The 57671-nt window shown below is 61.9% G+C and carries 50 protein-coding genes and 1 pseudogene (1 of these 51 only partly in view); 30 read left to right on the plus strand and 21 right to left on the minus strand.

The annotated features are described in order from the left end of the window. Positions 1-70 precede the first annotated feature (70 nt). From QCBJ_RS19650 to gcvA, 4 genes are all read right to left on the minus strand, one after another. On the minus strand, positions 71-325 hold the full coding sequence (locus tag QCBJ_RS19650) for a hypothetical protein (RefSeq protein ID WP_102061391.1): 255 nt from the start codon (positions 323-325) through the stop codon (positions 71-73). A gap of 41 nt (positions 326-366) precedes the next feature. Beyond that, positions 367-1128 carry an SDR family oxidoreductase gene (locus QCBJ_RS19655; RefSeq protein WP_102061392.1) on the minus strand — a complete coding sequence of 254 codons (762 nt, stop codon included), beginning with the start codon at positions 1126-1128 and terminating at the stop codon, positions 367-369. 29 nt (positions 1129-1157) lie between these two features. Then, entirely contained in the window at positions 1158-1985 is an 828-nt protein-coding gene (locus QCBJ_RS19660) for a DMT family transporter (protein ID WP_102061393.1), read from the minus strand. Positions 1986-2060: 75 nt separating this feature from the next. Beyond that, on the minus strand, positions 2061-2966 hold the full coding sequence (gcvA, locus tag QCBJ_RS19665) for a transcriptional regulator GcvA (RefSeq protein ID WP_012724491.1): 906 nt from the start codon (positions 2964-2966) through the stop codon (positions 2061-2063). 728 nt (positions 2967-3694) lie between these two features. Here gcvA and QCBJ_RS19670 point away from each other — a divergent pair. Together QCBJ_RS19670 and QCBJ_RS19675 are read left to right on the plus strand one after the other, a co-directional pair. Next, complete coding sequence (locus QCBJ_RS19670) at positions 3695-4303, plus strand: LysE family translocator (RefSeq protein ID WP_043205408.1); 609 nt, start codon at positions 3695-3697, stop codon at positions 4301-4303. A gap of 341 nt (positions 4304-4644) precedes the next feature. Next, positions 4645-5625 (plus strand): GlxA family transcriptional regulator, encoded by a 981-nt coding sequence (locus tag QCBJ_RS19675; RefSeq protein WP_043205407.1) that lies wholly within the window; start codon positions 4645-4647, stop codon positions 5623-5625. Positions 5626-5797: 172 nt separating this feature from the next. Here QCBJ_RS19675 and QCBJ_RS19680 read toward each other — a convergent pair whose 3' ends face one another. The 5 genes from QCBJ_RS19680 to QCBJ_RS19700 are packed head-to-tail and all read right to left on the minus strand — an operon-like array spanning position 5798 to position 12227. Next, entirely contained in the window at positions 5798-7036 is a 1239-nt protein-coding gene (locus tag QCBJ_RS19680) for an FAD-binding oxidoreductase (protein ID WP_102061394.1), read from the minus strand. A 3-nt stretch (positions 7037-7039) separates the two neighbouring features. Next, positions 7040-8611 (minus strand): aldehyde dehydrogenase (NADP(+)), encoded by a 1572-nt coding sequence (locus QCBJ_RS19685; protein ID WP_102061395.1) that lies wholly within the window; start codon positions 8609-8611, stop codon positions 7040-7042. A gap of 59 nt (positions 8612-8670) precedes the next feature. After that, positions 8671-9618 (minus strand): dihydrodipicolinate synthase family protein, encoded by a 948-nt coding sequence (locus tag QCBJ_RS19690; protein ID WP_046036132.1) that lies wholly within the window; start codon positions 9616-9618, stop codon positions 8671-8673. 42 nt (positions 9619-9660) lie between these two features. Beyond that, the gene (locus tag QCBJ_RS19695) at positions 9661-10587 is read right to left on the minus strand and encodes a 4-hydroxyproline epimerase (RefSeq protein WP_102061396.1); all 927 of its coding nucleotides are present in this window, start codon (positions 10585-10587) and stop codon (positions 9661-9663) included. A gap of 14 nt (positions 10588-10601) precedes the next feature. Next, positions 10602-12227 (minus strand): APC family permease, encoded by a 1626-nt coding sequence (locus QCBJ_RS19700; RefSeq protein WP_102061397.1) that lies wholly within the window; start codon positions 12225-12227, stop codon positions 10602-10604. A 187-nt stretch (positions 12228-12414) separates the two neighbouring features. On the opposite strand from QCBJ_RS19700, the gene QCBJ_RS19705 reads away from it, so the two are divergent. Together QCBJ_RS19705 and treS are read left to right on the plus strand one after the other, a co-directional pair. After that, a complete protein-coding gene (locus QCBJ_RS19705) occupies positions 12415-13179 on the plus strand; it encodes an AraC family transcriptional regulator (RefSeq protein WP_012724483.1) in 765 nt (254 codons plus the stop codon). Positions 13180-13433: 254 nt separating this feature from the next. Then, positions 13434-15497 carry a maltose alpha-D-glucosyltransferase gene (gene treS, locus QCBJ_RS19710; RefSeq protein ID WP_102061398.1) on the plus strand — a complete coding sequence of 688 codons (2064 nt, stop codon included), beginning with the start codon at positions 13434-13436 and terminating at the stop codon, positions 15495-15497. A 15-nt stretch (positions 15498-15512) separates the two neighbouring features. On the opposite strand, the gene QCBJ_RS19715 is transcribed toward treS, so the two are convergent. Then, complete coding sequence (locus QCBJ_RS19715; protein WP_052958940.1) at positions 15513-15962, minus strand: response regulator; 450 nt, start codon at positions 15960-15962, stop codon at positions 15513-15515. 171 nt (positions 15963-16133) lie between these two features. Further along, complete coding sequence (ppk2, locus tag QCBJ_RS19720) at positions 16134-17051, minus strand: polyphosphate kinase 2 (RefSeq protein WP_102061399.1); 918 nt, start codon at positions 17049-17051, stop codon at positions 16134-16136. A 184-nt stretch (positions 17052-17235) separates the two neighbouring features. Between ppk2 and pstS the strand changes: the two genes are divergently transcribed. The 6 genes from pstS (at position 17236) to QCBJ_RS19750 (ending at position 22354) form a co-directional block, all read left to right on the plus strand. After that, positions 17236-18264 (plus strand): phosphate ABC transporter substrate-binding protein PstS, encoded by a 1029-nt coding sequence (gene pstS / locus QCBJ_RS19725; RefSeq protein ID WP_012724479.1) that lies wholly within the window; start codon positions 17236-17238, stop codon positions 18262-18264. Between the two features lie 73 nt (positions 18265-18337). After that, complete coding sequence (pstC, locus tag QCBJ_RS19730) at positions 18338-19306, plus strand: phosphate ABC transporter permease subunit PstC (protein ID WP_012724478.1); 969 nt, start codon at positions 18338-18340, stop codon at positions 19304-19306. Continuing rightward, positions 19303-20196, plus strand: coding sequence for a phosphate ABC transporter permease PstA (pstA, locus tag QCBJ_RS19735; RefSeq protein WP_012724477.1), 894 nt, complete (start codon positions 19303-19305; stop codon positions 20194-20196). Before pstC ends, pstA begins: the two co-directional genes overlap by 4 nt. Positions 20197-20272: 76 nt before the next feature. After that, positions 20273-21034: a phosphate ABC transporter ATP-binding protein PstB gene (pstB, locus tag QCBJ_RS19740; protein ID WP_217649954.1), complete on the plus strand. Its 762-nt coding sequence runs from the start codon at positions 20273-20275 to the stop codon at positions 21032-21034. Positions 21035-21065: 31 nt separating this feature from the next. Then, positions 21066-21764 (plus strand): hypothetical protein, encoded by a 699-nt coding sequence (locus QCBJ_RS19745; protein WP_102061400.1) that lies wholly within the window; start codon positions 21066-21068, stop codon positions 21762-21764. After that, positions 21764-22354 carry a hypothetical protein gene (locus QCBJ_RS19750; RefSeq protein WP_102061401.1) on the plus strand — a complete coding sequence of 197 codons (591 nt, stop codon included), beginning with the start codon at positions 21764-21766 and terminating at the stop codon, positions 22352-22354. Before QCBJ_RS19745 ends, QCBJ_RS19750 begins: the two co-directional genes overlap by 1 nt. 61 nt (positions 22355-22415) lie before the next feature. On the opposite strand, the gene QCBJ_RS19755 is transcribed toward QCBJ_RS19750, so the two are convergent. Next, the gene (locus QCBJ_RS19755; protein ID WP_046036126.1) at positions 22416-23021 is read right to left on the minus strand and encodes a cysteine hydrolase; all 606 of its coding nucleotides are present in this window, start codon (positions 23019-23021) and stop codon (positions 22416-22418) included. Between the two features lie 241 nt (positions 23022-23262). Here QCBJ_RS19755 and QCBJ_RS19760 point away from each other — a divergent pair, with 241 nt between their 5' ends. The 3 genes from QCBJ_RS19760 (at position 23263) to QCBJ_RS19770 (ending at position 27122) form a co-directional block, all read left to right on the plus strand. Beyond that, positions 23263-24525, plus strand: a complete 1263-nt coding sequence (locus tag QCBJ_RS19760; protein ID WP_102061448.1) for a serine hydrolase — start codon at positions 23263-23265, stop codon at positions 24523-24525. Positions 24526-24640: 115 nt separating this feature from the next. After that, positions 24641-25978: a hypothetical protein gene (locus tag QCBJ_RS19765; protein WP_102061402.1), complete on the plus strand. Its 1338-nt coding sequence runs from the start codon at positions 24641-24643 to the stop codon at positions 25976-25978. 40 nt (positions 25979-26018) lie between these two features. After that, positions 26019-27122, plus strand: a complete 1104-nt coding sequence (locus tag QCBJ_RS19770) for a polyamine ABC transporter substrate-binding protein (RefSeq protein ID WP_102061403.1) — start codon at positions 26019-26021, stop codon at positions 27120-27122. Between the two features lie 195 nt (positions 27123-27317). On the opposite strand, the gene QCBJ_RS19775 is transcribed toward QCBJ_RS19770, so the two are convergent. Then, on the minus strand, positions 27318-27929 hold the full coding sequence (locus QCBJ_RS19775; protein ID WP_012724469.1) for a TetR/AcrR family transcriptional regulator: 612 nt from the start codon (positions 27927-27929) through the stop codon (positions 27318-27320). A 98-nt stretch (positions 27930-28027) separates the two neighbouring features. Then, positions 28028-29788, minus strand: coding sequence for a sigma-54-dependent Fis family transcriptional regulator (locus QCBJ_RS19780; protein WP_102061404.1), 1761 nt, complete (start codon positions 29786-29788; stop codon positions 28028-28030). A 269-nt stretch (positions 29789-30057) separates the two neighbouring features. Here QCBJ_RS19780 and QCBJ_RS19785 point away from each other — a divergent pair, with 269 nt between their 5' ends. From QCBJ_RS19785 to QCBJ_RS19795, 3 genes are all read left to right on the plus strand, one after another. Then, the gene (locus QCBJ_RS19785; RefSeq protein ID WP_102061405.1) at positions 30058-31533 is read left to right on the plus strand and encodes a benzaldehyde dehydrogenase; all 1476 of its coding nucleotides are present in this window, start codon (positions 30058-30060) and stop codon (positions 31531-31533) included. 105 nt (positions 31534-31638) lie between these two features. After that, positions 31639-32406 (plus strand): coniferyl-alcohol dehydrogenase, encoded by a 768-nt coding sequence (locus QCBJ_RS19790; RefSeq protein WP_102061406.1) that lies wholly within the window; start codon positions 31639-31641, stop codon positions 32404-32406. Positions 32407-32487: 81 nt separating this feature from the next. Further along, positions 32488-33435, plus strand: coding sequence for a transporter (locus QCBJ_RS19795; RefSeq protein WP_102061407.1), 948 nt, complete (start codon positions 32488-32490; stop codon positions 33433-33435). Here QCBJ_RS19795 and mhpT read toward each other — a convergent pair. After that, positions 33413-34621: a 3-(3-hydroxy-phenyl)propionate transporter MhpT gene (mhpT, locus tag QCBJ_RS19800; protein WP_046036121.1), complete on the minus strand. Its 1209-nt coding sequence runs from the start codon at positions 34619-34621 to the stop codon at positions 33413-33415. The two genes, QCBJ_RS19795 and mhpT, sit on opposite strands and share 23 nt — an antisense overlap. 308 nt (positions 34622-34929) lie before the next feature. Between mhpT and QCBJ_RS19805 the strand changes: the two genes are divergently transcribed. Beyond that, positions 34930-36258, plus strand: coding sequence for an OprD family porin (locus QCBJ_RS19805; protein WP_102061408.1), 1329 nt, complete (start codon positions 34930-34932; stop codon positions 36256-36258). 5 nt (positions 36259-36263) lie between these two features. Here QCBJ_RS19805 and QCBJ_RS19810 read toward each other — a convergent pair whose 3' ends face one another. Then, entirely contained in the window at positions 36264-36752 is a 489-nt protein-coding gene (locus QCBJ_RS19810; RefSeq protein WP_012724462.1) for a MarR family winged helix-turn-helix transcriptional regulator, read from the minus strand. A 212-nt stretch (positions 36753-36964) separates the two neighbouring features. Here QCBJ_RS19810 and QCBJ_RS19815 point away from each other — a divergent pair, with 212 nt between their 5' ends. The 6 genes from QCBJ_RS19815 (at position 36965) to QCBJ_RS19840 (ending at position 45060) form a co-directional block, all read left to right on the plus strand. Next, entirely contained in the window at positions 36965-37795 is an 831-nt protein-coding gene (locus tag QCBJ_RS19815; protein ID WP_010567568.1) for a p-hydroxycinnamoyl CoA hydratase/lyase, read from the plus strand. Between the two features lie 76 nt (positions 37796-37871). Then, positions 37872-39320 (plus strand): aldehyde dehydrogenase, encoded by a 1449-nt coding sequence (locus QCBJ_RS19820; RefSeq protein ID WP_102061409.1) that lies wholly within the window; start codon positions 37872-37874, stop codon positions 39318-39320. 63 nt (positions 39321-39383) lie between these two features. Further along, positions 39384-41258 (plus strand): feruloyl-CoA synthase, encoded by a 1875-nt coding sequence (locus tag QCBJ_RS19825; RefSeq protein ID WP_102061449.1) that lies wholly within the window; start codon positions 39384-39386, stop codon positions 41256-41258. Further along, on the plus strand, positions 41255-42496 hold the full coding sequence (locus QCBJ_RS19830; protein WP_102061410.1) for a thiolase family protein: 1242 nt from the start codon (positions 41255-41257) through the stop codon (positions 42494-42496). The genes QCBJ_RS19825 and QCBJ_RS19830 overlap by 4 nt, the downstream gene beginning before the upstream one ends. Positions 42497-42528: 32 nt before the next feature. Beyond that, positions 42529-44271, plus strand: a complete 1743-nt coding sequence (locus QCBJ_RS19835; RefSeq protein WP_102061411.1) for an acyl-CoA dehydrogenase — start codon at positions 42529-42531, stop codon at positions 44269-44271. A gap of 75 nt (positions 44272-44346) precedes the next feature. After that, positions 44347-45060 carry a GntR family transcriptional regulator gene (locus tag QCBJ_RS19840; RefSeq protein ID WP_102061412.1) on the plus strand — a complete coding sequence of 238 codons (714 nt, stop codon included), beginning with the start codon at positions 44347-44349 and terminating at the stop codon, positions 45058-45060. 6 nt (positions 45061-45066) lie between these two features. On the opposite strand, the gene QCBJ_RS19845 is transcribed toward QCBJ_RS19840, so the two are convergent. Further along, positions 45067-46017 carry a PDR/VanB family oxidoreductase gene (locus tag QCBJ_RS19845; protein WP_102061413.1) on the minus strand — a complete coding sequence of 317 codons (951 nt, stop codon included), beginning with the start codon at positions 46015-46017 and terminating at the stop codon, positions 45067-45069. A 29-nt stretch (positions 46018-46046) separates the two neighbouring features. Then, the gene (locus tag QCBJ_RS19850) at positions 46047-47108 is read right to left on the minus strand and encodes an aromatic ring-hydroxylating dioxygenase subunit alpha (protein WP_102061414.1); all 1062 of its coding nucleotides are present in this window, start codon (positions 47106-47108) and stop codon (positions 46047-46049) included. A gap of 234 nt (positions 47109-47342) precedes the next feature. Here QCBJ_RS19850 and QCBJ_RS19855 point away from each other — a divergent pair, with 234 nt between their 5' ends. After that, positions 47343-48386, plus strand: a complete 1044-nt coding sequence (locus QCBJ_RS19855) for an NAD-dependent epimerase/dehydratase family protein (RefSeq protein ID WP_102061415.1) — start codon at positions 47343-47345, stop codon at positions 48384-48386. Between the two features lie 13 nt (positions 48387-48399). Here QCBJ_RS19855 and QCBJ_RS19860 read toward each other — a convergent pair. Both QCBJ_RS19860 and QCBJ_RS19865 read right to left on the minus strand, forming a co-directional pair. Beyond that, positions 48400-48708 (minus strand): annotated as a pseudogene (locus tag QCBJ_RS19860) (MerR family transcriptional regulator); the annotation flags it as partial. Between the two features lie 99 nt (positions 48709-48807). Beyond that, positions 48808-50295, minus strand: coding sequence for an aldehyde dehydrogenase family protein (locus tag QCBJ_RS19865; RefSeq protein ID WP_102061416.1), 1488 nt, complete (start codon positions 50293-50295; stop codon positions 48808-48810). Positions 50296-50557: 262 nt separating this feature from the next. On the opposite strand from QCBJ_RS19865, the gene QCBJ_RS19875 reads away from it, so the two are divergent. Continuing rightward, complete coding sequence (locus QCBJ_RS19875) at positions 50558-51727, plus strand: p-hydroxyphenylacetate 3-hydroxylase oxygenase component (RefSeq protein WP_093545743.1); 1170 nt, start codon at positions 50558-50560, stop codon at positions 51725-51727. 57 nt (positions 51728-51784) lie between these two features. Continuing rightward, positions 51785-52714: a p-hydroxyphenylacetate 3-hydroxylase reductase component gene (locus QCBJ_RS19880; RefSeq protein WP_093545740.1), complete on the plus strand. Its 930-nt coding sequence runs from the start codon at positions 51785-51787 to the stop codon at positions 52712-52714. Positions 52715-52778: 64 nt separating this feature from the next. On the opposite strand, the gene QCBJ_RS19885 is transcribed toward QCBJ_RS19880, so the two are convergent. Further along, the gene (locus QCBJ_RS19885) at positions 52779-54107 is read right to left on the minus strand and encodes a hypothetical protein (RefSeq protein ID WP_102061417.1); all 1329 of its coding nucleotides are present in this window, start codon (positions 54105-54107) and stop codon (positions 52779-52781) included. 302 nt (positions 54108-54409) lie between these two features. Between QCBJ_RS19885 and QCBJ_RS19890 the strand changes: the two genes are divergently transcribed. The 4 genes from QCBJ_RS19890 to QCBJ_RS19905 all read left to right on the plus strand — a co-directional run. Continuing rightward, a complete protein-coding gene (locus QCBJ_RS19890; RefSeq protein WP_012724449.1) occupies positions 54410-55909 on the plus strand; it encodes an APC family permease in 1500 nt (499 codons plus the stop codon). Then, positions 55854-56474 carry a DUF3156 family protein gene (locus tag QCBJ_RS19895; RefSeq protein ID WP_102061418.1) on the plus strand — a complete coding sequence of 207 codons (621 nt, stop codon included), beginning with the start codon at positions 55854-55856 and terminating at the stop codon, positions 56472-56474. Before QCBJ_RS19890 ends, QCBJ_RS19895 begins: the two co-directional genes overlap by 56 nt. Before the next feature lie 116 nt (positions 56475-56590). Beyond that, positions 56591-57553 carry a transcriptional regulator FeaR gene (gene feaR / locus QCBJ_RS19900; protein WP_012724447.1) on the plus strand — a complete coding sequence of 321 codons (963 nt, stop codon included), beginning with the start codon at positions 56591-56593 and terminating at the stop codon, positions 57551-57553. Between the two features lie 14 nt (positions 57554-57567). Next, a protein-coding gene (locus tag QCBJ_RS19905; protein WP_046036107.1) for a TetR/AcrR family transcriptional regulator crosses the window boundary here: on the plus strand, positions 57568-57671 show its 5' portion. Its footprint extends 481 nt past the window's final position; only the first 104 of its 585 coding nucleotides appear in the window; it begins with the start codon at positions 57568-57570; its stop codon lies off the right edge, out of view.

The raw sequence follows: 57671 nt of genomic DNA on the forward strand, positions 1-57671 counted from the left end.
AATAACGCTATTCCTTCTTCCAACGGAAATGGCATCCGTAAATGCCCTGCTTGAGTGTGTGACCGCGCGCTTACATGCCCTCAGACCTGACGATCCGCTGGTCCTTAACCTCACTCGCATACACCGCCATTTTTTTCTGCTGCGTGGCCAACAACGCGCATATTTTCATCAACGCCACGGCCTTATCCGGCGTTCTGCCGCTACCCGCCATCGCTGTCAATTCAACCACCGACCACCCAATCACCGCCGCCGCATCTTCCAGGTCGTAGAACAATTCCTGCTGTGCAGTCCTGGGCCCATCGAGCCCTTGTATCAAATCGTCCATCTATTCCCCCATCAATCTCTGTCCGACACCCGTGTTACAGGTTACTTCCCCCCAGTTACATCCAGAAAGGTCCCGGTGATAAACGACGCCTCTGAGCTGGCCAGCCAAAGCACGGCCCGCGCCACTTCTTCGGGTTCTCCGCCCCGGCCCATTGGAATGCTGTCCTTGACGCGATCCACACGGCCAGGTTCGCCGCCGCTGGCGTGCATGTCGGTGTAGATGTGCCCCGGGCGTACGCAGTTGACGCGTATGCCTTCGCGCGCGACTTCCTTGGACAGCCCGATGGTGAACGTCTCCAGAGCACCCTTAGAGGCGGCGTAGTCGACATATTCGTTCGGGCTGCCAAGCCGGGCGGCGCCCGAGGACACGTTGATCACGCTGCCGCCCTTGCCGTTGTGGCGCAGCGACATGCGTTTCACGGCCTGCTGTGCGCACAGCATCGTGCCGATGGCATTGATTGCGAAAATGCGTTGCATACGGGCGAAGTCGAGGTCTTCGAAGCGCGATTGAAGCGCAATGATGGCGGCGTTGTTAACCAGCACGTCGATACGTCCAAACGTCTCGTCAATGGCGGCGAACAGGTGGGCGACCTGTTCTGGGTCTGCACTGTCGGCGCGAATGGCCAGGGCGCGTCGTCCCAAGGCTTGCACATCGGCCACCACGCCGAGGGCGGCGGCCTCGTTGCTGATGAAGCTGATTGCCACGTCGTAGCCTTGCGCAGCCGCCAGCCGCGCCGTTGCCGCGCCGACACCTCGGCTGCCGCCTGTGATCAAAATGAGGGGGGCTGAAGAGACAGTATCCATTGCTTGCGCCTTTTAGGAGGGCTGAGGGTTCAGCCGATAAGGATCGTGCCGGTCGCAATGACCACGCACGCGAGGACTTTTCGGACAGTCAGTGACTCGCCCAGGAAGTAATAACCGATCAATGCCGCGAACACTACGCTGGTTTCGCGCAACGCCGACACGGCGCCCATCGGCGCCTCTGACATGGCATAGATAACGATGCCATAGGCCAGCAGGGAGACCAGCCCACCCAGGAAGGCCGTGATGCAGCCTGGGCGCGGCGTGAGCAGGCTGCGCGTGCCGCGCAGGCCAACGTAAACCAGGGGCATCATGATGCCCCAGAGCGCACACATCCACGCGGTATAGGCCAACGGCGCGTCGGACAGCCTTGCGCCGATGCCGTCCGTCACGCTGTAGGCCGCAATGAAAACGCCCGTGCCCAAGGCGTAAGGCAGGCTGGGGACGGCCAGTCTGCGCTGTTTGAAGGCCAGTGAAATGATGCCACCTGACACCAATACGATGCCTATCAGCGCGCCTGCGCTGACCGTCTCCTCGGCGAATGCGAAGGCGAACAGGGTGATCAGAATGGGCGAGGAACCACGGGCAATCGGGTAGGTTTGCCCAAGGTCGCCGACTTTGTAGCTGCGCACCAGGAACAGGTTGTAACCGACGTGCAACACGCCCGACAGGACCGCGTACGGCCAACTGGCGGCGGCGGGCGGCGTGAGGAACAAGGCAATGACCGTGCTGGCGACGGCCACCGCCAGGCACATTACGGTCATTGACCACAGCCGGTCGGTGCCGGCGCGCAACAGCGCGTTCCAGCTGGCATGCAGGAGCGCGGCGAAGAGGATGAGTAGAACGATAGGAAAAGGCATGCGCCATATTAAGTAACATTATGGCGTGCCTGAAAGCGAAGTCCGTTCATCCTGGCATGAGTGATTATTCATGCTTTATCGATAGCGCTGCTGGGCTTGGACTGATTCGGCCAGCAGCCAGTGACGGAAACTGATGATGTGAGGCTGGGATTCGATCCCTTTGGGACAGACAAAAAAGTAGGCGACCGGTGAAGCGAACGGCACCTCAAACAGCCTCACCAGGCGGCCGTCGTTGATTTCAGCTTCGACGTGGCCGCTACGGGCCAAGGCAATCCCATGGCCCAGTAATGCCGCCTCAATGGTCATGTTGGTATCAGCAAACCTGACGCTTTCGTTGAGCGCGCAACTCCCGACGCCGACGTGTTCAAACCAGGCTTCCCATTTGGGCACCAAGTCTGCGCCGTCGCGCGTCAGCAGCGGGTAACGCAACAGCTCGGCGGGCTCCTGCGGGGTGCCAAAGCGGTTGAGCAGGTCAGGGCTGGCCACCGGAAATATCTGCTCCCTGAGCATGAACTCCGAGTGCAGGCCGGGGTAATTACCATTGCCCAGGCGGATCGCCACGTCTGAATCTGCGCTGGAAAACGTGATTGCTTTGTCGCTGGTCTCCAGCGTGATCAGAATCTCCGGATGCTGTTGCGACAAGCTCGGCAACCTCGGGAGCAACCATTTCAGGGCGAAGGAGTAGGTGGCGCTGACCTTGAGCCGGACCCTGCCTTTTTGTTCCCTGAGGTCAGACAGTGTGGCCTCCAGGTTCATGAAAAACTCGCGCACGATGGGCGCCAGCGCCGCACCGGCGGGGGTCAACCGCAACGACTTGCCACGCTGGAACAGCTGCAGGCCCCAGAGGTCTTCGAGGTGCTTCAACTGATGACTGACGGCGCTCTGGGTTACATGCAACTCCTCTGAAGCCGAGGTGAAGGTCGCGTGCCGGGTGGCAACTTCGAAAGCGCGCAGCGTAGCGGTTGGCGGTAGGTCTCTCATGAGTGGGCCCCGGCGAGTCTGGTGGAAATCGTTTCCATGAATGAAGGCTCATGGTAGTTGATTTGCGTACCTTGACTCGACCTCACGGTTGCCAGGTCTGCGCAAAGGGCTGAGGCAACCCTGCAACGGTCTTCACGTTGTACCGTCACGCATACAAACCCTACCATCGCGTTACACGATAGCCGTGACGCCTTGCGGTTCGTACTGTCATATCCAGCGAGAAGTTAATCTCGTCAAGTAAGAGAGTGTGGTCATGAAGTTGAGTTATCTAACCAAGGCGGCTGTGGTTGTCGCGTTGTTGTCGACCTTGTCGGGCTGCTGGATATTCATGCCACCGGGAGGTGGCGGTGGTGGTCATGGTGGCGGGCATGGTCAGGGCGGTGGCCCAGGTGGCCCAGGCGGTGGTGGCGGTCCGCGTTAACGGACAGGCAAAAATAGCGGCAAGCCATGACGAATGGCTTGCCCTTTTTTTGCCTGCCAATCGCAGTTTGGGCCGAGGCGTTTATTCCAGCGTGACAAATCCCAGGCAAAGAAAAGCCCGCGTGGGGAGCGCGGGCTAAAAGGATGTTCATTAGGAGCTGGATTCACCATAGGCGCCCATCTGTGAAAGGTTTGTGAAAGCTTTGGCAAAAAAGTGTATGCCTTAATCGTACTGTGGCTGTACGGGTCAGGGCGGTCCATAAGCCTTTACTGTCACAGGCCTATCACCTGTGTTCGGATGCCGCGTCATGTTCATGTCTACCAGCCTGTTGTCAGCCTTTGTACTGTTCGCCTTCGTGTCCTCGATCACGCCAGGCCCCAATAACACCATGCTGCTCGCCTCTGGCGTGAACTTCGGGTTCCGCCGGTCGATGCCTCATGCGCTGGGGATCAGTATGGGGTTCATGCTGCTGGTGATCTCGGTGGGCCTGGGGTTGGGCGAGGTGTTCAAGCTGTTCCCATGGGCGTACACGGTGTTGCGCTACGTCGGCGCGGCGTACCTGTTGTACCTGGCGTGGAAGATCGCGACGGCGGGCGGTATGTCCGACAGCGATGATGCGCAGGGCAAGCCGATGACGTTCCTCGGCGCGGCGGCGTTCCAGTGGGTGAACCCCAAGGCGTGGATCATGGCGTTGGGTGCTATCACCACCTATACCCCGGCCGAAGGCTACGTCACCAATGTGCTGGTGATTGCACTGGTGTTCGCCGTGGTCAACTTGCCCAGCGTGTGTGTGTGGGTCGGGTGTGGCAGCGGCTTGCGCAACGTGTTGCGTGAGCCGCGCTGGCTGAGGGTCTTCAATGTGTCGATGGCGGGGCTGCTGGTGCTGTCGCTGTACCCGATGTTGTTTGCCGGTTGAGCGTCACACGGGGGAGATGGTCGCCAGCAGGCCGATGCCGATGGTCAACACCAAAAAGCCGAACAGGAAAAGTGCCATCTTGGTCATAAGGCCTCCGAAGGGAAGGGGGTAGGAATGGCGCTATTGTCCGCCCAAACAGTGTTTCGATACAGACGCAGATAGCGAAGAAAAAACCGTATCAGATGCCGTTGCCACTGTTCTGCTGCGGGCTTGATGCGGTTGCGGTTTGCTCAAGATCAGCGCCTGAGACAACTCACGTGTTTGCCCCTAAGATGGTGCACATTGCATCAACAATAAGAGTGGGCAAACCCTCGATGGAAAGACGTCAATTCAGCGGTGGCATGAAAGGCAAAAACCTGCGCTACCTCAATGAAACCCAGCAGCCGGCCTCGGTCACTCGCGTTGGCTTCCTGTTGCTCGAACACTTCTCCTTGCCCGCATTTACCCAGACCCTCGACACGGTGGTTACCGCCAACCTGCTGCGCCCCGAACTGTTCGCCTCGCGCACCTTCGGTTTGGACGATGGCGAAGTCATCAGCGACCTGGGCCTGGTAATCCGCCCCGACGCGCGCCTTGATGGGGCGGCCCTGCAAGACCTGGAACTGTTGGTGGTCTGCGGCGGTTTCCGTACTGAACTCAAGGCCAGTGAAGACCTCATCCACCTGCTGCGTACCGCCGCCGAGCACGGTATCGGCCTCGCCGGTCTGTGGAATGGCGCCTGGTTCCTCGGCCGCGCCGGCTTGTTGCAAGGCTATCGCTGCGCCATCCACCCTGAACACCGCCCAGCCCTGGCCGAAGTGTCCAAGGCTGCGCACGTGACCAGCGAACCCTACGTGATCGACCGCGACCGCCTCACGGCTTCAAGCCCCTCCGGCGCGTTCCACATGGCGTTGGACTGGATCAAGGGGCTGCACGACAAGGCACTGGTCGAAGGCATCGAAGACATCCTGGCTTTCGAAGAGTCACGTTACCGGCGGATCAAACCCACCGAAAACGTCAGCGTCAGTGCGCCCCTGCGTGAGGTGGTGAAGCTGATGGACGCCAACCTCGAAGAACCCTTGGAACTGGACCAACTGGCCGTGTACGCCGGCCGCTCCCGGCGCCAGCTGGAGCGCCTTTTCAAGGAACAACTGGGCACCACACCGCAGCGCTACTACATGGAACTGCGCGTAACCGAAGCGCGGCGGCTGTTGCAGCACACCGAGCTGTCACAGGTGGAGGTGTTGGTGGCGTGCGGGTTTGTTTCGCCGAGTCATTTCAGCAAGTGCTATAGCTCGTATTTCGGATATCGCCCCTCCAAGGAGAAGCGGTTGGTGAAGTGATTGCACTCGATTCCTCCTGTGGTGAGCGGGCTTGCCCCGCGCCGGGCTGCGCAGCAGCCCCAATCAATACAAAATACGGTGTGTCAGATGCTCCTCACCGTCTGGTTTTGGGGCTGCTGCGCAGCCCGGCGCGGGGCAAGCCCGCTCACTACATAGGCTGCGTGTGCTGTTGTCAGAATCGGTCCAGGCGATAAGGCGTGAGTGACTGCACTTGATCCTTACCCGCCAACTCTCGCACCATCTCCGCCGTCACCGCCGCCTGCGTCAGCCCCAAATGCTGATGCCCAAACGCAAGCAACACTTTCCCTTCACACACCCGATCAATAATCGGCAGCGAATCCGGTAACGACGGCCGAAACCCCATCCACGGGGTGGCATCCCGTGCACTCAAATCATCGCGGAACAACCCCTTGCTCAGCCGATGCAGTTGCCAGGCGCGTTGCATGTTCGGCGGGCGGTCGAGGCCGGCGAATTCGACGGTGCCGGCCAGGCGCAGGCCGTCGGTCATGGGGGTCATGATGAATTTGCGCTCCAGGGAGGTGACGGCGAATGGCAGGCGATGCTGCTCGTGGGGCAGCATCAGGTGGTAGCCGCGTTCTGTGTCCAGCGGGATTTTTTTGCCGGTGAGCGCGGCGGTGAGTTTGGCCGAGTGGGCGCCGCAGGCGATGAGTACCTGGCGGGCGCTCAAGGGGCCCTGATCGGTGGTCAGTGAGACGCCATGTTCCTCAAGGCGTGCGTCTTTCACCTCGCGCTGGAGGAATTGCACGCCCTGGGCCTTGGCGGCCTGGACCAGTTCGCACACCACGTGGTAAGGGTCGATAAAGTGCCCGGTGCCGGGGAAAAACAGCCCGCCCTGGAGGTGCTCGCTCAGTTGCGGCGCGGCCTGGCGAATGGCATCGCCAGACCAGAACGCCACGGGCACTTGCTGTTGCTGCATGCGCCGTTGCAGGGCCTCGAGGGCCGGGCGTGAGTCGGCCTGTTCAAACACCAACAGCGAGCCATCCTCGCGCAGCAACTGTGGGCGCCCGATGCTGTGCAGCAAGCGCTGCCAGGCGCCCAGGCTGCCTTCATTGAGCGTGCGTATACCCGCGACCGTGCGCTGATAGCTCGCCGGACGCAGGTTCCACAGCAGGCGCAGGAACCAGGGCAGGGCGCGAGGCAGGTATTTCCAATCCAGGCGCAACGGGCCCATGGGGTCCAGCAGCATGCCGGGCAAGCGCTTGAGGATCGACACGTCGGCAATCGGGAACACCTGTTCGGTGGCCAAGTGCCCGGCGTTGCCATAGGAGGCGCCCCTGCCGGGTGCTTGCTGGTCAACCACCACCACGTGCCGACCGAGGCGAGCCAGTTGCAGGGCGCAGGCGACGCCGATAATACCGGCGCCGACCACTACGATATCGGGATCGGACATCGCCTATGCCTCCCTCTGGCCGTCAAGCAAGCGTCGCAGCAGCAAAGGGTTGCCGTGCTGGAGCGCGGCGGGCAGCAACGCATCGGGGAAATCCTGATAACACACGGGGCGTAAAAAACGCTGGATCGCCGCCGTGCCCACCGACGTGCTGCGCGAATCCGAGGTGGCTGGGAAGGGGCCGCCGTGGACCATGGCATCACCCACTTCCACGCCGGTCGGCCAGCCGTTGACCAGCAGGCGGCCGGCCTTGCGCTCAAGCACTGGCAACAGGGCCTTGGCGTCTGGCAAATCGGTTTCGTCCAGGTGCAGAGTGGCCGTGAGTTGGCCTTCGAGATGCTCGGAAACCTGGCGGACTTCCTCGGCATCGGCGCAGACGACCATCAAGGAGGCCGCGCCAAAGACCTCGGCTTGCAGGTGTTCATTGGCCAAAAAAGCCTGTGCCTGCGTCACGAACAGATGCGCCTGGCCTTGGTTAGGACCTTCTGCCGCCAGCCCCTTGGCGGCGACCTCGGCGTGTTCCGTCATTGCCGCCACCCCTGAAGCGTAGGCACTGGCAATCCCTGGTGTCAGCATGGTCTGTGCTGCACAGGTCGGCAGCCGTTCACCCGCAGCCTTGATAAAGCGATCCAAAGCGGGCCCTTGTACCCCAATCACCAGTCCCGGGTTGGTGCAGAATTGCCCGGCGCCTTGGGTCAACGAAGCGACAAAACCTTCGGCCAACGCCTCAGCCCTGGCTGCCAACGCCGCCGGGAACAGGTACACCGGATTGATCGAACTCATTTCCGCGTACACCGGAATCGGCTCCGGCCGCGCCTGCGCCGCTTGGATCAGCGCAAGGCCGCCGCTGCGAGAACCGGTAAAGCCGACGGCCTTGATACGCGGGTCGGTGACCAGCGCAATGCCGACCTCGCGGCCCGAACCGCACAACAGCGAGAACACACCCTCCGGCAGCCCACATGCTTTGACCGCCTGAGCCACCGCTCGGCCGACCCGTTCGCTGGTGCCAGGGTGCGCACCATGGGCCTTGATAATCACCGGGCACCCGGCCGCCAACGCTGAGGCGGTGTCGCCTCCGGCCACGGAAAACGCCAGCGGAAAGTTGCTCGCGCCAAACACGGCCACCGGGCCCAACGCGATGTGGCGCTGACGCAGGTCTGGCCGGGGCAGCGGCTGGCGCTGCGGTTGCGCGGTATCGACCCGCACATCCAGCCATTCCCCGGCGCGGACGGTGCGGGCGAACGTGCGCAGTTGCCCGCAGGTGCGCCCGCGTTCGCCTTGAATGCGCGCGCGGGGCAGGCCGGTTTCGGCAACGGCGCGGTCGATCAGCTCATCGCCCAATGTTTCGATCTGCGCGGCGATGGCTTCAAGCAGCTCTGCGCGCGCTTCCAGCGATGTCTCGCGGTACCCATCAAACGCTGCCCACGCCAAGGCGCATGCCTGTGCGACCTGTTCGCCGTCGCCGCCCAGGTAGGCCGGCTCCAAGGCTGTGTCGGTGGCGGGATTGATCGCCCGGATGGGCTCGCGATTGCCGCCAGTGGCGTGCTGACCGATCAGCATCTTGCCTGTCAGAGTCATGGAATCGTCCTGGAAAAAAGAGGGTGGCCGCTGCGAGCGCCGCAGCGGCACGCAAGGGCTCAGGCGACGTTCTGTTCCGCCGACCAATGGGCGTACCATTGCCGGAACAGCACGTACTGCGTTTCTGCGTAACGGCGCTGAGCGTCGCTGAGCTTATCGGTCTCGTTGAAGTGCAGGGCGTACTCCTTATCGCCGTTAAGCACCATCAGGTGTTTGTAGTACAACACCAGGTCGCAGCCTTCATCGAACGACGACAGCACCGCGAGCGCTGCTTCCAGTTCACGCGCCTGGCGGCGCGCCTTGGCGTCGCCCTTGGCGGCTTTTTTGCTCAGCGCCACCAGTTGCAGGACTTCCCGTGGCAGTGCGTTGCCGATGCCGGTGATCGCACCCGTGGCGTTACAGTTGACGAAGCCGTGCACCACCTGGGTGTCGACACCGACCATCAGGGTCACGTTATCGTCCTGGGAGGTGATGTGTTCGGCGGCATAGCGCAGGTCGGCGCCGCCGCCGAACTCCTTGAAGCCGATCAGGTTCGGGTGTTCGCGGCGCAGTTCGAAGAACAGCTCGGCGCGGGTGGCGAAGCCGTAATACGGACTGTTGTAGATCACGGCCGGCAGGTTCGGCGCGGCCTTGAGAATCGCCGAGAAGTGCGCTTTTTGCGCGGTGGCTGAGGCACCACGGGACATGACGCGCGGAATCACCATCAGGCCATGGGCGCCGACCTTGGCGGCGTGGGCCGCGTGGGCTACTGCCTCACGGCTGTTGACCGCACCCGTACCGACGATGGTCGGCACGCCGGCCGCCACCAGCCGCGCCACGCCTTCCTGGCGCTCGGCCTCGGTGAGCAACGGCCAGTCGCCCATGGAACCGCAATACACCACGGCGCTCATGCCGATATCGATCAACTCGCGGCCCTTGGCAACCAGGGCATCGAAGTCCGGCTTACGCGCGGGCGTGCACGGGGTCATCAGGGCGGGGATGCAGCCGGTGAAGATGTTGTCGCTCATTGTGCTAACTCCTGCAATCGTTCAGTTAAAGGTGGCCCGGGCTCAGATGCCCCAGGCGAAAGGGTCCTGTTCGTCGATCAGCAAGGTGCTGTCGGCGGTCATGTAGGCGCGGCCGGTGATGAAGGGGCGCACGCGTTCGCCGTCCCACTCATAGCGGCCCTCGAATTGGCTGCCGGTGATGCTCGCTTGTGTCCAGGTTGCTCCGGGCGCAAGTGTTCCATCGGCGGCCAGGCAGGCCAGCTTGGCGCTGGTGCCGGTGCCGCACGGTGAGCGGTCGTAGGCTTTGCCGGGGCACATGACGAAATTGCGGCTGTCAGCGTGGTCGTCGTCGGCAAACAGCTCGATATGGTCGATCAGCGCGCCGTCGGCACCGTGGATACCTTGGTCTTCAAGGGCCTTGAGCATCGCCCAGGTGTAGTCGGTGAGGGCATCGACGTTGTCCATCTGCAAGCGCTGGCCGTGTTCGGACACCAGGAAAAACCAGTTGCCGCCCCAGGCGATGTCGCCCAACACCACCCCGTGGCCCGGCACCTCCACCGGCACTTGGCGGCGATGACGGTAGGCGGGCACGTTGCCCAGGGTCACGGCGCCGTCTTCGTGCAATGTTGCTTCTACCAGGCCGACAGGCGTGTCGATGCGATGCACGCCGGGTGCGATGCGACCCACGTGGTGCAAGGAGGCGACCAGGCCAATCGTGCCGTGCCCGCACATGCCCAGGTAGCCGGCGTTATTGAAGAAGATCACGCCGCAGATGGCGCCCGGCGTGACCGGCTCGCAGTACAGCGCGCCGACCAGAACATCGTTACCACGCGGTTCCAGAATGCAGGCACGGCGCCATTTATCATGCTCGCTGCGCAGGTTATTCAACTGCTCAACCAGGGTATTGCCGATGAGCTTGGGGAACCCGTCCATCACCAGGCGCGTCGGTTCGCCGCCGGTGTGGGAGTCGATCACATGCAATCGCTTCATAAAACGCTCCAGAATCAGTGGGTGGCCGGGGTCAACGGGGCGCGGCCGAGGGGCTCGTCGACCGCTTCGCTTTCATCGGCTTCGTGTTCCAGGCGCACCAGATGGGCCGGCACGCCAGTGGCTGCGCCCCAGTAGTAAATGCCCAGCGCGCAGACCGCGACGACGAGGGTGTCAAACGGGTGGGCGAGTACGCCGATACCGCCAAAGCTGCCGAGCTTGGAGAGCAAAAGGGTCACCGCATAGAAGCCGATCAGCCACGCGGATGAGCGCACTTGCTGCTTGAGGTTGAGGTGCGCGGTCGGCACCCAGCGCGCGCACAGCAGGTACACCCCGAACATCAGGATTTGCAGGCCGAGCAGCCAGGAAACCGTACGCCAGCCCGACCAATACACGATCAGCGCGGCAATGATGAACGACAGTGGGCCGAGCACCGCCATGCCCTTGACCCGGAACGGCCGCGCCATCTGCGGTGCATTGCGTCGCAGCGCCGCGACGGTGACCGGGGCGACCGCATAGCTGAGGATCAACGCGGCGGACACCACATTGATCAGCGCTTCCCAGGACGGGAACGGCAGGGTCCAGAACACCGACAAGCCAAAGGTCAGCCACAGCGCCGGGCGGGGGATGCCGGATTTCTCATCGATACGCGTGAAAATCTTGAAGAACGTGCCTGTCTGCGCCCAGCCGTACACCACACGTGGGGTGGCATTCATGTAGATGTTGCCGCAGCCGCTGGGGGAGATCACCGCGTCGGCCACCACCAGGTACGCCAGCCAACCCACGCCCAGCGCCAGGGCGATATCCCGATAGGGCAGCGCCAGTTGTTTGCTGATTCCGGCCCAGCCATCGGCAAGCATTTCCGTGGGCACGCCACCGAGGAACGCGGTTTGCAGCAACACGTAAATGGCGGTCGAGAGCAGTACCGAAAGGATCAACGCAATCGGAATGGTGCGTTGCGGGTTCTTCACTTCGCTGGCCACCGAGATGATCGGCGTGAGCCCCAGGTAGGCGAAAATCACGCCGCCGGCCGACACCGCCATCTCAATGCCTGACAGACCAAACGGCGCGAAACCCTGCACCTGGAAATTCGCCGGCTTGAAGAAGGTGAAGAGCACGCCAATCACCAGCAACGGCACAATGAACTTGAACACGCTCACCAGGTTATTGGCGATGGCGAAGGTTTTCACGCTGCGGTAATTGAGGATGAAGAACAGGCACAGCAGGGCGAACTGCACCAGCCAGCCGAGGGTGGTCGGGTCGCTGGAACCGGCTTTGGTCAGCTCGGGAAACCACGCTGCAGCGTATTGGCGCGAGGCGACCACTTCGATGGCCACCAGGCTGGAGAACGCAATCAGCGTGATAAAACCCATCAGGTAGCCCAGCAGCGGGCCGTGGGAGTAGACCGGGTAGCGCACCACGCCGCCGGCGCGCGGCAATGCGGCGCCCAGTTCGCAGTACACGATGCCCAGCAGCAGCACCGCGAAACCACCGATCAGCCAGGAAATGATGCCCGCAGGACCTGCAATGGCGGAGACGTGACTGGCCGCAAACAACCAGCCCGAACCAAAGATGGCGCCCAGCCCGATAAAGGTGAGGTCCATCAATGAAAGTTGCTTCTTGAACTTGCCTTGACCTGACATAGCGTCGCCTTCTTGTGAGTTATTGGATAGGCATGCAGTGCCCCTACAGTGAACTCATGAACGGCGGCGCGATTGATGTTTTTTGCCGACAACGATGACGAAATCAGCACAGTTTGCACCGCTCGACAGCGCCTCGGGCATCGGGCAATCTGCTACGCGTCGAGGCCGTCAGTGGGGATCAACCGTCATGATGCAGAGCGCGTTTGCGACCCTTTGCCAAGGGCCTGAGGCCAATCGGCCCCACAGCATCGAGCAGCTATTGGCCGGCGTGGCGCAGTTACTGCCGATGCTCGATGTGATCCCCAATGCGGCGATTTTCATCAAGGACACCGAGGCCCGTTATGTGCTCGCCAACCACACCCTGGTGCAGCGCTGTGGCCTCAAGCACCTGCAACCGTTGCTGGGCAAGACCAGTGCTGAAGTGTTCCCCGCGCAACTGGGGCCGGGTTACACCGAACAGGATCAGCGCGTGCTGGAGCAGGGGTTTGTACTGGAGGACCAGCTGGAATTACACCTCTATGGCACCCGTGAACCGGGTTGGTGCCTCACCCACAAGTGGCCGCTGTACAACCACATGGGCGCCATCATCGGCCTGGCGGGCATCTCGGTGGACCTGCAAACCGCCAGCGAAAGTCATCCGGCCTACCAACGCCTGGCGGCCGTCGACGCGCACATCCGTGCGCACTTCAATCGCCGCGTCACCCTGGGTGAGCTGACGCGTATCGCAGGCATTTCCGTGGCGCAACTGGAGCGCTACTGCAAACGCGTGTTCCACCTCACGCCCCGGCAGATGATCCAGAAGGTGCGGTTGGAGCATGCCCACCGCTTGTTGCACACCGACATGCCGATCACCGAGGTGGCGCTGCAGTGCGGGTACACCGATCACAGTGCTTTTACTCGCCAGTTCAAGGCCTCGACGGGGTTTACGCCAAGGCAGTATCGGGAGACCTGAGCACCTACCTGCTGGGGCGTTAATGAACACCCAACTGTGTGCAGGCTGCCTGTGGTAAGGGGGGCTTGTCCCTCGACGGGTTCACCGCCGACCCAAGGGGCTGCTTCGCAGCCCGGCGCAGGGCAAGCCTGCTCACCACAGCAAGCCCGCACGGTGATCGCTTTGTGTCAGTGCGGCCAGCGCAATGCAACGAATGGCCCGCACAACCCTCATATGTTCACGAGTAATGCTTCACGACGACAGGTATCAGGCTTATGACGGCGGCTGAAAACAACCATGTGAACTGGCTGGTGGAACAATCGATGCTGCACGCGGCACGCCAGCGGGCCAAGCTCTATTCGGGCCAAGGCCGGTTGTGGCAGCAACCCTATGCGCAGACGCGGCCACGGGATGCCTCGGCCTTGTCGTCCGTGTGGTTTACCGCCTACCCGGCGTCGATCGTGACCCGTGAAGGCGGTACGGTGTTGGAGGCGCTGGGGGATGAAGCGCTGTGGCATGCCTTGTCGAAGGTCGGCATTCAAGGCATCCATAACGGCCCGTTGAAAAAGTCCGGCGGCCTGAACGGCTCGGAGCACACGCCCACCATCGACGGCAATTTCGACCGCATCAGTTTCGAGATCGACCCGCAACTGGGCACCGAAGCGCAATTGCAGGCGTTGACGCGCATGGCGGCGGCGCACAATGCGGTGATCATCGACGACGTAATCCCGTCCCATACCGGCAAGGGCGCGGATTTTCGCCTGGCCGAGATGGCGTACGAGGACTATCCCGGCCTTTACCATATGGTGGAGATCCGCGAAGAAGATTGGCCATTGCTTCCTGACGTCGCAGAGGGCCGCGATGCGCAGAACCTCAGCCCCGTCCAGGTTGATGCGTTGCGTGATAAACACTACATCGTCGGCCAGTTGCAGCGCGTAATCTTCTTTGAACCCGGCGTCAAGGAAACCGACTGGAGCGCCACAAACGTGGTGCTGGGCGTGGATGGCAAGCCGCGCCGCTGGGTCTACCTGCACTACTTCAAGGAAGGCCAACCGTCGCTGAATTGGTTGGACCCGACCTTCGCCGCGCAGCAGATGATCATCGGCGATGCCCTGCATGCTATCGACGTGATGGGGGCGAAGATCCTGCGCCTGGACGCCAACGGGTTCCTCGGCGTGGAACGCAAGCTGGACGGCACGGCCTGGTCCGAGAGCCATCCGCTGTCGATCACCGGTAACCAACTGCTGGGCGGGGCGATTCGCAAAGCCGGTGGCTTCAGCTTCCAGGAGTTGAACCTCACCGTGGATGACATTGCGTCCATGTCTCACGGCGGTGCCGATCTGTCCTACGACTTCATCACCCGCCCTGCATACCAGCACGCGTTGCTGATGGGCGACGCCGAGTTCCTGCGCCTGATGCTGCGCGAAATGCACCGCCAGGGCATCGATCCCGGTTCGCTGATCCATGCGTTGCAGAATCACGATGAATTGACCCTGGAGTTGGTGCACTTCTGGACCCTGCACGCCCATGACACCTTCCTGTACCAGGGCCAGACCTTCCCCGGCAATATCCTGCGCGAGCACATTCGCGAACAGATGTACGAACGCCTGACCGGCGAACATGCCCCCTACAACCTCAAGTTTGTGACCAATGGCGTGTCCTGCACCACCGCCAGCATCATCACGGCGGCGCTGGGGATTCGGGATCTGGAGGCCATTACCGCGGCGGATATTCTGCAGATTCGCCAGATCCATTTGCTGTTGGTGATGTACAACGCCATGCAGCCTGGGGTATTTGCCTTGTCGGGCTGGGACTTGGTGGGCGCGCTGCCGCTGGCCGCCGAAGAGGTCGAGCATTTGATGCAGGATGGCGACACGCGCTGGATTCATCGCGGCGCCTATGACCTGGTGGACCTGAACCCGGACGCAGAATTGTCCGCCGGCCATATGCCGCGCTCGAAAAGCTTGTATGGCAGCCTCAACAGCCAATTGCAGGACCCTGAGTCCTTCGCCTCGCAACTGCAGAAAATCCTCGCGGTGCGCCGGGCCTACGACATCGCCGCCAGCCGCCAGATCCAGGTGCCGGAAGTGCAAAACCCAGGGCTGTTGGTGATGGTCCACGAATTGCCGGCCGGCAAAGGCACGCAAATCACTGCGTTGAACTTCGGCGCCACGCCGATCACCGAGACCCTGCACCTGCCGGATATCGCTGCGGGGATGGTGGTGGACATCATCAACGAACGGGTCGAGGGGGATTTGACGGCGGAGGGAGCGTTCACCATCACGCTGGATGCGTATGAAGGGTTGGCGCTAAGGGTCGTCAGCAGCGCCCCTATCTGACGCCCCGATACCCGGTCACCTTGCGCCTGGCAGCGCAAAGTAACCGGGTGAGTCTGTGCAAGGCGTTCGCAAAGGGTGAGCGGCAGCCTCCGGCAGGCTGCGCTTGGAACGGGCCATGAACCACTCCAGTACCAGGTATTCCGGTAAGCCGCAGCGCCAGTAACGCTCACCGTGGCTGGGCAGGTGCACCTGTTCGCTGTCGGCAGGCCGGCCATAGATAAACACGTTCGCGATGTCGTAGGCATCAAACGCCGAACCCGCCACGCCAGGCTTGCGTACCACGTGGTCAGCGGCCAGCAGCACATCGAAGCGCCTTAGCCCGGCGCGACTCAATTGCCGGCCTTCCCGGTCGCTGCTGGCGGTGGCGATGCAGTGATAGCCCATGCGGTTCAGCAGCTTTTCGATCTGCACGACATGGGCGTGAAGCGAATCCACGATGAGGATCCGCAGGTGTTTGTCGATCATGGCGAGGGTACCTGTCAGCTGTGCGCCGGGCGCGTTCCACATAGGGGTAGGGAAGGGGCCAGCGTACCGATGTCAGGCAGGAGATGATTTAAGACGGGTCTGAAAAAACACGGAGGCGAGCGAACATCCCGATTCGTGATGCCGCCCGCCACCTACCCGCGATGGGGCTAATCAGTAGCGCTGCGGCACGATGAGTTCCGGCGGCGTCGGGCTGCGCGAATAATCCTCCTGCCTCACGCGCTGCGGCAGTTCGATCACCGGCAGCTCGACTTCTTCATACGGCATCTGCCCAAGCAAGTGGTGGATGCAGTTGAGTCGGGCTTTCTTCTTGTCATCGGCTTGTACCACCCACCACGGCGCTTCGGCGATGTGGGTGCGTTCGAGCATGATTTCCTTGGCCTTCGTATACGCTTCCCAGCGCCGACGCGACTCAAGGTCCATAGGGCTGAGTTTCCATTGCTTGAGCGGGTCGTGAATGCGACTGAGAAAACGCAGGTGCTGTTCCTGGTCGGAGATCGAAAACCAGTACTTGATCAGTTGGATGCCGGAGCGGGCGAGCATCCGTTCGAACTCCGGAACGGTGCGGAAGAACTCTTCGTACTGGTCCTCGTTGCAAAAACCCATGACTTGCTCGACACCGGCGCGGTTGTACCAACTGCGGTCGAACAGCACGATTTCGCCGGCGGCCGGCAGGTGTGAGACGTAGCGCTGAAAGTACCACTGCGTCTGTTCACGGTCATTGGGCGCCGGCAGCGCAGCCACTCGGCAGACCCTCGGGTTCAGGCGCTGGGTGATGCGCTTGATCACGCCACCCTTGCCGGCGGCATCCCGTCCTTCGAACAGGATCACCACCTTGTGGCCGGTCTTGACCACCCAGCTCTGCAATTTCACCAGTTCGCCTTGCAGGCGGAACAGTTCGCTGAAATAAATGCGGCGTGCGGCTTTTTCGCTTCCTTCACCGACGTGCTCATCAAACAGCGCGTTCAGGTCATGGCCATCTTCGGATAATTCCAGTTCCAGCTCTTCGTCACTGTGATCGAGCAATTCACGGTGGATGCGCTGTATCAAGGTGTCGTCTAGTGAGGACATGGCGGAACTCGCGTCGTGGGGGATGGCAAAGTCTTAGTCGCATTTTGTTACGAACCAATGACCACAACATGCGGTGTTGTGGCGGGAGAGGGGGACAACTGGGCGTTTTGCCACTGCACGTTCATAAAACCGTAACAAGATTGTTGCAGAGTTGCCGAGCCCGAAATCACAAGGATTTTCCTTAATGAAACGTCTGATGAAGTCTGCTGCACTCGCCGTTGCGGTTTCTCTCAGTGCCACCTCGGTGTTTGCCGCCGAAAGCATCCGCCTGACCGGTTCCGGTGCGAGTTTCCCAGCGCCGATCTACCTCACCTGGTTCAAGGATTTCAGCAAGAAAACCGAAGGTGTCACGGTTGACTACCAGTCCAAGGGGAGCGGTGCGGGTGTACAGGACTTCCTGAACAAGACCGTCGATTTCGCCGCCAGCGACTCGGCCATGAAAGACGAAGACATCGCCAAGGTGGCCGAAGGCGTGCAACTGCTGCCGATGACCGCGGGTGAAATCGTGCTGGCGTTTAACCTGCCGGGCAATCCTAAAGAGCTCAAATTGCCTCGCGATGTGTACTCGAACATCTTCCTGGGCAAGATCACCAAGTGGAACGATCCAAAGATCGTTGCCGCCAACCCAGGCCTGAAACTGCCTGACATGCCGATCACCGTTGTGGTGCGTGCCGACTCCAGCGGCACCACCGCCGTCTTCACCAAGCACCTGGCGGCGATCAACCCTGAGTTCCAGAAGGACTTGGGCGAAGGCAACACCGTCAACTGGCCCGCCAGCGACAAATTCATCAAGTCGCCGAAGAACGATGGTGTGACCGCCACCGTACGCCAGACCCCAGGCGCAATCGGCTACATCGAGTACGGCTTCGCCAAGCTGGCCAAGGTTGACTTTGCCCAACTGCAGAACAAGGCCGGCAAGTACGTGGTACCGAACGCCGAGAGCGGCGCCGAAGCCCTGGCCGCGGTGAAAATGCCGGAAAGCCTGGTGGCCTGGCTGCCGGATCCGGATGGCGCCAAGTCCTACCCGATCACGTCCTACACCTGGATGATCTTCCGCAAGGACAACGGCAACCCAGCCAAGGCCAAGGCCATGCGTGAAATGGTCGAGTACAGCTTGACTGAAGGTCAGAAAATCGCTGATTCGATGGGCTACATCCCACTGCCGCCATCGGTGGTCGAACAGGTTCGTAAAGCGTCCGCCAACATTAAGTAAGGCTCGCCAGGCCGCTCTCGGTGAGGGTTTCATCCTTGCCGGGAGCGTTCCCCCCTTGTTCCGGAATTAGCCCATGAACACACCTTTTGTCGTACCGGATAACCCGGATTCTGCGTGCCAGCCGCCGTCCACGAAGGACTTCCTGGTTGACCGCACCTTCCGTGCACTTGCACGCATAGGCGTGGTGCTGGTGCTGGCGCTGGTATTCGCGCTGGTCTTCGAAGTAGGGCGCAAGGCACTTCCAGGCATGGAAAAGCACGGCTTTGATGTGCTCTTCGGCAGCGTCTGGGACGTTAACCAAGGTAAATACGGCATTCTGCCGGCGATTTGGGGCACGCTGTACAGCGCCTTCATCGCGTTGCTGATCGCCGGTTTTTTTGGCGTCAGCATGGCGATCTTCCTGACTCAGGACTTTTTGCCCGCCAAGCTTGCTGCAGTGTTTCGCACCATCGTCGAGTTGCTCGCCGCGATCCCCAGCGTCGTTTACGGCCTGTGGGGGATCTATGTGGTGATCCCGGCGATTCGCCCGCTGACCGCGTGGTTGAACAGCGAGCTCGGCTGGATTCCGTTTTTCGGCACCTCCTTGAGCGGGCCGGGCCTGCTTCCGGCAGCCCTGGTGTTGGCCATCATGATTTTGCCGACCATCGCTGCCGTCTCCCAGGACGCCCTCACGGGTGTGCCGATGAAAACCAAGCAAGCCGCCTATGGCATGGGTACCACCCACTGGGAAGCGATTCTCAAGGTAATGGTGCCATCCGCCGCGACCGGCATCTTCGGTTCGCTGGTGCTGGGCCTGGGCCGCGCCTTGGGTGAAACCATGGCACTGGCCATGTTGGTCGGTAACGCCAACAACATTTCTCTGTCGCTGTTTGCACCGGCCAACACGCTGGCGGCCTTGTTGGCGCTGAACTTCCCCGAAGCCGGCCCGAACGAGATCGAAGTGCTGATGTACGCCGCACTGGTGCTGATGTTCATCACGTTGCTGGTGAATGTCATCGGTTCGATGATCATGGTCTACGCCCAGCGGGGGACTAAACAATGACTGACCTTTCTTCGCCTATCACCGCCATGCCCAGCCTGCAGCGCCGGTTTGAAGGCCGTGCCCTGCGCAGCCTGGTCCTGACCACCCTGGTGTGGTTCGGGGCGTTGCTGGCCAGCGTGCCGCTGATTTCCGTGCTCTACATGCTGATCACCCGTGGCGGTGCACGCTTGAGCCTGGAAGTGTTCACCGAATTGCCGCCCACCGGTTTCGAGACCGGCGGTGGTTTCGGCAACGCCATGGCGGGCACCTTCGTCATGGTCGGTATCGCGGCCGCTATCGCAGTGCCGGTTGGCATTATGGCGGCGATTTTCCTGGCTGAACTGGGGCCAGACAGCAAGCTGGCAAACGCCTCGCGCTTTGCCGCGAAAATGCTCACCGGCTTGCCGTCGATTCTGGCGGGTGTGTTTGCCTACGCCCTGGTGGTGATGACCACCGGCACGTACTCGGCACCGGCGGGTGGCGTGGCGTTGGCCGTGCTGATGCTGCCTATCGTGGTGCTGACGGCCGAAGAGTCGATGAAGATGGTGCCCAAGATCATGAAGGATGCCGCCTACGGGATGGGCTGCACCCGTTCGCAGGTGATCTGGAAAATCGTCTTGCCCACCGGCATGCCCGCGATCCTCACGGGCGTGATGCTCGCCGTGGCACGCGCCGCCGGCGAAACCGCACCGCTGTTGTTCACCGCGCTGTTCAGCAACTACTGGATCTACCACGACGGCAGCCTGGCAGTCATGAATCCGACGGCCTCCCTGGCCGTGCTGATTTACAACTTCTCCGGCATGCCCTTCGACAACCAGCTTGAGCTCGCCTGGGCGGCCTCGTTGGTGCTGGTAATGATCGTACTGGTCGTGAATATCGTGAGCCGTATTTTCGGCAAGCCCAAGTACTAAGAACGGGAGCACCTGAATTTTGAACATGTCATCCGCGCAAATAGCCGCTCCGTTTATCACCCAGTCGCCTGTGGTCATGGACTGCAAGCTGGACAAGATTTTCTACGGCAACTTCATGGCGGTGCGTGACAGCCATGTGCCGATCGAGAAAAACAAGATCACCGGTTTCATTGGCCCGTCCGGCTGCGGCAAATCGACTGTATTGCGCAGCCTCAACCGCATGAACGACCTGGTGAAGGGCTTCCGTTTCGAGGGCCATGTGCATTTCCTCGGCCAGGATGTGTACGGCAAGGGCGTTGACCCTGTAGTCGTGCGCCGTTACATCGGCATGGTTTTCCAGCAGCCCAACCCGTTTTCGATGAGCATTTTTGACAACGTGGCCTTTGGCCTGCGTCTCAACCGCTACAAGGGCGACCTGGGCGACCGCGTCAAGCACGCGCTGCAAGGCGCCGCGCTGTGGGATGAGGTCAAGGACAAGCTCAAGGTCAGCGGCCTGTCGCTCTCCGGCGGCCAGCAGCAACGCCTGTGCATCGCCCGCGCCATTGCCACCGAGCCGGAAGTGTTGCTGCTGGATGAGCCGTGCTCGGCACTGGACCCGATTGCCACGCGCCGGGTTGAAGAGCTGATGGTCGAGTTGAAGAAGGACTACACCATCGCGCTGGTGACCCACAACATGCAGCAGGCGATTCGTGTGGCCGATACCACCGCGTTTTTCTCGGTGGATATCTCCCAGGGCACGCGCACCGGCTATCTGGTCGAAATGGGCGCCACCACGCAGATTTTCGAGAACCCACGCGAACAAATGACCGGTGACTACATCAGCGGCAAGTTCAGCTGACCGACTCATGCACCGTTTTTCAGGATTGCCAATGTCTGCAACGCATCGTCTTGATCTGGCCGCGATTGAACGCGCACTGCGCGAGGTACAGAACCGTTTTGCCCAGCTCAGCCGGGACTTTACCGAGCCACGCGACCCGCTGACGGACGAAGTGCTGCAGAATGTGCTTGAAGGCTACGCCCTGATTGACGACTATGTTGCGCGCGGTATTGACCTGTTCGACCTCCAGCAACTGAACCTGATGCTGGAGATCAATGCCACCGTGCTCTGCGGCAAAGACCCGGTTCGCCGGCAGGAATACGCCCAACACCTGGCGGCCACCGAAGAGCATTTTTTCAACAATGTCGAGGGTGGCATCAAGGATTTATACGGCTGGTACTGCAGGCACCACAGTGAATCGGTGTGGAAGCGCGCCGCCGGTGTCTACGTGCGAGTCCTCAGCAGGCCGCAGTTGTTCGTCGAAGGCAATCACCGCAGTGGGTCGCTGATTGTCAGCTACCTGCTGATGCGCGAGGGCTTGCCGCCGTTCGTACTCACGCTGGACAACGCCGAGGGCTATTTCAACCCGTCCTCGGTCATACGTAACTCCGCCAAACATGGCGTAATGGCATTGTACGAATTGCCCAAGATCAAGAAAAAATATGCAGCGTTCCTGGAAGATAAGGCCCCTGACCCTATGGCGTTTTTCCTGAGCGACACACCGGCGCCCGTCTGCCAAGGGGGCCATTGATGGGAAGGTACCCAGTGCTCGACACAATCAAGCGGGTGTTCAAGCGTCAGCGTATCCGTATCTCTTTTGATATCGACGACACGCTGGCCTGCCAGCTTCACCACAGCGCGACCGAGCACAGCCGTTTGCCAGCATGTGTACACCGTTGGCTGGGTGAGCCGCTGCGCTGCGGCACCCGCGCCCTGACCCGCGAACTGCGTCGCCAGGGTTGCAGCGTCTGGGTCTACACCTCGTCCGGCCGGACCCCGTCCTACATCCGCCGTTGGTTGCTGCTGTACGGCATCCACGTCGATGGCGTGGTCAACAGTGTGCGGCACAATCAAGCGCTCACGGAGCGCGGGCTGTCGAGCACACCGTCGAAATTCCCGCCGGCATTCGACATCGACCTGCATGTCGATGACTCCGAAGGGGTCCAGCTTGAAGGCTTCGATCACGGTTTTCGCGTTGTGGTCGTGGACCCGGAAGACGAGCAATGGGCGCAGCGCGTGCTGGATGCCGTCGCACAGGTCCAGGCGCAGCTCGCCCGGCAGCAACCGCAACGGCACAAGGTGCCTGTGCGGGCCTATCCGGGGCTGACGTTGAACGGATAAGCCATTCCCAGGGCTAAGCAAAAAGGGGGCGACTGATGGATCAGTCGCCCCCTTTTTTTGCTTATTTTTCGCGCAACGCCCCAAGGAACTCGGTGTGCCGCAACACCTGCGAAAACATGGGCAGCGTGAAGTTTTCAGCGGCCTTTTGTTGCTCATCGGTGAACGTCGCCGTGCAGTCGCTCAAGGTCACCACGTTATAACCCTTCTCATACCCTGACCGCACCGTACCCTCGACACAACAGTTGGTCAGAAACCCTGCCACCACCAGGTTCTGGATACCGTTGTTGCGCAGCACCAGGTCCAGGCCCGTGGTCGCAAAACCATCCAGCCCGCGCTTGCCTTCCACGAGAATATCGCCGGTTTCACGGGTGATCGCTTCCGAGATCTCGGCGCCCCAGCTGCCGGTGCGGAACGCGCTGCCGTCGGCGACACCTTTGAGAATCCCATAATGGCGCGTGGTCAGCTCCGGATAGCCGTCGGCGAACTGGATCGGCAGGTGGATGATCTTCACCCCGAGTGTGCGGGCTTGCTGCACCGTGGTTGCGGTGTTGGCCAGCATGTCGCCGGTGTGCATGACGTCTTTGACGGCGTCATGGAACACGCCGCCGGGCGTGGTGAAGTCGTTCTGGAATTCGATCAAGACAAGGGCGGTGGCGTTTGGATTCATGTTGGGTCTCCGATAAGGATCACTGTGGGGAACGTCGGGACGGGTCCTTCAGCATAGTTAACCGCGTTCGTTAAGGCTGGGGATTTGAGGACAATGTACAGCAGCGCAGATCGGTCACGTCAGAATGAAACCGAACAGGTCTTTGGTTATTTGATTAAAAGATTTATTGACTAAAGAATATTTGCCGGTTAATTATTGCCTGGCATCTGCTCGCATGCAGAGTCATTTCCAGGGTTATCCCATGGGTCAGAACATCATGCCGTCATTGGCCAGCCTTTACGTTGAGACGAACGAGTCTTCCACCCAGCCCCGCTTGGCGCCTTTACTGATGCAGGGCTTCCCGGCGGGGCCCAAATACCGCGTCACTTGGCACAACTGGATGCGCCCGCCCTTTAACCAGTGGGGGTTTCGCAACCTGGCGCGACTGCGTCCCTCCATCGATGTGCGCGCGGGCGCCGGCCCTGCCGGGCCCTTGAATACCGTGTCGCAGGCATTGGATGCCCTGTACTTCGACAGTGAGTGCGGGTTGAGCGTGAGTGTCATCGAGCATCTGCTGGCCAGCCAGACCGATGCCTTTTTGGTGATGCAGGGTGACACCGTGCTGTTCGAACGCTACTTCAACGGCCAGCGCGCCTGTGACCGGCACATCATGTTCTCGGTGACCAAATCGCTGGTCGGCACCCTGGGCGAAGAACTGGTGACCCGCGGCGTGCTCAACCCCGAGCTGCCCGCCGCGTACTACGTGCCGGAACTGGTGGGCAGCGCGTTTGGTGATGCGACGGTGCGCCAGCTTTTCGACATGGCGGTGGGCATCGATTACAGCGAGGTCTATGACGACCCCAATTCAGAGAGCTCGCAGTACGGCTATGCCTGTGGCTTCCAGCCGGCATTGGCGCAATACGCTCAGTTCGAGTCGTTGTACCAATACCTGCCGTCGCTGAAAAAACGTGGCGTGCACGGCGGGTTTTTCCACTATGTGACCGCCACCACCGAAGCCTTGGCGTGGGTGATGGAGCGGGCTTCGGGCAGCGCCTGCAGTGAGCTGCTGGAGGGTATCTGGCAGCAGTTGGGGTGCGACCGTGACGGGTATTTCATCGCCGATCCGTGGGGGCGTAATGTCGCCGGGGCGGGCTTTAGTGCCACCTTGCGCGACATGGCGCGTTTTGGTCGCCTGCTGGCCAACAACGGCCGCCAGGACGGGGTTGAGCTGCTGTCGCCCGAGACCGTCGCCCGCATCACCGCAGGGGCCGACCCGGCGGTTTACGCGCAAAACGCCGAGTTCTCCCACTGGACACCCGATGCGTCCTATCGAAGCCAGTGGTACGTGTTCAACGACCACAGCCAAGCCCTGATGGCTGGGGGTATTCACGGTCAATACCTGTTCATCGACAAACCGTCCGGCGTGGTGATCGTCAAGCAATCGTCGCTGAACGAGGCGGTCAGCCCGTTCGATACCGACAGCGTGCGCATGCTGCGCGCGATTGCCGCCCACCTGAGCCACTGACCTCGTCAAAAAATAAGAGTCTTGCGTTCTATTCACCTGGCTTGCCCAGGTGTTGGCGACGCCCTGCGTCGCCATTGACTGCCCTGTAACAACAATAATTCCACAGGAGCTTCTTATGGTTTTCACCAAGCGTTTCTCTCGAGCGCTCTTAGCGGTCGGCTTACCCTTGACCACCCACGTCGCATGGGCGGGCTACACCTTTGAGGACGGCAATCTCAAGGGCGAAGTCAACCTCACGGCGGGCGGGGCGACGCTGTTCAGTCGTGGCGTCAACTTCGGCAGCGGCCGTGTGGATGCGCGCAACGGCAAAAACGGCGGCGCCAGGATCAACTGGCAAGAGTTCTACGTAAAACCAGGTGCCAAATTCGAGTACGCGGTACAACCCGATTTCAGCCTGCTGGCGGGCGGTTCGCTGGTGGCGGCAAGCACGTTCGGCGACGGTGATGCCGGTGGCTTCACCCGCAGCTCCGACGGCAAGGTCGCGGCCGAAGAACTCTACGGGGGTTTCCGCGCCGGCGAATGGAAGCTGACCGCCGGCCGCCAGAACTACATGATCGGCACGGGGTTCATCGTCATGGACGGTAACCTCGACCAGCACAAAGACGCTGCCTACTGGCTGGGCCCTCGGACCGCCTTCAAGGATTCGGCGGTCCTGGCCTGGGACCACGGCGCACTGAAGTCTCAGGCGTTCACCCTGCGCACCGATGATGATCTGGGCGACTTCCGGATGACCGGCGTCAACCTCGATTACAACCTCGATGATCAGGTGACGCTCGGCGCCATGGCCATGAAGGTCAATGCCCTTGGCCCGAGAGGCAGCACGCTTCCCCGACGCCGGGACGGCATGCGGGTGTACAACCTGAGGGCGCTCAATGCCAAGGTTCCCGGCGTGCCGGCACTGACCTTGAACGCCGAATACGCGTTGGAGCGCGGCAGCGGCGAGGGTGTCGATTACGCGGCCAATGCCTGGTATGGCCAGGCGGACTATGCGTTCAGCACATTGCCGCTGACCCCGATCATCGGCTACCGCTACGCGAGTTTTTCCGGCGACGACAACCTCTCCGACAACCGGCAAAAAGCCTGGGACCCGCTCAGTAAGGGCTTTGTCGACTGGAGCACCTGGCTGATCGGCGACGTGGTGGGTAACTACCTGCTGTTCAACAGCAACGAAAACGTCCAGCAGTTTTCCCTCAAGACCCACCTCAACGAAACCGTGACCCTCGGTGCGATTCACTACCAGTTCTGGCTGGACGAGAAAAACTACATGGGTGCACCGGTCAACGATCGGCGCTTTGCCGACGAGAGCGTGGTATTCCTCGACTGGACGCCCACGCCGTCGTTCTATACGTCGCTATCGTACAACTGGGTCAAGCCACTGGCCGCCGCCAAACAGGTGTTCGGCGATGACCAAACGTTCAGTGCGCTGGAGCTGTATTTCACCTATCGCTATTAAGTGCTGCGAGCCATCGTGGCCGCGCTGGAGTGTTTTCACCATGAACAGTTTTTTGCGTAACACCGTGCTGGGCACTGTCGCTTCGTTGTTGATCAGTGGTTTTTGCCTGGCTGAAGAACGCACCGTACGGATCTACAACTGGATCGAATACCTGCCCCCCGAGGTGCTCAAGAGCTTCCAGGAAGAGACCGGTATTCGCCCGATTTACGATGTGTTCGACAGTGCCGAAACCATGGAATCCAAGCTGCTGACCGGCAACTCCGGGTATGACGTGGTGTTTCCGGGCAGCGCCAACCTGGGGCACCTGATCAAGGCCGGTGCGGTCCAGCCGCTGGACCGCACGCAGTTGCCGAACTGGCAGCACCTGGACCCCCAGTTCATGCAGTCCCTGGAGGCCGTGGGCGACACCGGCAATCGCTACGCCGCGCCTTACTTGTGGGGCACTACGCTGATCGGCTACAACGTCGACAAGGTCCGCAAGGCCCTGGGGGCCGACGTGCAGATGAATACCTGGGACATCATCTTCAAGGAAGAGAACCTTGCCAAGCTGGCCGCTTGCGGGGTCGGCTTCCTCGACGCGGGCAACGAGATCGTGCCCATTGCCTTGCACTTCAAGGGCCTCGACCCCAATAGCCAGAAGCGCGAAGACTACCCACAGGCCCAGGCCGTGATGATGAAGATCCGTCCTTACATCACCTACTTCAACTCGTCGCGTTACGGCATGGATTTGGCCAACGGTGATGTCTGTGTGGCGGTGGGCTGGTCCGGCGGTGTCGCGCTGGCCAAACAATTGGCGGATGCCGCCGGCAAGGGCGTCAAGGTCGAGATGGCACTGCCCAAGGAAGGCGCGCCGATGTGGTCGGACGTGATGATGATCCCGGCCAACGCGCCCGATCTGGCTGAGGCGCACGCGTTCATCAATTACATCCTGCGTCCGGAGGTGATTGCCCGCATCAGCAACAAAATCGGCTATCCCAACCCGAACAAAGACGCCACCGCGCTGGTGGACGCCAGTATCCGCAACAACCCCAACATGTATGTGCCGGACGCCGCGCGCAAGACGCTGTTCGCCCTGGAGCCGATTCCGGCTGCCGTGGAGCGCATCCGTACCCGCACCTGGATCAACATCAAGACGAACCGCTGAACAGAGTGGCCCGGTGCGTGCGCGCCGGGCCCGAGCCTGGAAGCTGTCAGGCCCATTGGTATCTATACATTTCGATGAAAACATAACCTGAGAACATGAGGTGCTTGTGGTGAGCAGGCTTGCCCTACGCGGTGCAAGCCCGCTTACCACAGCGTTATGTGTCAGCCTTTAAGATTTATATAGATGCCTATGCCCTCAGGCCTGCATGCCGTAGAACAGCAACTCGGTGATACGCCTGACCTGCGTAGAGTGCGCATCGATATCCGGGTGTTCCTGGTTGACCAGCCTGAACAGTTGCAGGTGTGAGTAGTCGTTCAACAGGAATGCGGCCAGCTCCACATCGAGTTGCGGGCGCAGCTTGCCGGCCCGTTGCAGCTCCCTCAGCAGTTCACTGATTTGCGCCCTGAGGGCATCGTTCATGGCCCGATAACCTGCGGGCAGTTCATTGCTGCCACCGAACAGGATCAGCGGCAACAGTTCGCGCCACAGGCTGGGATGCATGACTTCGAGGGCATAGCCCGTGAGCAGCCGTTCCAGGTGGCAGAGCGCGTCGACTGGGTCGTCTATTGTGTGGATCAGGCTGCGGGTATCAGTGATGGCCCGCTGATCGGCGTGGCGCAGGATCTCCAGGATGATTTCCTGTTTGTTGCCGAAATACTTGAACACCGTGGGCGGCGACACGCCGGCCTGGCTGGCGATCTGTTCGATGGTGGTGTTCTGGAAGCCCTGGCGCTCAAACAGTTCGATCGCCGCCTGGCTGATGGCTTGGCGGCGTTCGGCTTTCTGACGTTCACGCAGTCCGCTCACAGGAGATCCTTGTCACGAGTAGGAAAAAAGGGCGCTTGTAGCACGGTACCTCTGCAAAATACTTAATTGGGTAAAGCTTTTAAAGCACTCATTTCCAATCACGGGGTTTGCCGCTGATGCTTCTTCAGCCGGTAGGCAAATTGCGCACGGCTGAGGCCCAAGAGCCGGGCGGCGGCCGCGAGGTTGCCGGCGTTGTGTTGCAGCGCCTCATTGATCAGGCGCGACTCCAGGCCATCAATGGAAAAGCCCTGGTCCAACTGGCCAAGGGTGTCCAGCAGCGCGGGGCGTGGGGCTTGCAGTCCCGTGTTGGACAGGCTGCCATGGTCGTCCAGGCCATAGGGATCCGTCGGCATGGGTTCATTGCGAAACAGATGCACCAAGTCAATGGCTTGGCCTTCGTCGCTGGCAATCAGGCCGCGTTCGATCAGGTTTTGCAGCTCGCGCACATTGCCCGCGAAGTCGTAGCGCAACAGCACCTTCAGGGCGCGCATGGTCAGGCCCGCCGGGGTTCGGGCGTATTCCTGGCAGAAGCGCGTGAGGAAGGCGTTGATCAGCAACGGAATATCATCTCGGCGCTCACGCAGGGGCGGCAGGGCGATGGGGTAGACATTCAACCGGTAGAACAGGTCTTCACGAAACGTACCGTCAGCCACGGCTTTGCGCAGATCAATATTGGTGGCGGCTACCACCCGCACATCCACCTTGATCCCACGCACGCCGCCGACCCGTTCGATTTCGCGTTCCTGCAAGGCACGCAGCAATTTGCTTTGCCCTGCCAGGCTGAGGCTGGTGATTTCGTCGAGGAACAGTGTCCCGCCCTGGGCCCGCTCGAAACGCCCGGGGCGCGAGTGTGTGGCGCCGGTATACGCGCCGCGCTCGACGCCGAACAGTTCGGCCTCGATCAGGTTGTCCGGGATGGCGGCGCAATTGAGCGCCACAAACGGGCGCTCGTGCCGGTGACTCAGCTGGTGCAATTGGCGCGCAAACATCTCCTTGCCCACCCCGGATTCACCGCTGATCAGCACCGTCGCCGGGGTCAGCGCAACGCGTTGCAGGGCTTGCGTTGCGGCGTTGAACGCCGCGCTGGCGCCCACCAGCGCTTGCGGCGGGTTGGCCCAGGCGCCGTGGTTCACTGGGTGGTCGGGAGTGGTGGAGGGGGCGGGACTGGTGACGGCCTGGGACACGTTCAGGTAGCGCAGGTCTTGCTCGACGTCACCCCATTGTTCGGCCGTCTTGCCCACCACCCGGCAGCATCGATGGCCCATGCCCCGGCATTCCACTTCGCGGAAAATCACCATTTGCCCGAAGAGGCCGCTGACAAACCCGATGGCATAGCCGGTTTCAGTCCAGCACACCGGGTCCTGGCCGATGCCATAGGCGCTCACGTGCTCATCGGCTTCGCAGGAGTGGTGCCAGAGAAACTCGCCTTCGTAGAACCCCGAGTCGGCATCGAACTTGAAATGCAGCGGTTCGACCTTGGTCATGCCTTCCAGGGTGTGCAGGTGGGTCCCGGCGCGAAACACCGCGGCGGCATCGGCCTGTGGCCAGCGCTCGCGTATCAGCCGCGCATCCCGCGCGCCGGAGGCGTAACCGGTGCGGGTGAACAGGCCGCGCGCCTGCTCCAGCCCCAGGCGCTCGATGACTTCCCCGCGCAGGGCGCCGAACGAGGAACTGTGCAGCAACATCATGCGTTGGTCGTTGAGCCAGATACGCCCGTCTTCTGGGGAAAAGAACAGGCAGTCGGCCAGTTCTCCAGGCGTCGGCGAGCTGCTGTCGCTGAGTTGGCGGCTGTCGCCCCGTGGATGATAGGGCGCGGTGGCCACCCGATCATCGGGCAGCGCGCTGTGGGGATTAGTCATTGTTATGCCCCTGCAAAGCGAATGAACGATTTGAGTAACTGCTCAGATAGTTATTAAACATAACCTTATCAATTGAACAAGTGGCGAGGCCGTGGTTTTTGCCACGGACCGACGCCTGATGGCTGAGTGGTACGTGGCGGGCCCCGGCATAGAGCCTTCGGCGATTTATGTCAGCGTCGCCGCGCGCAAGCGGCATAGCCTTTGCTCAAGACCTGATGCGGCGTTTGCCTATGTGCAGGCGATGACAATTACAAGAACCGGGAGTTGCCATGTCAGTGTCTGAAACCACCCACCTGTTACAGCGGGCCCTTGAGTCCGAATGCCTGTTCAACGGCGATTGGATACCCGCCTCGGGGTCCGTGATGCCTGTGATCGAACCTGCCACCGGCGAGCCCTTGATGCGGTGCGCCATGGCCAACGCGGCCGACATCGCCGTCGCCAGTCGCAGCGCGGCCCTGGCCCAGCCGGCATGGGCCGCAATCGGCCCACGGGAACGCGCCGCCGTGTTTCGCAAGGCGGCGGACCTGGCTCAGGAGTGCTTCGCCGAACTGGCGCTGTATGTCGCCCGCGAAACCGGGGGCGCGCTGTTCAAAGGTGAGCACGAAGTGCGCGAGGCGATCGTGCTGCTGCACCAGGCGGCGGGCCTGTTGTCCCAGCCTCACGGGCTGGTGCTGCCCAGTGCGGCCGGGCGCCTGTCCTATGCGCGGCGCCAGCCCCATGGCGTGGTCGGGGTGATTTCACCGTTTAATTTCCCCCTGGTGCTATCGCTGCGTTCGGTGGCGCCAGCCTTGGCGGCGGGCAATGCGGTGGTACTCAAGCCCGACCCGCAGACCCCTGTCAGCGGCGGTTTTCTGATCGCCCGGCTGTTCGAGGAAGCGGGCCTGCCCAAGGGCCTGCTGCACGTGTTGCCCGGTGCTGCGCCGGTCGGTGAAGCGCTGTGCCGTGACCCGAATGTGCAGATGATCACCTTTACCGGCTCCACGGCGGCAGGGCGCAAAGTCGCCGAGGTGGCCGGGCGTCACTTGAAAAAAGTCGCGCTGGAACTGGGTGGCAAAAACCCGTTGATCATTCTCGACGACGCCGACCTCGACCTGGCGGCAAGCAATGCGGCCTGGGGCGCCTGGCTGCACCAGGGGCAAATCTGCATGGCGACCGGCTTGATTCTTGCCCATGAATCCATCGCCGAACGTCTCACGCGCAAGCTGGTGGACAAGGCCCGGGCGCTCACCGTGGGCAATGCCGCTCGGGGTGAAGCAGCGCTCGGCCCGTTAATCAACCCACGGCAATTGCAGCGCGTGCACGAGATCGTCAGCGACAGCCTGCAAGCAGGCGCACGGTTGGAGGCTGGCGGCGAATATGACCAGTTGTTCTACCAGCCCACCGTGCTCAGTGGCGTGCGGCCGGGCATGCGCGCCTTTGAGGACGAAGTGTTCGGCCCGGTGGCCAGCGTGGTCAGTTTTGCCACCGACGAGGAGGCCATCGAGCTGGCCAACCGCACGGAGTATGGACTCTCGGCCGCCATCATCTCGCCGTCCGTCGGGCGCGCCATGGCGATTGGCGAGCGGCTGAATTGCGGCCTGTTGCACATCAACGACCAGACCGTGGCCGACGAATGCATCAACCCCTTCGGCGGGCGCGGCGCTTCCGGCAACGGCGGCAGCGTCGGCGGGCCGGCCGACTGGGACGAGTACAGCCAGTGGCAGTGGGTTACGGTGAAAAACACGCCGCCTGTCTATCCATTCTGAGTTTCGGCCGCTCTGAGTTTCGGCCGTACTGAGTCGTGGCCGTACTGAGCCCTGGCTCATCGGTTTGCTCCACCCATGCCTATACAAAAACAAGAGGGCTTGAACATGAACCTGTATAACAAAACCCTGGTTGTCACCGGTGTCGCCTCCGGCATTGGCGCCGAATTGGCGCGGCTCGCGCGTTTCCAGGGCGCCACGGTGATCGGCGTTGATCGCCATGAACCGCAATTGACCCTGGATGGATTCTTCCAGGCGGACTTGGGTGACCCTACCAGCATCGATGCCTTGGTGGCGCGCCTGCCGGCACGGGTCGACGGGCTGTGCAACATTGCCGGCGTGCCCGGTACGGCACCCGCGCAGACGGTGGCCGAGGTCAATTACCTGGGGCTGCGGCATCTTGCGCAAGCGCTGCTGCCCCGCATGCCGGCGGGCGGCAGCATCGTCAATGTCGCGTCGGTGCTCGGCGCGCAATGGCCGCAACGGCTGGAACTGCACAAGGCCCTGGCCGCCACACAAGACTTCGCGGCAGGGCAGCAGTGGCTGGCGGCCAATCCGGTGGCGCAGGCCACCTGTTATCAGTACTTCAAGGAAGCGCTGATTGTGTGGAGCTTCCAGCAAGCCCAAGGCTGGTTTCGCGATCACTCGGTGCGCATCAACTGCGTTGCGCCGGGGCCGGTGTTTACCCCGATCCTGGGCGACTTTGTCAGCTTGCTCGGGCCGGAGCGGGTGGCCGAGGACAGCCAGCGCATGACCCGTCCAGCCCTGGCCGATGAGGTGGCGGCGGTGATCGCCTTCCTCTGCTCCGACGCCGCACGCTGGGTCAACGGGGTCAATCTGCCGGTGGACGGTGGGTTGGCCGCCACCTACGTGTAGGGCCTGCAACCGCGGTAAACCCCGGTGCGGATCCACCGTGCCGGGGGTCTTGAACAACAACAAAAATACAGGACACACAAGATGCTCAAGCCTATCTTGCGGACAGTTGCGGCCATGACCTTTGTCGCACTGTCATCGACTGCACACGCTTACGATTTGCCCGGACTCAACCTGGGCAGCACCAGTTTCTACGACGGCTCACCGGCACCGGCCGGCCCTGGCTGGTACCTGGAGGAGTACCTGACGTACTCCCGCGCCAGCCGTTTCAACGACGCCAACGGCCACAAGCTGGCGTTGCCCAAACAGGATCTGGAAGTGGTGGCGCCGACCACGCAGATCATCTACCTCGGTCATCCTTTGGCCAATGGCGCCATGCCCGGCTTCACCTTGATCAACACCTCGCTGGCCCATGTGGATGTCGATGATGGTTTGCATAACGCCGCGTTGAGTGCTCGTGAAGGCTTTGGCGACGTGACGCTTGGCGCCTTCCTGCAACTGCCGACCCTGAGCCGGGCCGATGGCAGCCCGCTGTTGACCCAGCGCGTCGAGGCCGATGTGTCGGTGCCGGTGGGGGCCTATAACCGCAATCGCTCGATCAACCCCGGCAGCAACTTCTGGTCATTCAACCCGTATTATGCGGCGACGTACTGGTTCAACCCGAAATGGTCGGCGAGCGGGCGTTTCATGTACCTGTGGAACGGCAAGAACGATGATCCACAGGCAGGCTTCGGGGATGTTTCCGATACCCAGGCCGGCCAGGCCTTGCATGCCAACCTGACGCTGCAATATGCCTTGAACCAACAACTGAGCGTGGGGGTGAATGGCTACTGGTTGAAGCAGATCACCGACACCCAGGTCGATGGGCACGACGTGAGTGGGCGGCGGGAAAAGGTCTGGGCCATGGGCCCAGGCCTGGTCTATGCCTTCAACAAGGAAAACGTGCTGTCGGTGAACGCCTACTTTGAGCAGCAGGCTGAGAACCGCACCCAGGGCAACAAACTGGTGCTCAATTGGCTGCACAAGTTCTAGGTGGTGCGGCCCGCACCATCACGCTGATGATGGTCAGCGCGGCAATCACCACCCCGGGGGAGGTCGCCAACAGGACCCCCGCAGTGCCGGCGCCGGCTGCGAGCAGTTGGCCGGCCGCCAGCGGCCCGGCCACCGAACCCAGGCGGCCGACGGCTACCGCGGCACCGACGCCGGTGGCGCGTACCGAGGTGGGGTAGGAGGGCGGTGCCGACGCGTACAGCACCAACTGCGCGGCCATGACGAACAAGCCGGCGGCAAAGCCGGCAATCGCCATGGGCACGATGCCCACTGAGAGTCCCACGCCCGCGAGGGCCGCCAGCAACCCGGCGTACACGCACAACACCACTTTGACGGCATTGCAGCGGTCCAGTAGCACGCCGCCAAGCAGTGAACCCAGGGCGCCGCCGATATTGAAGAGCATCTGCACCATGCCCGCCTGGGGTTTACTGAAGCCTTGTTCCAGCAACAGCGACGGCAGCCAGTTGAGCAGCATGTACATCACGGTCAGGGTGAAGAAGTAGCTGAGCCACAACGCCAGTGTGGTGCGCGCGCGACCCTCGCCGAACAGCGCCTGGGACGTGGAAGGGCGGGCGCCGGGGGTGTTGTCGCGCTGTTGGCGAAAGGCGCTGGATTCAGGCAGTAACAGGATCATCAGCGGCACGGCCAGCAAGGGCGCCAGGCCGCCGATGATAAAGGTGGTTTGCCAGTGTTCACTGGAAAACATCGCTACCACGGCAGCCAAGGCGCCACCCAGCGGTACGCCGCAGTACATCACGCTGATGGCGGTGCCGCGCTTGTGCTCACTGACCGCTTCGGCGCACAGGGCGATCAGGTTGGGCAGTGCCGCGCCCAGCCCCAGGCCGGTCAGGAAGCGCACCAGCAACAGGCCCGAGTAGCTGTCGACAAACGCGGTGCTCAGGGAAAACACCCCGAACAGCAGCACCGCCATCACCAGGATTTTCTTACGCCCGATGCGGTCGGCGACCCAACCGCCGAAGAACGCCCCCGGCAGCAGGCCAATGATGCCGACGCTGAAGACCCAGCCGAGCATCTTCGGGTCCAGGGCGAACGTTTGACGTAACCCGGCGGCGGCGGTGCCGGCGGCTTGCAGATCGAACCCCTCGATCAGCGCAACGATAAAGCACAACGCAATAGTCAGCGTCGAACGACGCGATGGACTGTCCATGGGCAAACCTCATTGTTGTTTTTATGGGGATGGCGAGCTTCAGTGGCTGCTGGCGATTAAGATAACAAAGATAACTAAAAAATGAATCGCGGATAAAAAACCTTAAAAAATAAGAATAAATCGATCAAAAACATGTGGTTATGATTAAGATCCATATGAAGCTGAAAAATAGATAGTTTTATTAATGTTCGATTATCGCTCAGTTGCAGTTGACGAGCGCCCTCGGCTGTTTCCATTCTTGGCTCGCAAAGCCGACTGGGCCGAGCGTGTGACACCCCAAAAACAACAACAAAAAATGGACATCGAACATGCCAGAACTCCCGATGGAGGACGCCGTTGCGGCTGCGTCAGTCTCCTGTGTGTCGAACAACCTTCCACGCCTGCTGCTGGCGTCGCTGGCCTTGAGCGTGCTGCCCACCACCCCGTTGTGGGCGGCAGGCTTTATCGACGACAGCCACGGTACCTTGACCCTGCGCAATTACTACCTGGACCGTGACTACAAGGACGACGGTGCGAAGACGGCCGCACGGGAATGGGCCCAGGCGTTCATCCTCAACCTGGAATCGGGATACACCCCAGGCCCAGTCGGCTTTGGCCTGGATGTGCGTGGGTTGATGGGGGTCAAGCTCGACTCGTCACCGGACCGCAGCGGCACCGAGTTGTTGCCGGTGTCGGCCAGCGACAAGCGTGCCGCCGATGAATACGCGCGCCTGGCCCCGACCGCCAAGCTGCGGTTTGCCCAAACCACGGTGAAGGCGGGTGATGTGTCGATCTTCCTGCCGTTCGCCTTCGCCAGCCCGTCGCGCCTGCTGCCGCAGACCTTTCGCGGCACCACCCTGAGTTCCAAGGACATCGAGGGCCTGACCCTCAACACCGGCTATATCGACCGTATCAACAAGCGCGACTCCACGGACTACCAGGCCATGACCGTGGCCTCGCCCAACCGGCGTTTCAATGCCACCGCCACCACCTCGCACCTGGCTTACGTCGGCGGTGACTACCAGGTCAACAAAGACCTCAGCCTGCGCGTTTATCACTCGCAGGTCGCGGACCTCTACCAGCAGGACACCCTGGCGTTGCTGCATAACCTGCCGGTGGGGGATGGCGTGCTCACCAGTGACCTGCGCAGCTTCTTCAGCCGCGAGGACGGCAGTGCCAAGGCCGGGAACGTGGATAACCGCAACCTCTCGGCGCTGTTTGGTTACCGCCTGGGCGGCCACCGCGTGAGCCTTGGCTACATGCATTCAAGCGGCGAGACCGCCACGCCCTATATTTCCGGCACCGAGTTGATGGGCATGAGCGAGCTGACCATGAGTTCGGACTTTCTCAACGCCAAGGAGCGCACCTGGCAGGCCATCTATGACTACGATTTCGCCGCAGCGGGTGTGCCGGGGTTGAAGAGCCGGCTGCGCTATGTGCGCGGCGACAACATCGAATTGGCGGCTTTCAACGCCGAGGATCGCAAGGAACGCGAGTTCCAGATGGAGTTGGGCTACGTGATTCAGAGCGGCCCGCTGAAGAACGTCGGGTTCATGGCGCGCAAGTCGATCTACCGCAATGACTTCCCCAGCGGCGCAGCCTTTCGCGACGAAAACCAGACCCGCTTCCTGGTGCTCTACACCGTGGCGCTCTGGTAGGCCGATCAGTCCTGGTAGACCTTCTTGAGCAAGCGCAGCAGTTCTTCACGTTCCTGGCTGTCCAGGGCGGCCGTGGCGTCCTGGTCGCTCTGGGCGGCGATTTCCTTGAGCGCTTTGAGCAGGGTTTCGCCGGTCTTGCTGAGGAAGATCCCGTAGGAGCGTTTGTCGGGCTTGCAGCGGACCCGCACGGCGAGGGCGCGGCTCTCCAGCTTGTTCAGCAGGGGCACCACCTGGGGCGGCTCAATCGCCAGGGCACGGGCCAGGTCGGCCTGCATCAGCCCAGGGTTCTGCTCGATGATCGCCAGGGCCGAGAACTGCGCGGGACGCAGGTCGTGGTCCGACAGCCGGCCGATCAGGTTCTGGAACAGCTTGAGCTGGGCGCGGCGCATGGCGTAACCGATCAGATCGTCCAGGGCTGAATCCAGCGGCGGCCGCACCTCCTCGTTGTCGGGCAGGGCCGGGCTGGGGGCGGCGATGTTGGAAGGCTTGGCCATTAACAGTGCAATCCTCAAGAGATGGAGGTTAAGAAGGCTATCTAGTTTGCCGAGGTTGGCGAGCCCTGGCTATGCCGACGTTTCAAAACACCAGAAAAACGCAGGTTTTACACCGGAAAAATATTGGTTATCCAGATTAATAGTTAATTGACATAACTATATTTGCAGTTTAATTTCGACTCATCTTCACACCAGAACAAGAGCGTACCGCCATGAGCAATTACGAAGGCCGTTGGACCACAGTCAAGGTTGAGATCGAGGAAGGCATCGCCTGGGTCATCCTCAACCGTCCGGAAAAACGCAACGCCATGAGCCCGACCCTGAACCGGGAAATGATCGACGTACTGGAAACCCTGGAGCAGGATCCTGCCGCCGGCGTACTGGTACTGACCGGTGCCGGCGAAGCCTGGACGGCCGGCATGGACCTCAAGGAATACTTCCGCGAAGTGGATGCCGGGCCGGAGATCCTCCAGGAAAAAATTCGCCGCGAAGCCTCGCAATGGCAATGGAAACTGCTGCGCATGTATGCCAAGCCGACCATCGCCATGGTCAATGGCTGGTGCTTCGGCGGCGGCTTCAGCCCACTGGTGGCGTGCGACCTGGCGATCTGCGCTGACGAAGCCACCTTCGGCCTCTCGGAAATCAACTGGGGCATCCCGCCGGGCAACTTGGTGAGCAAAGCCATGGCCGACACCGTGGGCCATCGCCAATCCCTGTACTACATCATGACCGGCAAGACCTTCGGCGGGCAGAAAGCCGCCGAAATGGGCCTGGTCAACGAAAGCGTGCCCCTGGCGCAACTGCGCGAAGTGACCATCGAACTGGCGCGCAACCTGCTCGAGAAAAACCCGGTGGTGCTGCGCGCGGCCAAGCATGGCTTCAAGCGCTGCCGCGAACTGACCTGGGAGCAGAACGAGGATTACCTCTACGCCAAGCTCGATCAGTCGCGCCTGCTCGACACCGAAGGCGGTCGCGAGCAGGGCATGAAACAGTTCCTCGACGACAAGAGCATCAAGCCTGGCCTGCAGGCGTATAAACGCTGAAGGGCGCGGCCGCCTGGCCGCGCCGCTGTACCCCGCTTGAACGTATTCCCGATAAAGACAATAAAGAGGAATCACCATGCTGGACGTGCCCCTGTTGATCGGCGGCCAGTCGTGCGCCGCCCGCGACGGTCGAACCTTCGAGCGCCGCAACCCGGTGACCGGTGAAGTCGTCTCGCGGGTCGCCGCAGCGACCCTGGAAGATGCCGACGCCGCCGTCGCCGCCGCTCAAGCCGCGTTCCCCACCTGGGCAGCGCTGGCCCCCAACGAGCGCCGCACCCGTTTGCTCAAGGCGGCCGAGCAATTGCAGGCGCGCAGCGCGGAATTTATCGCTGCTGCCGGTGAGACCGGCGCCATGGCCAACTGGTACGGCTTCAACGTGCGCCTGGCGGCCAATATGCTCCGCGAAGCCGCGTCGATGACCACCCAGATCACCGGCGACGTCATTCCCTCCGATGTCCCCGGCAGTTTCGCCATGGCCCTGCGTCAGCCCTGCGGCGTGGTGCTGGGCATCGCGCCGTGGAATGCCCCGGTCATCCTCGCCACGCGGGCTATCGCCATGCCGCTGGCCTGCGGCAATACCGTGGTGCTCAAGGCCTCGGAATTGAGCCCGGCGGTGCACCGCCTGATTGGCCAAGTGCTGCAGGACGCCGGGCTGGGCGATGGCGTGGTCAACGTGATCAGCAATGCGCCAGAGGATGCCGCCGCGATTGTCGAGCGGCTGATCGCCAACCCGGCCGTGCGCCGGGTCAACTTCACGGGCTCGACCCACGTGGGGCGGATTGTCGGCGAACTCTCGGCGCGTCACCTCAAACCGGCGCTGTTGGAGTTGGGCGGCAAGGCGCCGTTGCTGGTGCTCGACGACGCCGACCTCGATGCAGCAGTGGCGGCGGCAGCATTTGGTGCCTACTTCAACCAGGGGCAGATTTGCATGTCCACCGAACGCTTGATTGTCGATGCCAAGGTCGCCGATGCGTTCACCGCCAAGCTGGCGGCCAAGGTCGCGACCCTGCGCGCGGGCAACCCCGAGGCGGCGGATTCAGTGCTGGGGTCGCTGGTGGACGCCCGTGCCGGCACGCGCATCAAGGCCTTGATCGACGATGCCCTCGCCAAAGGTGCACGGCTGGTGGTGGGCGGCCAATTGGACGGCAGTATCCTGCAGCCGACCCTGATCGATGGCGTCACCGAACACATGCGTTTGTACCGCGAAGAGTCCTTCGGCCCGGTGGCGGTGCTGTTGCGCGGTGATGGAGACGAAGCCCTGCTGCGTCTGGCCAACGACTCTGAGTTCGGCCTGTCGGCGGCGATCTTCAGTCGCGACACCGGGCGTGCGCTGGCCCTGGCGCAACGGGTGGAGTCGGGCATTTGCCATATCAACGGCCCGACCGTGCACGACGAGGCGCAGATGCCGTTTGGCGGGGTCAAGTCCAGCGGCTACGGCAGCTTTGGCGGCAAGGCTTCGATTGAACACTTTACGCAATTGCGTTGGGTCACCTTGCAGAACGGGCCGCGGCATTACCCGATCTGAGCAAGGCGCGGCGACATAACAATAACAAGGCGGCGTTGATCCGCCTTGATGGAGGACATCCTTGTGAGTTCCGAATTCCGACCGCAACCCCAGCCCACGCCGCGATACCGCGAGGTGTCCATCGGCCACGCGCCGGTGCAGGTCACTGAAGAACAGGGCGTGCTGCACATGCGTTCCCTGGAGCCGCTGGGTGAATTACCGGCACGCTTGCTCGATCGTTTGGTGCATTGGGCCCAGGTACGGCCCGAGCAAACATTTATCGCCGCACGCCAGGCCGGTGGTGATTGGCGTCGTGTCAGCTACAGGGAAATGCTCGACAGCGTGCGCGCGATTGCCCAGGGCCTGCTGCGTTACGGCCTCTCGGCGGACAAACCGCTGGCATTACTGTCTGGCAACGACATCGAGCATCTGCAGGTGGCTCTCGGCGCGATGTATGCCGGAATCCCTTACTGCCCGGTGTCGCCGGCGTATTCATTGTTGTCCCAGGATTTCGCCAAGCTGCGGCATGTGTGCAACCTGCTGCAACCGGGCTTGGTGTTCGTCAGCGACGCGTCTGCTTACCAACGCGCAATCGACGCCGTATTGCCGGCCGAGACCCCGTTGATCAGCGTGCGCGGCCACGCGCCGGGGCGCACTCAGGCCAGCTTCGCCAGCCTGCTGCAAACGCCGGGTGGCGCTGAGGCCGAAGCGGCGTTCAAGGCCACCGGCCCCGACAGCATCGCTAAGTTTCTCTTTACCTCGGGCTCCACCAAGTTGCCCAAAGCGGTCGTCACCACCCAACGCATGCTCTGCGCCAATCAGCAGATGCTGCTGCAGACGTTCCCGGTGTTCGGTGAGGAACCGCCGGTACTGGTCGACTGGCTGCCGTGGAACCACACCTTCGGCGGCAGCCACAACGTCGGCATTGTGCTCTACAACGGCGGTACGTTTTACCTCGACGACGGCAAGCCGACGGTCCAGGGCTTTGCCGAGACCCTGCGCAACCTCAAGGACGTGTCGCCCACGGCCTACCTGACGGTGCCCAAGGGCTGGGAAGAACTGGTCAACGCCCTGGAGCAGGACGCTGAGTTGCGCGAGCGCTTTTTCGCGCGGATGAAACTGTTCTTCTTCGCCGCCGCCGGCCTGTCGCAAAGTATCTGGGACCGCCTCGACCGCGTGGCCGAGCGGCACTGCGGTGAACGTATCCGCATGATGGCCGGGTTGGGCATGACCGAAGCCGCGCCGTCCTGCACCTTTACCACCGGGCCGCTGTCGATGGCCGGGTATATCGGGTTGCCCGCACCGGGCTGTGAGGTGCGCCTGGTGCCGCTGGACGGCAAATTCGAGGGACGCTTTCGCGGGCCGCACATCATGCCCGGTTACTGGCGGGCGCCCGAGCAGACCGCCGAGGTGTTCGACGAACTGGGTTTCTATTGTTCGGGCGACGCGATCAAGCTCGCCGACCCGCAGCAACCGCAACTGGGGCTGATGTTCGATGGACGCATTGCCGAGGACTTCAAGCTCTCCTCAGGCGTGTTTGTCAGCGTTGGGCCGCTGCGCAATCGTGCGGTGCTCGAAGGCTCGCCTTATGTGCAGGACCTGGTGATTGCCGCGCCGGACCGCGAATGCCTGGGTGCCCTGGTGTTCCCCAGGCTCTACGAGTGTCGCCGGCTGGCGGGCTTGAGCACCGACGCCAGTGACGCCGAGGTGCTGGCCAGCGCGCCGGTGCGCGAGTGGTTCGGTGACTGGTTGCAGCGGCTCAATCGCGAGGCCACCGGCAATGCCAGTCGCTTGGAGTGGATTGCCGTGCTGGATGAGCCGGCGTCCATCGACCGTGGGGAAATCACCGACAAAGGCTCGATCAACCAGCGTGCGGTGTTGCAATGGCGCGCGGCGAGGGTCGAGGCGTTGTATCGCGGTGAAGACCCGACCATCCTGCGCGCCGGGCCCAAGCCTTGAGCGGCGCCGGGCAGTATTCGGCGTTTGCCGACGCGGCGATTTTCGAGGCGGTGCGCACCCCGTGGGTCGACCTTGGCGGCGCGCTGTCCCAGGTGTCGCCCATCGATTTGGGGATCAAGGTGGGCCGCGAAGTGCTGGCGCGAGCCGGCATCGAGCCTGGGGCGGTGGACAGCGTACTGGCCGGCTCCATGGCCCAGGCCAGCTTCGATGCCTACTTGCTGCCACGGCATATCGGTTTGTACAGCGGGGTGGCGCAATCGGTGCCCGCGCTGGGGGTGCAGCGCATCTGCGCCACCGGTTTCGAGCTGTTGCGCCAGGCCGCCGAGCAGCTGCGTGACGAGGTGCAACTGGCCCTGTGCGTGGCCAGTGAGTCGATGTCGCGCAACCCGATTGCCGCCTACACCCACCGGGGCGGCTTTCGTCTCGGCGGCGAAGTGCAGTTCAAGGATTTTCTCTGGGAAGCGCTGTACGACCCGGCCCCGGGCCTGGACATGATCGCCACGGCCGACAACCTCGCGCGCCGTTATGGCTTGAGCCGCGAGGCGGTGGACCGCTACGCCTGCGACAGCCATCAGCGCGCCTTGCAGGCACAACGTGACGGCGCCTGGGCTGAAGAAATCGTCACGGTCGATCACCAGGTGTTCGCGCTTGAGGGCTATCAGCCCAGAGGGATCAGCCTGGCACGCCGCGCCAGTGCCGTCAGCGCCGACAGCCACCCACGGCCCACCGACCTGGCGGCCTTGGCGCGTCTGCACGCCGTGCATGCCGACGGTGTACAAACCGCCGGCAACAGTTGCGCGATGGTCGATGGCGCGGCGGCCGCCCTGGTGGGCCGCGCCTCGGCCTGCACGCGTGCGCCCCTGGCGCGGCTGCTGGCCAGCGCAGTGGTGGGGGTGGCCCCGGAGTTCATGGGCATCGGTCCGGCACCGGCAATTCGCCTGCTGCTGCAACGCAGCGGGTTGAGCCTGGACGACATCGGCCGTTTCGAGATCAACGAAGCCCAGGCCGCCCAGGTGCTCGCGGTGGCTCAGGAATTGGAACTGGACAGCGCCCGGCTCAACGTCCAGGGCGGCGCCCTCGCGCTGGGGCATCCGCTGGCCGCCACCGGCCTGCGCCTGGTCATGACCCTGGCCCGGCAATTACGCCAGCACCACCTGCGCTACGGGATTGCCGCCGCGTGTGTGGGCGGCGGGCAGGGCATGGCGTTGTTGATCGAAAACCCCGCCTATCGCGCTTGAAGCGCACGATTTTTAGTCGATGAGGTGTGCCGATGTGGAGCTATGAGGCGCCTTTGCGCGATATGCAGTTTGTGCTTGAGCACTGGTTGCAGGCACCCGACACGTGGCGCCGCAGCCCGGCGTTCGAGGCCCTGGACCTGCCGCTCGCGCTCCAGGTGCTGGAAGAGGCGGCGCGCTTCAGTCAGGGCGTGCTGGCGCCGTTGAACAGCCAGGGTGACCGCCAGGGCTGCCGGTGGCAGGCGGGCCAGGTCAGCACCCCGGACGGCTTCGTCGAGGCCTATCGCGCCTATGTCGAGGGTGGCTGGCCCGCGCTGGCGTGCGCCGAGGCGGCGGGCGGGCAGGGCTTGCCGCAACTGCTCGAGGCGGCGCTGCAAGAGATGCTCTACGCCAGCAATCACGCCTGGGCCATGTACACCGGCATCGCCCACGGCGCGTACCTGTGCCTCAAGGCCCACGCCGCCCCCTGGCTGCAGGCGCGCTATTTGCCCGAGATTGTCAGCGGCCAGACCTTGCCCACCATGTGCCTGACCGAACCCCAGGCCGGCAGCGACGTCGGCTTGCTGCGCTGTCGCGCCGAGCCCCAGGCGGATGGCAGCTATCGCCTGAGCGGCAGCAAAATATTTATCTCCGGTGGCGAGCACGACCTCACGGCCAACATCCTGCACCTGGTGCTCGCGCGCGTGCCCGATGCGCCGCCGGGCAGCCGTGGCATTTCACTGTTCCTGGTGCCCAAGCAGCTGGACGATGGCCAGCCCAATGGCGTGCGGTGTGACGGCATTGAACACAAGATGGGCATCAAGGGCAGCGCGACGTGCTCGCTGGTATTCGACGGTGCCCAAGGCTGGCTGATCGGCGCGACCAATCGCGGTCTGGCGGCGATGTTTGTGATGATGAATTCGGCGCGCCTGCATGTCGGCCTGCAAGGCTTGGGGCATGTCGAGGCGGCTTGGCAGAACGCCCGCCAGTACGCCGCCGAACGCTTGCAGATGCGTGCGCCGTCAAGGCCGGAAGAGGTGGTCGCCCAGGCGGCTGACCCGATCCGTTACCACCCGGCCATGCGCCGCGTGTTGCTGGAGCTGCGCACCACCAGCGAGGGCATGCGCGCCATCGGCTATTGGGCGGCGCACCTGCTGGATCAGGCCGAGCATGACCCCGACTCGTCGGCCGCGCAGTTGGCGCCGTTGCTGACGCCCATCATCAAGGCGTTTTTCACCGAACAGGGTTTTCGGCAGGCCAGCCATGCGCTGCAGGTGTTCGGCGGTTACGGCTACGTCACCGAGTTCGCCATCGAGCAAACCCTGCGTGACAGCCGTATCGCGATGATCTACGAGGGCAGTAATGAGATCCAGGCCAATGACCTGTTGCTGCGCAAAGTGCTGGGGGATGAGGGCCGCGCCTTCGGCCTGCTGCTGGACGCGTTTCGCGCCGAGGCCGGGCAGGGCGGACAGTCTGTCGAATGCGCAGGCTTTTGCGGTGCGTTGGGTAGCCTGTGCGACGCGTTGGCCCGTGTGGTGAGCGCCATACGTGAACGCGCGCACGAGGACAGTGAATACCCCTATCGGGCGGCGCCGGACTTCCTCCAGCTCTGTGGCGTCGCGTTGCTGGCCTTTGCCTGGGCGCGTGCCGCGCGGGTCTCCAGGGCACTGCCCGACGATGATCCCTTGCGTGCCGCCAAGCTGCAAAGCGCCGGGTTCTTTTTCGATTACCTGCCGTCGCGGCTGGCGCAGCACCTGGGCGCCATAGACGGGGCACGGGCAGCGCTGGCGTTCATCTGACGCGGCCAGGTGCTTGCGGTACTGACTAGACGCTTGCGGTACTATGGCAGCCCACGTGTTCTGGAAGTTGCCTGGATGAGTAAACCCGGTCAATTGGTGCTGGTTGCACTGCGCAAGATGATCGCCAGCGGGGAGCTGGCGGCGGGCGAGCGCTTGATGGAGATTCCTACGGCGCAGCTGTTCGGCGTGTCGCGCATGCCCGTGCGCATGGCCTTTCGTACCCTCGAGCAGGAAGGGCTGCTGGTGCCATTCGGCGGGCGCGGCTATCAGGTGCGCTCGGTCAGCCCCAGCGACATTGCCGGCGCGGTCGAAGTGCGTGGTGTGCTCGAGGGCTTGGCGGCGCGTCAAACTGCCGAGCGGGGGTTGTCCGACGAGGCGCGCAGGGTGCTTGAACGCTGCCTGGTGGAGGGCGATCAACTGTTCGAAAAAGGTTACGTGACCGAGGATGACCTTGAGGTTTATCACGACCTGAACATGCGCTTTCATCAAGTCATCGTCGAAGGCAGCCACAACCCGGCGATCGCCGATGCGCTGGCGCGCAATGATCACCTGCCGTTTGCATCGGTGACCGCGTTGGCGGTGGATCGCGACGACATGGCCCGTGAATACCGGCGCTTCAACTATGCCCACCTGCAACACCATTCGGTGTTCGACGCCCTGGTCAATCGCCAGGGCGCTCGGGCCGAAGCCATCATGCGCGAACACGCCAATGCCACCTTGCGTTATGCCGAGATCTTCAGTTCGGCCACCGCCGATGCGCGCATGAAGGTCATCTTGCCCAGCACATGACGGGGCTCAGATATCGAGCACCAACAGCGGGGTTTTCGAGCGCGAGCAGCAGGGGGTGAACTGGTCATTGAGGGCCTGCTCCTGCTCGGTCATGAACAGGTCGCGGTGTTCCGGGATGCCGTCGAGCACACGGGTCAGGCAGGTGCCGCAAATCCCCTGTTCGCAGGACACGGCAATCTCGATGCCATGGCTTTCCAGAACCTGGACCACGGTCTTGTCGGCGGGGATTTCAAAGACCTGGCCGCTGCTGCCGAGCTTCACCGAAAAGCCGCCGTCGAGGCTGCTGTCCATTGGTGTCGCGCTAAAGTATTCGCGGTGCAGACAGTCTTCCTGCCAGCCCTGTGCGCGTGCGCTGTCGAGCACATGCTGCATGAACCCGCCAGGGCCGCAGACATACAGGTGCACGTCGTCTGCGGGCGTCGCCAGCACCTCGGCAGCATTCAAGGCCGTGTGCGGCTGCTCATCGAAATGCAGGAACACCCGTTCGGCAAACGGCGACGCCTTGAGCCTCTGCACAAACGCCGCACGCTCACTGGAGCGGGCGCAGTAATGCAGTTCGAAGTCGGTACCCGCGTGGGCCAGGCGTTCGGCCATGCACAGGATCGGGGTGATGCCGATGCCGCCGGCAAACAGCAGGCTGCGGCGCGCGTCGTGGGCCAGGGGGAACAGGTTGCGTGGTTCGCTGATCGCCAGGCGCGTGCCCTCGTGAACCTGCTCGTGCAGGCTGCGCGAGCCGCCCCGGGAGGCAGGGTCCTTGAGCACGCCGATCAGGTAGCGATGACGTTCTTCGGGGTGATTGCACAGGGAATATTGCCGGATCACCCCATCGGGCAGGTGCACGTCAATGTGCGCACCAGCACTGAAGGTCGGCAGCGGCTGGCCATCGACACTGGCCAGTTCATAGCTGCAAATGTCCTGGGCTTCGGTGTTACGGGATACCACCACCACATCGATCATGTTCAGTCCTCGCAGAGTTATCGTGTTGTTCAGGCGGTGGTGGTCGTGATCAGTTGCGGTTCGAGGGCGCGTTCCTTGGCAATCAGTCGCTCCAGGATCTTGCGCGACTGCACACCGCCCGCATCGATATTCAGCTTGAGCAGGGTGCGTTCCGGGTGAGCCAGCAGGTTCTGCTGCTGGCGCTCGAGCATCTCCAGGTCTTCGCTGAAAATCTTGCCCTGGCCTTCGCGAATGCTGGCGGTCAGTGCCTCATCCTGCGGGTTGAAGTTGCGCGCCATGCCCCAGAAGTACCAGATGGAGGTATCGGTTTGCGGGGTGATGAAGTCGACCACGATACTCGCAGCCTTGTGTTCGGGAGCGGCGTTGTAGCCACCCTTGCCGGCATGGGCCACGCCGACTTCGATCAGCACATGGCTGGGTGGGGTGAAGCGGCAGATCTGCCAGCGGTCCACCGGCACGTCATCGGCAAGGTTGTTGCCGCGTAAAGCCATGCGCCAGAACGGCGGAGCCATGATGTTTTCCATGTGCCGTGCGGTGACGACTTCATCGCCTTGCACCGTGGTGACGGGCGGCGCTTCGTCGATTTCCTTCTGGCCGATGCTGGAGGCATGCACGTAGGTTTCGTGGGTCAGGTCCATCAGGTTGTCGATCATCAGGCGGTAATCGCACTGGATATCAAACAGCCCGCCGCCATAGGCCCACTCATCGCTCACGGCCCATTCCAAGTGGTGGATCAGTGCCGGGTCGGCCTGGCTCTGATCGCCGGGCCACACCCAGATGAAGCCGTAACGCTCAACCACGGCAAAGGTCTTGTTGCAGGGAAAACCACGCACCCGCTGACCGGGCATTTCCACCGTCTTGCCGTCGCCGCCCATGACCAGGCCGTGATAGCCGCAGACCAGGTTGCCGTTGTCGACATAGCCCAGCGAGAGCGGCGCGCCACGATGGGGGCAGAAGTCCTCCACGGCCACGACGGCGCCTTCCTGGCCACGATAAAACACCATTTTTTCGCCGCAGATCTGTCGACCCAGGGGCTTTTGCGCGATTTCATTGGGGGTGCAGGCGACATACCACGTGTTCTTGGGGTACATGACGACTCTCCAGGCAATGGATTATTTTTATTTAATGGATCCATTAAATGGCGTGAAGGTTAGTAGGTCAATCTTTTTACGGTTATTAATAGGGCGATTATCGGCCATTCTAAAAATAATGGATCCACAGTCGGGTTGATCTTCCGAGCACTGAATGACTTGACTCTGTCCCATGGGACACCTCGTACCCTTTTTTCAAGCGCCCACGCTGGCGCGCTGACAAAAGGAGCTGCTGTGAAAGGTTTATGTCTGGTGACGGGGGCCAACGGCCACCTGGGTAATAATTTAGTGCGCGCGCTGATCAGCCAAGGCTATCGGGTTCGAGCCGGCGTTCGTGACCTCAGTAATCACACGCCCTTTGCCGGGCTGGACTGCGAATTGGTGTATGCCGAGTTGCAGGACAGTGCGGCCCTGGACAAGGCATTGGAGGGCGTAGAGGTGCTGTTTCAATCGGCCGCCGTGTTCAGGCACTGGGCGCGCAACCCGCAGGCCGAGATTGTCGAGCCGAATATCCAGGGCGCGCGACGTGTGCTGGAAGCTGCTTCACGGGCAGGTGTACGGCGTGTGGTCTACGTCAGTTCGGTGGCCGCCGTCGGTCATGATGGTACGGCGCTGGATGAGGCACACTGGAATACGGAAAGCGAAAACGCCTACTACACATCGAAGATTCTCTCCGAGCAGGCGGCCTGGCACTGTGCGGAGGCGTTGGGGTTGAGCATGGTGTCGGTATTGCCTTCGGCCATGGTCGGCCCCAATGCCGGCTACCTCACGGATACCATGGGGTTTCTTCAATCCGTTCGGCAGCGGCAGATGCCTTTTGACCCGGGATTTCGTTTCAACTTCGTGGATGTTCGCGATGTGGCCGACGGGATGATACTCGCCGCCGAAAAGGGCCGGCCAGGGCAGCGCTATATCCTCGCCAATGAGCGTTCGTCGCCGCTCAGCGATTTGATCGAGGCTGCCAACACCCAAGCGCCTGGGTATCGCCAGCCTGTCTCAGCCCCACGCTGGTTACTGCTGGGTGTGGCCTGGCTCCAGGAGCGCCGGGCGCAATGGGGTGGCAAGTCCGCTCAGCTGCTTTTGAGCCAGGTGCGCCTGTTTCACAACGTGGCGCAGGAATACACCATCACCAAGGCGAAAAACGAATTGGGTTTCAACCCTCGGCCGCCTGAAGTGGCGTTGAAGCAAGCGTTTGCTTATCTGCACAGACAGGCGCATCAACCTTATCAAGACCCGCGTCAGGACGAGGCGCAAACATTGAGTTCATCTCGCGTTTGAGTCCAATCAAGTGAAGATCAAGCGCCTGCAGTTCGGTGATTTTGTCCTGGACCTGCCGGCGCTTGTCGTCGACGGCCTGGTTGGCCAATGCCAGCGGAAAGGATTTCAACGTGTTTTTTGCGGCAATCAGCGGGTTCATCTCGGCCAGCTTGAACCCGGCCACTTGCGCCTTGCGTATGAGGTGGACGATTTCCAGGTGGTGAGCGTTGTAGAGGCGATACCGCCCCTCACGTTCCGGCGCGTTGATCAGGCCTAGTTGCTCGTACAGTCGAATGGCTTTCGGGGTGCAGCCGGTCAGCTTGGCGAGTCGTCCAATGAACATCTGTCAATTCCTTATGTGAGACAGCAATCACTTTAGCGGTGTTTTATCGCCAGAGCTGCACCCGCTGCCCCCTGTCAGTCGAAAAATATTGAGGTGGGCTCAGTAGCGAATCATCACCGACTTCAGCTCGGTGTAATCCTCAATGAATGCGCTGCCGAACTCCCGGCCAATGCCCGAGGATTTGTTGCCGCCAAACGGCACCGCCGGGTCCAGCATCGTGTGCATGTTCACCCACACCGTGCCGGCTTCGATGGCGGGCACCATGCGCAGGGCCTTGCCCAGGTCGTTGGTCCAGAGGCTGGCGCTCAAGCCGTAGGGCGTGTTGTTCATCAATGCCAGCAGTTCGTCTTCAGTGTCGTAGGGGAAGAAGGTTGCAATGGGGCCGAATGTTTCTTCGTTGAGCAAGGTGTCGTTGACGCTGTTGGCGAGGATGATCGTCGGCTCGACGTAGCAACCCGGACGGTCGATCAAGTGGCCACCGTGAATGATGGTGTTGTTTTCGGCGCGGGCCTTGGCGAAGAACTCGCCGAGTTTGAGTTGATGCTGGCGGTGAGTGACCGGGCCGAATTCGGTGCGCTCATCCAAGGGCGAGCCAATATTCAGCGCGCTCAAGCGCTGCGCCAGTTTGGCCATGACCGCGTCGATCTGCGAGCGATGCACGAAGAACCGTTCGGCCGCCGCGCAGATTTGCCCGGAGTGCAGAAAGCCCGCTTCGATGATGCCGCTGACAGCCTTATCCAGCGCCACATCGCGCAGGAACCCGGCCGAGTTTTTCCCGCCCAGCTCAAGGGTGGCCCGCGTCAGACCGGCGCCCATGGCACTCTGGCCCACCGCAACCCCGGTCGGCACGGAGCCGGTAAACGACACTTTGTTGGTGCCAGGGTGTTCGATCAGGCCTTTGCCTACCGAGCCGCCCCCGGTCAAGACGTTCAGCGCCCCGGCGGGAAGACCGGCTTCAATCGCCAGCTCGGCAATGCGCAGGATGGTCAGCGGTGTAAATTCGCTGGGTTTGATGATGATGCTGCAACCGGTCACCAGCGCCGAGGCGAGTTTCCAGATGGCAATCATGGTCGAGAAATTCCACGGCACGATGCCGACCACCACACCGACGGGCTCGCGCAGGGTGAAAGCGGTATAGCGCTCACCGGCGAAGGAGGGCAGTGACGGGGTGATGGTCTGGCCGCTGATCTTGGTGGCCCAGCCGGCGTAGTAACGCAGGAAGTGCGCGGCCTGGTCGACTTCGAAGGCTCGGGCAATCTGGATGATCTTGCCCGATTGGCAGGTTTCGATCTGCGCCAGTTCTTCGCGATGCTGCTCCAGCAGGTCGGCGAGTTTGAACAGCACGGCGCCACGCGTTGCCGGAGCTGCTTGTGACCACCGTTTGAAGCCGCGCCGCGCCGAGGCCACGGCCGCATCGATATCGACCGGGTCGGCGTCGGCGACTTGGGCGATGACCTGGCCGGTCGCCGGGTTGATCACCTCTACTGTCTGGCTGGAATGACTCTGGACGTAGCCGCCGTCGATGAACAGCGCATGGTGTCGACTGAGGAAGGCTTCAACGTGGGGCAGCAGTGGAATATCGCTCATGGGGGTTTCCTGGTGGCAGACATTGCAAAGCTCGAGCGTAATCCCAGTGACCGCACCGGGCTTGACTGTGGCTGCCGAGCGACATGTCTGTGGCTGCCAGCGCCTGCGTTCGGCTGATCACGTTAAGGCTATGAAAAGTACAATCTTGACTCTGGAAGGTGCATGTTCCGCCAGCCAGGCTCGCACCATACTGGCCCTGCATCCGGCGCCACTTCTCGATTTCACCAGTGGCCTGGACATCCAATAATAAGCAGGGCCATCCATGAAAAAGCCAAACCCGCTCCTCGAAGACCTCACGTCCATCTTGCCGACCATTGCGGCCAACGCGTTCATGGCCGAGCAGGACCGCAAGGTGCCTGCCGAAAATATCGCACTGCTCAAAAGCATCGGGCTGCACCGCGCCTTTCAACCCAAAGCGTTCGGCGGCATGGAGTTGTCATTGCCACAGTTTGCCGACTGCATCGCCTTGCTCGCCGGGGCCTGCGCCAGCACCGCCTGGGCCATGAGCCTGCTGTGTACCCACAGCCATCAATTGGCGCTGTTCTCGGCCCAGTTGCAGCAGGAGGTCTGGGGCACCGACCCGAATGCCACGGCCAGTAGCAGCATTGCGCCGTTCGGGCGCACCGAGGAAGTCGACGGCGGGGTGTTGTTCAGCGGCGAAATGGGCTGGAGCAGCGGCTGTGATCACGCTGAGTGGGCGATCGTGGGGTTTCGCCGCAACAATGCACAGGGCACTCAGGATTACTGCTTCGCGGTGCTGCCGCGCAGCGATTATCAGATACGCGATGACTGGTTTGCGGCAGGCATGAAAGGCAGCGGCACCAAGACGTTGATCATCGACAAGGTCCGGGTGCCCGAACACCGCATCCAGAAGGCCAAGGACATGATGGAAGGCAAGTCCGCCGGCTTTGGTTTGTACCCCGACAGCAAGATTTTCTACTCGCCCTACCGGCCTTATTTTGCCAGTGGTTTTTCCACGGTCAGCCTGGGTGTTGCCGAGCGGATGCTCGAGGTGTTCCGCGAAAAAACCAAGACCCGCGTGCGTGCCTACACCGGTGCCGCCGTCGGTGCCGCCACCCCGGCGTTGATGCGCCTGGCCGAGTCGACTCACCAGGTCGCCGCCGCGCGTGCCTTTCTCGAAAAAACCTGGAACGAACACGCCGAACACAGTGAGCAGCAGCGTTATCCCAGCCGCGAAACCCTGGCGTTCTGGCGCACCAACCAGGCTTACGCCACCAAGATGTGCATCCAGGCGGTGGACCGCCTGTTCGAAGCCGCCGGCGGCAATGCCTGGTTCGAACACAACGAAATGCAACGCCTGTTCCGCGATTCGCACATGACCGGCGCCCATGCCTACACCGACTACGACGTGTGCGCGCAGATCCTCGGCCGCGAGCTGATGGGCCTGGAACCCGACCCGAGCATGATCTGAACCGGCGTTTTGATAACAACCATCAGGGCTGCGCCTGACGCAGTCCGGGAGTCTTGCATGTCTGAATCGACCTTTGACCCACGCGCCTTTCGCCGGGCCCTGGGCAACTTTGCCACGGGCGTGACCGTGGTGACTGCCGCAGATGCCTCTGGCCGCAAGGTGGGCGTCACCGCCAACAGTTTCAACTCGGTGTCCCTGGACCCACCGCTGGTGTTGTGGAGTATCGACAAACGCTCGAGCAGCCACGGCGTGTTCGAGCAGGCCAGCCATTTTGCGGTCAACGTGCTGGCCGCTGACCAGATCGACCTCTCGAACAATTTTGCCCGGCCCAAGGACGACCGTTTCGCCGCGATCGAGTACCAGTCGGGGCAGGGCGGGGCGCCGGTGTTCGCCGATTGCTCGGCGCGGTTTCACTGCGAGAAATACCAGCAGGTGGACGGCGGCGACCATTGGATCATGATCGGCAAGGTCGTGGCCTTCGATGATTTCGGCCGTGCGCCGCTGCTTTATCATCAGGGCGCTTATTCGATGGTCTTGCCCCATACCCGCATGACCCAGCGCGACGAAGGGCAACCGCCCAGCAGTCATTTTCAGGGGCGCTTGAGTCACAACCTGTATTACCTGATGACCCAGGCGGTACGCGCCTACCAGTCCAGCTATCAGCCCCGGCAATTGTCCACCGGCCTGCGCACCAACGAGGCGCGGATGCTGATGGTGCTGGAGAACGACGCACGGCTGAGTGCCAGTGAATTGTTGCGGGAAGTGGCGATGCCGGTGCGGGAAATCGAGGACGCCGTGGCCAACCTCAAGCGCAAAGGGCTGGTGGCCGACGACGACGGCGTCTATTTGACGTCGGCCGGTATCGAACAGACCGAAGACCTCTGGGCCATCGCCCGTGAGCAACAGGAGAAAGTATTCGCCGAGTTCAGCCAGGACCAGATCGAAACCTTCAAGACGGTATTGAAGCAACTGATCAGCCACTGCTGACCACCTGGAAGATGAACCCTGAACCTGTGGCGAGGGAGCTGCATCGCGCAGCTCCTGAAGGCCTTCAGAAAGGCACGGCCACGGTCAGTTGGCTATAGAGGTTGGTGCCATTGCCGCCCACCTGGTTACCCCCGGTGTCGGCATCCTTCTTGGGTTGATAAATGCCCACCAGCGGGCTGATGATCAGGTGGCTGTTGACTGCCCACTCGGCGTACAGGTCCAGCTCACGGGCATCCAGGTTCAATGCATCGTTTTTGCGCAAGGTAGTGAAGTCGAAGTACAACGCGCCGACCGTCAGGTTCTCCAGCGGTGTCGCTTTGAGACCGACGTGATGCACACCGGTGTTGCTGTTGAACGGGCCGGCATAATTGGAGGCCACTTCGCCCTGGAACCAAGTGCCGTAACCGGTGCTGAGTCCGGTGAACAGCGGGTCCCATTTTTGTGAGTAGCGTGTGTAGCGGTAGGTCAACTTCGGCGCCCAGCCGATATCGGCGAAGATGTAGCCGGCTTCGGCGTACCAGGCTTTTTGCGGTCCTGCATCCTTGTCTTGCCAGGCGTATTCGAAAGCGAAGCTGGCGTTGTCGATGCCCGCGCTGCCTTCGCCGCGCAGGCTGTAAGTGTTCAGGCCCTCGCGCTGTTTCTGGAAATCGCTGGCCCACTGGTCGGTGACGCTTATGCCATGAACCCAGGTCAACCCCAGCGTACCGGCGGCACCCGTGTAGTCGAGGGTGCCCGCCGCCAGCTCGGTTTCAGCCTGGGCACGGTTATCCGACTTGAGCCACAGCACCGAGCCGTGCAGCCCCTCTTGCCCACCCAGGCGCAACACGGCGGTGCGGTCGAACGCGTGACGTGCCGCGAGGTAGTAGGCGCCACCGCGATTCAACGCACCGTCCGCCGGGCCGTTGCCCAGGTTGGGGCCGTCGTCGTTGATCAGGAACCCTCGTCCGATCTTGACCACCTGGCGGCCGAGGGAAAAGTCCACACCGTCCTTGCCCAGCGCCGGAAACAGGTCAGCCGAACGCCACCCCAGGTAGGCGTCTTCGATTTTGGTCGTGCGCTCGCTGCCATCGGTGTTGCCCGCCGCGTCGCCGTCGCCCCAGGTGCCGGAGCTGACCCAATTGAGCGCGCCGTACGCGGTGCCGTTACCGGCCAGGCCCTGATCGCCGCTCAACCCATACTTGATGAACCCTTCGCGCCAGGTCGAGCCGCCCGGCGTGCCATCGTAGTTGTGACGGCTGTTGAACATCCCGTATACGGCCAGGAAGTCCGCGTTCAGGTGCGTGTCATCGTCGGCATACAGCGCATAGGCCTGGGCCGAAGAGTGGCCGACCAACAGTGCGATACCTAGGCCGACGGCCTTGGACAACCTGCGTGTTCTTTGTGTGTGCTCCATTGTTACGTTCCCCAGCGTGGTTGGACAGCCAATAGGTCGAGGACGCATTAAGATGATCCGCAGCGGGGTAAGTCTTTCACCTGCGTGCCACGTAATTGATCCTGCCCGCCAAGCCATAGGCCTTGGCAGGCAGCTGCAAAAGCGACGGCAGACATGGGCAAGACGATCAGCGCGTGTGAGGCGCACAGTGATTTTGCGCACGATGCCGTTTCGATCAGGGACTGGCTGGGGAGGGCTTTATCGCCGGCTCCTTGTACGGCTCGATGCATCCACTCAGAAATCCGCTTTCGAGGATCCGTACCATGTCGATCAATGACCGGCTCACACAGCATTTGAAACGGGGCAGCGTCGGGTTTCCGACCGCGCTGGCCAGCACCATCGGCCTGATCATGGCCAGCCCGGTGATTCTCACCGCGACCATGGGCTTCGGCATCGGCGGCAGCGCGTTCGCGGTGGCCATGCTGATCGCGGTGGTGATGATGCTGGCCCAGGCGACCACCTTTGCCGAAGCCGCCTCAATCCTGCCGACCACCGGCTCGGTCTACGACTACATCAACTGCGGCATGGGCCGTTTCTTTGCCATTACCGGCACCTTGTCGGCGTACCTGATCGTGCATGTGTTTGCCGGGACGGCGGAGACGATTCTGTCCGGGGTCATGGCCCTGGTGAACTTCGAGCACCTCAACACCCTGGCGGAGTCTGCCGGCGGTTCGTGGTTGCTGGGGGTGGGGTTTGTGGTGGTATTCGGCATTCTGAATGCCTTTGGCGTCAGCGCCTTTGGCAGGGCCGAGATCATCCTGACCTTCGGCATGTGGACCACGCTGATGGTGTTTGGCGTGATGGGCCTGATCGCGGCGCCGGCGGTGCAGCTCGAGGGTTGGTTCGGCGTGTCGCTGGTGGGCACCGACCTGATCACCATTCTGTCGCTGGTGGGCATGGCGATGTTCATGTTCGTCGGCTGCGAGTTCGTCACGCCGCTGGCGCCGGACCTGCGCAATTCGGCCAAGGTGATGCCCAAGGCGATGATTTTCGGCTTGTTGAGCGTGGCCACCTGCATGTTCATCTACGGCGCCGCGATGAAGCGCCAGGTGGAAAACGTACTGCTGGATGCCGCCACCGGCGTGCACTTGTTAGACACGCCCATGGCGATTCCCCGCTTTGCCGAGCAGGTCATGGGGGATATTGGCCCGTTGTGGCTGGGCCTTGGCTTTCTGTTCGCCGGCGCCGCCACCATCAACACGCTGATGGCGGGCGTGCCACGGATTCTCTACGGCATGGCGGTGGATGGCGCGCTGCCCAAGGTGTTCACTTACTTGCATCCGCGCTTCAAGACGCCGCTGTTGTGCATCCTGGTGGCGATGCTGATTCCGTGCCTGTATGCGCTGTGGCTCGGCGGCAACACCGACAACATCATGCACCTGGTGCTGGCCGCCGTGTGTGCGTGGAGTTTTTCTTACCTGCTGGTGACGCTGTCGGTGGTTATCCTGCGTATTCGTCGTCCTGACCTGCCACGGGCTTATCGGTCGCCGTTGTTCCCGTTGCCGCAGATTCTTTCCAGCGTCGGCATCTTGCTGGGCATGTGGTTCATCACCCCGCCGGGCATGAACCCGGCGGATATTTATGTGCCTTTCGGGGTAATGCTCGGGATCACGGCGGCCTACGCGTTGTTCTGGACATTGGTGGTGCAGAAGGTCAATCCATTCAAGCCCGCTTCGGTCGAAGAAGTGCTGGCCAAGGAGTTTTCTCATGAGCCTGGTAACGTTCACAACGCTTATCTCGAGCAGGCTGCAAAAGCTGTCTGAGCTGTTCAGTGCCCAACGGGCGCCGGCCGGTTACCGGCCGGGGGGCACGCTTGAATATGTTAGGCGTAACCTCGGGCTGGCGAGTTTCGCCTCGACCGGGCCTGCCCGTGCAGCGTTTCGCTTGGACGATACCGGCCTGCAGGTGGACGTTGCCGAACGCACCGAATCGCAACTGCTGATGCACCTGGTCATGACCGAATTCATGCTTACGGTGCCCGCCACAGAGCAGGGCAGTGCACGCTTTGAGCTGCACCACCGCGGGTCGATTCGACGCACGGGGCTGGCGTGTCGGCAACGCTCGGGAGAGCCGGCTTTACTCGCTAGGCTCGAGGCGGCTTTGAACGACGACCTCAGCCTGCATCAAGCGCTGATGGGGCTCGACTTCAAGCGCCTGCACATCGCGTTGAGCGGGCATCAATGGCAGGTGCGGCTGGAACACATCGGCGGCAGCGAGGTGGTCAACCGCATGCCGGCGTTTCGTCGCTACATTCCTTTGAGTGACGCTCAACGGGCAGGGTTGTTGACTGTTTTGGCGGGCTTGCAGCGGGTATTGGGCGCCGTCTGATCGGGATACTTGGCATCATTAGTGCTTCCACAGTCGCTATCACGGACTTGTTGCGCCCATATAGATAACATGTTAACTATTGGCCAACAAAAACAAGAAGCCATTGTGGAGATGCCATGAGCACTTATCAGTCTGCGCACTATGGGTTGGAAACCTGGACTCGGGACCTGCGAGCGGCCTGCGGCCATTTCGACACGGAACTGGCCTTCAACCGTTCGCTGTTCATCGGTGAAGTGTCCAAGCACTCCCGGGGCGGCCTGTCACTGGCCAACCTGCGGACCAATGCCGGGCTGATCAAGCGCGAGCGACCCAACGCCGATCACGATATGGACCAACATTGTTTCCTCGTCAGTCAGCGCAGCGGCTATTGCCAGATCACCCAGAACGACCAGGTCATCCAGTTGGCCCCCGGCGATATGTTGCTGATGGACTCCACGGGCTCGATCGAGATCAGCCCGTTCGGCCTTATCGAACATGCGTCCTTGGCACTCTCACGCCATGAAGTGTGCAAGCAACTGGGTGGTGCACCGAAAACCTTCGGCAAGATCTCTTCGACCAAAGCCTGCGGCCGCATGCTCCATGTGTTGATGGACCAACTGTGCCGAGAAGGCCTGGAGGGGCAGGACTCGATTGAAGAGGCCGAGGCACTGCAAGCGGCGTTTGTCTCCTTGCTCGGGTCAGCCTTTGAATTGCACGACGCGCCGGGCGACTGCGCGGCGTCGTTGCAGGGCAGTAACCTGCGCAGCTACGTACAGAAAGTCATCGACGAATCGCTGACCCAGCCCGGCTTGAGCCCGGTGGGCCTGGCCAATCGTTTGAACATCTCGGTGCGGCATTTGTACCGTTTGTTTGAAGAGCAGGACGACAGCGTCTGCCGCTACATCCAGCGTGCCCGGCTCAAACGCAGCGCGGATGATCTGACCAACCCCTTCCTCAAGCGTGAGTCGATCACCTCGATCGCCTACAAATGGGGCTTCACCGATTCCGCGCACTTCAGCCGCTCGTTCAAGAAGCAATTCGACCTGTCGCCCAAGGACTTTCGGTCTACGCACCTGCAGCAAACGGTCGGGGCGGCGTAGGTTCGCATCGATCAATGAAACCGCTCACCCTGTCGGCCCATAACATTTGTACCGTGGCGGTCGAACACTTTGCCGATCACGGCTACGACGCCTCCTCGCTGAGCGCAATCGCAGAGAG

This window comes from Pseudomonas sp. QC2 (genome assembly GCF_002859085.1).
GTDB lineage: Bacteria > Pseudomonadota > Gammaproteobacteria > Pseudomonadales > Pseudomonadaceae > Aquipseudomonas > Aquipseudomonas petroselini.

Coding starts and splice junctions, on each gene's coding strand:
- QCBJ_RS19650 (WP_102061391.1), bottom strand. CDS start 325: ATGGACGATTTGATACAAGGGCTCGATGGGCCCAGGACTGCACAGCAG.
- QCBJ_RS19655 (WP_102061392.1), bottom strand. CDS start 1,128: ATGGATACTGTCTCTTCAGCCCCCCTCATTTTGATCACAGGCGGCAGC.
- QCBJ_RS19660 (WP_102061393.1), bottom strand. CDS start 1,985: ATGCCTTTTCCTATCGTTCTACTCATCCTCTTCGCCGCGCTCCTGCAT.
- gcvA (WP_012724491.1), bottom strand. CDS start 2,966: ATGAGAGACCTACCGCCAACCGCTACGCTGCGCGCTTTCGAAGTTGCC.
- QCBJ_RS19670 (WP_043205408.1), top strand. CDS start 3,695: ATGTTCATGTCTACCAGCCTGTTGTCAGCCTTTGTACTGTTCGCCTTC.
- QCBJ_RS19675 (WP_043205407.1), top strand. CDS start 4,645: ATGAAAGGCAAAAACCTGCGCTACCTCAATGAAACCCAGCAGCCGGCC.
- QCBJ_RS19680 (WP_102061394.1), bottom strand. CDS start 7,036: ATGTCCGATCCCGATATCGTAGTGGTCGGCGCCGGTATTATCGGCGTC.
- QCBJ_RS19685 (WP_102061395.1), bottom strand. CDS start 8,611: ATGACTCTGACAGGCAAGATGCTGATCGGTCAGCACGCCACTGGCGGC.
- QCBJ_RS19690 (WP_046036132.1), bottom strand. CDS start 9,618: ATGAGCGACAACATCTTCACCGGCTGCATCCCCGCCCTGATGACCCCG.
- QCBJ_RS19695 (WP_102061396.1), bottom strand. CDS start 10,587: ATGAAGCGATTGCATGTGATCGACTCCCACACCGGCGGCGAACCGACG.
- QCBJ_RS19700 (WP_102061397.1), bottom strand. CDS start 12,227: ATGTCAGGTCAAGGCAAGTTCAAGAAGCAACTTTCATTGATGGACCTC.
- QCBJ_RS19705 (WP_012724483.1), top strand. CDS start 12,415: ATGATGCAGAGCGCGTTTGCGACCCTTTGCCAAGGGCCTGAGGCCAAT.
- treS (WP_102061398.1), top strand. CDS start 13,434: ATGACGGCGGCTGAAAACAACCATGTGAACTGGCTGGTGGAACAATCG.
- QCBJ_RS19715 (WP_052958940.1), bottom strand. CDS start 15,962: ATGATCGACAAACACCTGCGGATCCTCATCGTGGATTCGCTTCACGCC.
- ppk2 (WP_102061399.1), bottom strand. CDS start 17,051: ATGTCCTCACTAGACGACACCTTGATACAGCGCATCCACCGTGAATTG.
- pstS (WP_012724479.1), top strand. CDS start 17,236: ATGAAACGTCTGATGAAGTCTGCTGCACTCGCCGTTGCGGTTTCTCTC.
- pstC (WP_012724478.1), top strand. CDS start 18,338: ATGAACACACCTTTTGTCGTACCGGATAACCCGGATTCTGCGTGCCAG.
- pstA (WP_012724477.1), top strand. CDS start 19,303: ATGACTGACCTTTCTTCGCCTATCACCGCCATGCCCAGCCTGCAGCGC.
- pstB (WP_217649954.1), top strand. CDS start 20,273: ATGGACTGCAAGCTGGACAAGATTTTCTACGGCAACTTCATGGCGGTG.
- QCBJ_RS19745 (WP_102061400.1), top strand. CDS start 21,066: ATGTCTGCAACGCATCGTCTTGATCTGGCCGCGATTGAACGCGCACTG.
- QCBJ_RS19750 (WP_102061401.1), top strand. CDS start 21,764: ATGGGAAGGTACCCAGTGCTCGACACAATCAAGCGGGTGTTCAAGCGT.
- QCBJ_RS19755 (WP_046036126.1), bottom strand. CDS start 23,021: ATGAATCCAAACGCCACCGCCCTTGTCTTGATCGAATTCCAGAACGAC.
- QCBJ_RS19760 (WP_102061448.1), top strand. CDS start 23,263: ATGGGTCAGAACATCATGCCGTCATTGGCCAGCCTTTACGTTGAGACG.
- QCBJ_RS19765 (WP_102061402.1), top strand. CDS start 24,641: ATGGTTTTCACCAAGCGTTTCTCTCGAGCGCTCTTAGCGGTCGGCTTA.
- QCBJ_RS19770 (WP_102061403.1), top strand. CDS start 26,019: ATGAACAGTTTTTTGCGTAACACCGTGCTGGGCACTGTCGCTTCGTTG.
- QCBJ_RS19780 (WP_102061404.1), bottom strand. CDS start 29,788: ATGACTAATCCCCACAGCGCGCTGCCCGATGATCGGGTGGCCACCGCG.
- QCBJ_RS19785 (WP_102061405.1), top strand. CDS start 30,058: ATGTCAGTGTCTGAAACCACCCACCTGTTACAGCGGGCCCTTGAGTCC.
- QCBJ_RS19790 (WP_102061406.1), top strand. CDS start 31,639: ATGAACCTGTATAACAAAACCCTGGTTGTCACCGGTGTCGCCTCCGGC.
- QCBJ_RS19795 (WP_102061407.1), top strand. CDS start 32,488: ATGCTCAAGCCTATCTTGCGGACAGTTGCGGCCATGACCTTTGTCGCA.
- mhpT (WP_046036121.1), bottom strand. CDS start 34,621: ATGGACAGTCCATCGCGTCGTTCGACGCTGACTATTGCGTTGTGCTTT.
- QCBJ_RS19805 (WP_102061408.1), top strand. CDS start 34,930: ATGCCAGAACTCCCGATGGAGGACGCCGTTGCGGCTGCGTCAGTCTCC.
- QCBJ_RS19810 (WP_012724462.1), bottom strand. CDS start 36,752: ATGGCCAAGCCTTCCAACATCGCCGCCCCCAGCCCGGCCCTGCCCGAC.
- QCBJ_RS19815 (WP_010567568.1), top strand. CDS start 36,965: ATGAGCAATTACGAAGGCCGTTGGACCACAGTCAAGGTTGAGATCGAG.
- QCBJ_RS19820 (WP_102061409.1), top strand. CDS start 37,872: ATGCTGGACGTGCCCCTGTTGATCGGCGGCCAGTCGTGCGCCGCCCGC.
- QCBJ_RS19835 (WP_102061411.1), top strand. CDS start 42,529: ATGTGGAGCTATGAGGCGCCTTTGCGCGATATGCAGTTTGTGCTTGAG.
- QCBJ_RS19840 (WP_102061412.1), top strand. CDS start 44,347: ATGAGTAAACCCGGTCAATTGGTGCTGGTTGCACTGCGCAAGATGATC.
- QCBJ_RS19845 (WP_102061413.1), bottom strand. CDS start 46,017: ATGATCGATGTGGTGGTGGTATCCCGTAACACCGAAGCCCAGGACATT.
- QCBJ_RS19850 (WP_102061414.1), bottom strand. CDS start 47,108: ATGTACCCCAAGAACACGTGGTATGTCGCCTGCACCCCCAATGAAATC.
- QCBJ_RS19865 (WP_102061416.1), bottom strand. CDS start 50,295: ATGAGCGATATTCCACTGCTGCCCCACGTTGAAGCCTTCCTCAGTCGA.
- QCBJ_RS19875 (WP_093545743.1), top strand. CDS start 50,558: ATGAAAAAGCCAAACCCGCTCCTCGAAGACCTCACGTCCATCTTGCCG.
- QCBJ_RS19880 (WP_093545740.1), top strand. CDS start 51,785: ATGTCTGAATCGACCTTTGACCCACGCGCCTTTCGCCGGGCCCTGGGC.
- QCBJ_RS19885 (WP_102061417.1), bottom strand. CDS start 54,107: ATGGAGCACACACAAAGAACACGCAGGTTGTCCAAGGCCGTCGGCCTA.
- QCBJ_RS19890 (WP_012724449.1), top strand. CDS start 54,410: ATGTCGATCAATGACCGGCTCACACAGCATTTGAAACGGGGCAGCGTC.
- QCBJ_RS19895 (WP_102061418.1), top strand. CDS start 55,854: ATGAGCCTGGTAACGTTCACAACGCTTATCTCGAGCAGGCTGCAAAAG.
- feaR (WP_012724447.1), top strand. CDS start 56,591: ATGAGCACTTATCAGTCTGCGCACTATGGGTTGGAAACCTGGACTCGG.